General features: G+C 66.2%; 47 protein-coding genes and 1 pseudogene (1 of these 48 cut by a window edge). 30 read left to right on the top strand and 18 right to left on the bottom strand.

The features are described 5' to 3' along the window. The 3 genes from ACFWAY_RS24995 to ACFWAY_RS24985 form a co-directional block, all read left to right on the top strand. Positions 1–534 carry the 3' end of an MFS transporter gene (locus ACFWAY_RS24995; RefSeq protein ID WP_378512528.1) on the top strand. Its footprint begins 888 nt before the window's first position, so the window shows 534 of its 1,422 coding nt (coding positions 889–1,422); the start codon falls outside the window, past its left edge; the stop codon is at positions 532–534. Between the two features lie 481 nt (positions 535–1,015). Continuing rightward, positions 1,016–1,453, top strand: a complete 438-nt coding sequence (locus tag ACFWAY_RS24990) for a transposase (protein ID WP_378512527.1) — start codon at positions 1,016–1,018, stop codon at positions 1,451–1,453. 32 nt (positions 1,454–1,485) lie between these two features. Beyond that, positions 1,486–2,256: a transposase gene (locus ACFWAY_RS24985; protein ID WP_378512526.1), complete on the top strand. Its 771-nt coding sequence runs from the start codon at positions 1,486–1,488 to the stop codon at positions 2,254–2,256. Here ACFWAY_RS24985 and ACFWAY_RS24980 read toward each other — a convergent pair. The 3 genes from ACFWAY_RS24980 to ACFWAY_RS24970 are packed head-to-tail and all read right to left on the bottom strand — an operon-like array spanning position 2,238 to position 5,025. Then, positions 2,238–3,227 (bottom strand): tyrosine-type recombinase/integrase, encoded by a 990-nt coding sequence (locus ACFWAY_RS24980; protein ID WP_378512525.1) that lies wholly within the window; start codon positions 3,225–3,227, stop codon positions 2,238–2,240. The two genes, ACFWAY_RS24985 and ACFWAY_RS24980, sit on opposite strands and share 19 nt — an antisense overlap. Next, positions 3,224–4,147 carry a tyrosine-type recombinase/integrase gene (locus ACFWAY_RS24975; protein ID WP_378512524.1) on the bottom strand — a complete coding sequence of 308 codons (924 nt, stop codon included), beginning with the start codon at positions 4,145–4,147 and terminating at the stop codon, positions 3,224–3,226. The genes ACFWAY_RS24980 and ACFWAY_RS24975 overlap by 4 nt, the downstream gene beginning before the upstream one ends. Continuing rightward, on the bottom strand, positions 4,144–5,025 hold the full coding sequence (locus ACFWAY_RS24970; RefSeq protein ID WP_378512523.1) for a tyrosine-type recombinase/integrase: 882 nt from the start codon (positions 5,023–5,025) through the stop codon (positions 4,144–4,146). Before ACFWAY_RS24970 ends, ACFWAY_RS24975 begins: the two co-directional genes overlap by 4 nt. Positions 5,026–5,686: 661 nt before the next feature. Here ACFWAY_RS24970 and ACFWAY_RS24965 point away from each other — a divergent pair. From ACFWAY_RS24965 to ACFWAY_RS24955, 3 genes are all read left to right on the top strand, one after another. Then, positions 5,687–5,992: a transposase gene (locus tag ACFWAY_RS24965; protein ID WP_378512522.1), complete on the top strand. Its 306-nt coding sequence runs from the start codon at positions 5,687–5,689 to the stop codon at positions 5,990–5,992. Next, a complete protein-coding gene (locus ACFWAY_RS24960; RefSeq protein ID WP_378512542.1) occupies positions 5,944–6,888 on the top strand; it encodes an IS3 family transposase in 945 nt (314 codons plus the stop codon). Before ACFWAY_RS24965 ends, ACFWAY_RS24960 begins: the two co-directional genes overlap by 49 nt. A gap of 80 nt (positions 6,889–6,968) precedes the next feature. Beyond that, the gene (locus tag ACFWAY_RS24955; RefSeq protein WP_378512521.1) at positions 6,969–7,166 is read left to right on the top strand and encodes a hypothetical protein; all 198 of its coding nucleotides are present in this window, start codon (positions 6,969–6,971) and stop codon (positions 7,164–7,166) included. A gap of 93 nt (positions 7,167–7,259) precedes the next feature. On the opposite strand, the gene ACFWAY_RS24950 is transcribed toward ACFWAY_RS24955, so the two are convergent. Further along, positions 7,260–8,339, bottom strand: a complete 1,080-nt coding sequence (locus ACFWAY_RS24950) for an IS110 family transposase (RefSeq protein ID WP_378512520.1) — start codon at positions 8,337–8,339, stop codon at positions 7,260–7,262. 747 nt (positions 8,340–9,086) lie between these two features. Between ACFWAY_RS24950 and istA the strand changes: the two genes are divergently transcribed. Next, on the top strand, positions 9,087–10,844 hold the full coding sequence (istA, locus tag ACFWAY_RS24945) for an IS21 family transposase (protein WP_378512519.1): 1,758 nt from the start codon (positions 9,087–9,089) through the stop codon (positions 10,842–10,844). A gap of 123 nt (positions 10,845–10,967) precedes the next feature. Here istA and ACFWAY_RS24940 read toward each other — a convergent pair. From ACFWAY_RS24940 to aspS, 5 genes and pseudogenes are all read right to left on the bottom strand, one after another. Continuing rightward, positions 10,968–11,288 (bottom strand): annotated as a pseudogene (locus ACFWAY_RS24940) (integrase core domain-containing protein); the annotation flags it as partial. Between the two features lie 391 nt (positions 11,289–11,679). Next, positions 11,680–12,201 (bottom strand): phospholipase D-like domain-containing protein, encoded by a 522-nt coding sequence (locus ACFWAY_RS24935; RefSeq protein ID WP_378512518.1) that lies wholly within the window; start codon positions 12,199–12,201, stop codon positions 11,680–11,682. Further along, positions 12,140–12,919 carry a class I SAM-dependent methyltransferase gene (locus ACFWAY_RS24930; protein ID WP_378512517.1) on the bottom strand — a complete coding sequence of 260 codons (780 nt, stop codon included), beginning with the start codon at positions 12,917–12,919 and terminating at the stop codon, positions 12,140–12,142. The genes ACFWAY_RS24935 and ACFWAY_RS24930 overlap by 62 nt, the downstream gene beginning before the upstream one ends. 293 nt (positions 12,920–13,212) lie before the next feature. Beyond that, entirely contained in the window at positions 13,213–14,139 is a 927-nt protein-coding gene (locus tag ACFWAY_RS24925) for an aminoglycoside phosphotransferase family protein (RefSeq protein WP_378512516.1), read from the bottom strand. A gap of 213 nt (positions 14,140–14,352) precedes the next feature. Further along, complete coding sequence (aspS, locus tag ACFWAY_RS24920; protein WP_378512515.1) at positions 14,353–15,618, bottom strand: aspartate--tRNA(Asn) ligase; 1,266 nt, start codon at positions 15,616–15,618, stop codon at positions 14,353–14,355. Between the two features lie 555 nt (positions 15,619–16,173). On the opposite strand from aspS, the gene ACFWAY_RS24915 reads away from it, so the two are divergent. Then, on the top strand, positions 16,174–17,475 hold the full coding sequence (locus ACFWAY_RS24915) for an MFS transporter (RefSeq protein WP_378512514.1): 1,302 nt from the start codon (positions 16,174–16,176) through the stop codon (positions 17,473–17,475). Positions 17,476–17,648: 173 nt separating this feature from the next. On the opposite strand, the gene ACFWAY_RS24910 is transcribed toward ACFWAY_RS24915, so the two are convergent. The 7 genes from ACFWAY_RS24910 to ACFWAY_RS24880 form a co-directional block, all read right to left on the bottom strand. Continuing rightward, on the bottom strand, positions 17,649–18,065 hold the full coding sequence (locus tag ACFWAY_RS24910; protein WP_378512513.1) for a nitroreductase/quinone reductase family protein: 417 nt from the start codon (positions 18,063–18,065) through the stop codon (positions 17,649–17,651). Between the two features lie 40 nt (positions 18,066–18,105). Further along, positions 18,106–19,170 carry an LLM class flavin-dependent oxidoreductase gene (locus ACFWAY_RS24905; RefSeq protein WP_378512512.1) on the bottom strand — a complete coding sequence of 355 codons (1,065 nt, stop codon included), beginning with the start codon at positions 19,168–19,170 and terminating at the stop codon, positions 18,106–18,108. 21 nt (positions 19,171–19,191) lie between these two features. After that, positions 19,192–20,808, bottom strand: a complete 1,617-nt coding sequence (gene nikE / locus ACFWAY_RS24900; protein WP_378512511.1) for a nickel ABC transporter ATP-binding protein NikE — start codon at positions 20,806–20,808, stop codon at positions 19,192–19,194. Continuing rightward, a complete protein-coding gene (locus ACFWAY_RS24895) occupies positions 20,805–21,662 on the bottom strand; it encodes an ABC transporter permease (RefSeq protein ID WP_378512510.1) in 858 nt (285 codons plus the stop codon). Before ACFWAY_RS24895 ends, nikE begins: the two co-directional genes overlap by 4 nt. Next, positions 21,659–22,621 (bottom strand): ABC transporter permease, encoded by a 963-nt coding sequence (locus ACFWAY_RS24890; RefSeq protein WP_378512509.1) that lies wholly within the window; start codon positions 22,619–22,621, stop codon positions 21,659–21,661. The genes ACFWAY_RS24895 and ACFWAY_RS24890 overlap by 4 nt, the downstream gene beginning before the upstream one ends. Beyond that, positions 22,603–24,210 carry an ABC transporter substrate-binding protein gene (locus ACFWAY_RS24885; protein WP_378512508.1) on the bottom strand — a complete coding sequence of 536 codons (1,608 nt, stop codon included), beginning with the start codon at positions 24,208–24,210 and terminating at the stop codon, positions 22,603–22,605. Before ACFWAY_RS24885 ends, ACFWAY_RS24890 begins: the two co-directional genes overlap by 19 nt. A gap of 322 nt (positions 24,211–24,532) precedes the next feature. Further along, positions 24,533–27,652, bottom strand: a complete 3,120-nt coding sequence (locus ACFWAY_RS24880) for a BTAD domain-containing putative transcriptional regulator (protein WP_378512507.1) — start codon at positions 27,650–27,652, stop codon at positions 24,533–24,535. A 154-nt stretch (positions 27,653–27,806) separates the two neighbouring features. Between ACFWAY_RS24880 and ACFWAY_RS24875 the strand changes: the two genes are divergently transcribed. From ACFWAY_RS24875 to aroC, 8 genes are all read left to right on the top strand, one after another. Then, positions 27,807–28,346, top strand: a complete 540-nt coding sequence (locus ACFWAY_RS24875; RefSeq protein WP_378512506.1) for a flavin reductase family protein — start codon at positions 27,807–27,809, stop codon at positions 28,344–28,346. Positions 28,347–28,387: 41 nt separating this feature from the next. After that, a complete protein-coding gene (locus tag ACFWAY_RS24870; RefSeq protein WP_378512505.1) occupies positions 28,388–29,863 on the top strand; it encodes a 4-hydroxyphenylacetate 3-hydroxylase N-terminal domain-containing protein in 1,476 nt (491 codons plus the stop codon). A 37-nt stretch (positions 29,864–29,900) separates the two neighbouring features. After that, positions 29,901–30,962, top strand: coding sequence for a 3-deoxy-7-phosphoheptulonate synthase (gene aroF / locus ACFWAY_RS24865; RefSeq protein WP_378512504.1), 1,062 nt, complete (start codon positions 29,901–29,903; stop codon positions 30,960–30,962). 1 nt (position 30,963) lies between these two features. Continuing rightward, positions 30,964–31,617, top strand: a complete 654-nt coding sequence (locus ACFWAY_RS24860; RefSeq protein WP_378512503.1) for a hypothetical protein — start codon at positions 30,964–30,966, stop codon at positions 31,615–31,617. Between the two features lie 64 nt (positions 31,618–31,681). Then, positions 31,682–33,511, top strand: a complete 1,830-nt coding sequence (gene asnB, locus ACFWAY_RS24855; protein WP_378512502.1) for an asparagine synthase (glutamine-hydrolyzing) — start codon at positions 31,682–31,684, stop codon at positions 33,509–33,511. A gap of 18 nt (positions 33,512–33,529) precedes the next feature. Then, complete coding sequence (gene asnB, locus ACFWAY_RS24850) at positions 33,530–35,392, top strand: asparagine synthase (glutamine-hydrolyzing) (RefSeq protein ID WP_378512501.1); 1,863 nt, start codon at positions 33,530–33,532, stop codon at positions 35,390–35,392. Further along, the gene (locus ACFWAY_RS24845; RefSeq protein WP_378512500.1) at positions 35,389–36,690 is read left to right on the top strand and encodes an MFS transporter; all 1,302 of its coding nucleotides are present in this window, start codon (positions 35,389–35,391) and stop codon (positions 36,688–36,690) included. Before asnB (ACFWAY_RS24850) ends, ACFWAY_RS24845 begins: the two co-directional genes overlap by 4 nt. A gap of 7 nt (positions 36,691–36,697) precedes the next feature. After that, positions 36,698–37,876, top strand: coding sequence for a chorismate synthase (gene aroC, locus ACFWAY_RS24840; protein WP_378512541.1), 1,179 nt, complete (start codon positions 36,698–36,700; stop codon positions 37,874–37,876). A 287-nt stretch (positions 37,877–38,163) separates the two neighbouring features. On the opposite strand, the gene ACFWAY_RS24835 is transcribed toward aroC, so the two are convergent. Beyond that, entirely contained in the window at positions 38,164–39,297 is a 1,134-nt protein-coding gene (locus ACFWAY_RS24835) for a helix-turn-helix domain-containing protein (RefSeq protein ID WP_378512499.1), read from the bottom strand. Beyond that, the gene (locus ACFWAY_RS24830; protein WP_378512498.1) at positions 39,294–39,959 is read right to left on the bottom strand and encodes a hypothetical protein; all 666 of its coding nucleotides are present in this window, start codon (positions 39,957–39,959) and stop codon (positions 39,294–39,296) included. Before ACFWAY_RS24830 ends, ACFWAY_RS24835 begins: the two co-directional genes overlap by 4 nt. Positions 39,960–40,611: 652 nt before the next feature. On the opposite strand from ACFWAY_RS24830, the gene ACFWAY_RS24825 reads away from it, so the two are divergent. The 14 genes from ACFWAY_RS24825 to ACFWAY_RS24760 form a co-directional block, all read left to right on the top strand. Next, the gene (locus tag ACFWAY_RS24825) at positions 40,612–41,538 is read left to right on the top strand and encodes an acyl-CoA desaturase (RefSeq protein WP_378512497.1); all 927 of its coding nucleotides are present in this window, start codon (positions 40,612–40,614) and stop codon (positions 41,536–41,538) included. Between the two features lie 14 nt (positions 41,539–41,552). Then, positions 41,553–41,804: an acyl carrier protein gene (locus ACFWAY_RS24820; RefSeq protein WP_378512496.1), complete on the top strand. Its 252-nt coding sequence runs from the start codon at positions 41,553–41,555 to the stop codon at positions 41,802–41,804. Beyond that, a complete protein-coding gene (locus ACFWAY_RS24815; RefSeq protein ID WP_378512495.1) occupies positions 41,805–42,653 on the top strand; it encodes a class I SAM-dependent methyltransferase in 849 nt (282 codons plus the stop codon). Continuing rightward, a complete protein-coding gene (locus ACFWAY_RS24810) occupies positions 42,650–43,837 on the top strand; it encodes a cytochrome P450 (protein WP_378512494.1) in 1,188 nt (395 codons plus the stop codon). Before ACFWAY_RS24815 ends, ACFWAY_RS24810 begins: the two co-directional genes overlap by 4 nt. A 351-nt stretch (positions 43,838–44,188) precedes the next feature. Then, complete coding sequence (locus ACFWAY_RS24805; RefSeq protein WP_378512493.1) at positions 44,189–45,757, top strand: fatty acyl-AMP ligase; 1,569 nt, start codon at positions 44,189–44,191, stop codon at positions 45,755–45,757. Then, positions 45,729–46,157 carry a PaaI family thioesterase gene (locus ACFWAY_RS24800; protein ID WP_378512492.1) on the top strand — a complete coding sequence of 143 codons (429 nt, stop codon included), beginning with the start codon at positions 45,729–45,731 and terminating at the stop codon, positions 46,155–46,157. Before ACFWAY_RS24805 ends, ACFWAY_RS24800 begins: the two co-directional genes overlap by 29 nt. Positions 46,158–46,488: 331 nt before the next feature. Beyond that, a complete protein-coding gene (locus ACFWAY_RS24795; protein WP_378512491.1) occupies positions 46,489–47,832 on the top strand; it encodes a cytochrome P450 in 1,344 nt (447 codons plus the stop codon). Positions 47,833–48,121: 289 nt separating this feature from the next. After that, positions 48,122–48,301, top strand: coding sequence for a three-helix bundle dimerization domain-containing protein (locus ACFWAY_RS24790; protein WP_378512490.1), 180 nt, complete (start codon positions 48,122–48,124; stop codon positions 48,299–48,301). A 376-nt stretch (positions 48,302–48,677) separates the two neighbouring features. Then, a complete protein-coding gene (locus tag ACFWAY_RS24785; RefSeq protein ID WP_378512489.1) occupies positions 48,678–48,899 on the top strand; it encodes a hypothetical protein in 222 nt (73 codons plus the stop codon). 171 nt (positions 48,900–49,070) lie between these two features. Continuing rightward, positions 49,071–50,003 carry a LysR family transcriptional regulator gene (locus ACFWAY_RS24780; RefSeq protein ID WP_378512540.1) on the top strand — a complete coding sequence of 311 codons (933 nt, stop codon included), beginning with the start codon at positions 49,071–49,073 and terminating at the stop codon, positions 50,001–50,003. 80 nt (positions 50,004–50,083) lie between these two features. Then, on the top strand, positions 50,084–51,787 hold the full coding sequence (locus tag ACFWAY_RS24775; protein ID WP_378512488.1) for an AMP-dependent synthetase/ligase: 1,704 nt from the start codon (positions 50,084–50,086) through the stop codon (positions 51,785–51,787). A gap of 179 nt (positions 51,788–51,966) precedes the next feature. Beyond that, positions 51,967–53,202, top strand: a complete 1,236-nt coding sequence (locus tag ACFWAY_RS24770; RefSeq protein ID WP_378512487.1) for an NAD(P)/FAD-dependent oxidoreductase — start codon at positions 51,967–51,969, stop codon at positions 53,200–53,202. After that, positions 53,199–53,804, top strand: a complete 606-nt coding sequence (locus ACFWAY_RS24765; protein ID WP_378512486.1) for an SGNH/GDSL hydrolase family protein — start codon at positions 53,199–53,201, stop codon at positions 53,802–53,804. The genes ACFWAY_RS24770 and ACFWAY_RS24765 overlap by 4 nt, the downstream gene beginning before the upstream one ends. A 31-nt stretch (positions 53,805–53,835) precedes the next feature. Continuing rightward, on the top strand, positions 53,836–57,671 hold a 3,836-nt coding region (locus ACFWAY_RS24760; RefSeq protein ID WP_378512485.1), incomplete at its 3' end, for a beta-ketoacyl synthase N-terminal-like domain-containing protein.

The raw sequence follows: 57,671 nt of genomic DNA, 5'->3' as shown, positions 1-57,671 counted from the left end.
GTCGACCGCGGACTCACCATTTCTGACGCCCTGACCGTCAGTACCGTCCTTTCCGCCTCACCGCTGGCTGCGACACTTCTCGCATTGCCGATCACCGACCGCTGGGAGCGAAAGCGGACCTGCATGGTGCTGTGCCTGCTCGCCGCAGCAGCAGTGACCACCTTCGCATACACCCACAACTACGCCATCCTCGTCGTTTCCGGATTCACAACCCAACTGTTCTTCGTCACCACCTTCCAGGTGCTGTACGCCTACCTACCCGAGAACTTCCCCACCACACTGCGCGGGTCCGGGGCGGGCCTCGCCAACGGCGTCGGCCGCGCCGCGGGAATCGCCAGTGGCTTCATCACGGCAGCAGTCGTCGCCATGCTGGGCTTCGCCGGCGCCTTCGGAGCAGCGGCCCTGTTCTCAACAGTTGCCGGGCTGGTCATCGGCGTCTTCGGCGCCAACACGCACAACCGCAACCTTGACGACATAGACGGACGCGAACGAGTAGCTGCCGAGAACAGCCCAACGATTCGCGCCGGGACCTGATATGTACGCGGGTTTGTCAAGGGCGCAGGGCGAGGCGGCGTCCAGGACCGTCGTCGTGGGCGCCGCCTCTGTGGGCCCGGTCGGATCTGGGGTGGTGGCGAGCGTGTCGGTTTCGACGCGTGGTCAACTCTGATATTCGCGGGTTGGGTACCGCAGGACGGTTGTTCGGCTGGAGTGGATCGCTGGTCTAACGTCGAGCGTGATCCCCAACGTACAGTTGAGGATTGCTCATAGGTCGTCTCGCGGATCACTCCCGGGCGCTGCCGTCACCACCGCATGATTCGTCCGGACGTTGTGGGGGTTCCCCGTTCCCGTTCCCCGGTCCTTGCCTCACCGGTCGTCGGCGACGAGGGGGCAAAGGTGGAGTCCCCGCAGCGCAGCGAGGAGAACCGACCTTGCCACCCCCTGTGTGTCAGGGTGAGTTGAGTCCAGTGGTTCACAGCAACCCCGCCTGCAGGGCGAGATACGGATCGACCCCACGATGACGATTTCCAGCACTGTGCCGATCGAGGACAATGGCGGGATGGACCCCACCCATCCCCGCGCCGGCGGCCCACACAAGCGGCGTACCTTCACCCCCGCCGAGAAACTCGCGCACCTGGCCGCCTACGAGCAGGCGTGCCAGGACGGGACCGGCGGCGGCGCGTACCTGCGTCGGGAAGGCCTGCATTCCTCGCTGATCAGCGAGTGGCGCAAACAACGCGACGCCGGGGTCCTCGAGGGCAGGAAACCGGGTGGCAAGATCGGCAAACTCACCGCCGAGCAAGCGGAGATCGCCCGCCTCCAACGCGAGCTCGACATCAAGACGAAGCGACTGGCCACCACCGAGGCCGCCCTGTCGATCATGGGAAAAGCTCACGCGCTCTTGGAGCAGATCTCCGAGAGCGCGGACACCGACGAGCAGCGGAAGCGGCGCTGAGGCTCGCCCATCACGAACTCACCGATGCCGGTGTGACAACAAGGGACGCCACCGCATTGACATCCGTTGTCCGATCCACCGCGGCACGGGCGAAGAGTGCCGTGTGCAACGCGCCAGCGTGGACCGAACCCACAACGAGACCCGAACCGGCGAACAAGCTCACCGACACCGAGCGCCGCGCCGTCCTCGACACCCTCAACTGCGACCGGTTCGTCGACCAGGCGCCGCTCGAGGTGTACGCCCAACTCCTCGACGACGGGACCTACCTGTGCTCGGTGTCCACGATGTACCGCATCCTGCGGGACAACGCGCAGGTCGTCGAGCGGCGACGCCAGGCCCGCCATCCCGCGCGCGCCCGCCCGGAACTGACCGCGACCGCACCCCGACAGGTCTACACCTGGGACATCACCAAGCTCGCCGGCCCGGTCAAGGGCACCTACTTCGACGCGTACATGATGATCGACATCTTCTCTCGGTACATCGTCGGAGCACATGTGCAAACCCACGAGTCCGGACTCCTCGCCGCGGAGATGATGACCGAAATCTTTGCAGTGCACGGGATCCCGAACGTCGTGCACGCCGATCGAGGTACCTCGATGACCAGCAAGACCGTCGCCACCCTGCTCGCCGACCTCGAGGTGACCCGGTCGCACTCGCGCCCGCGGGTCTCCAACGATAACCCGTTTTCGGATTATGCCGGGTGTGTGATTATGCCGAGCACGAACCCGTGTGAGCGGGTTCGTGCTGGTCGGAGACTGCCGCGGGCTGAACCGTTCGGCATAATTCAGAGTGTGTCGAGGTAGGCAAGCAGTGAGTCGGAAGGTCTGTAGCGGTTCGGAGTCACTTCTGGAGGTGTGGACCTGTCCAGGGCGCGTTGCTTGACCGCGAGGTCGGCGTGCATATAGATCTGTGTGGAGGCGATGCTTTCGTGCCCGAGCCACAGCGCGATCACCGAGATATCCACGCCTGCTTCGCGTAAGAACATCGCGGCGCTGTGGCGAAGGACGTGAGGGGTGATTCGTCTGGTCGCCAACGATGGGCAGTGAGATGCCGCGGCGGTGGCGTGTTTGTTCACCAGCCATTCAACGGCATCGGTGCTCAGCGGTGTGCCATGTCGGCTCGGGAACAGTGGGGAGTCGGGTTGGGCGTCATGTGCTTTCAACCACTCTCGCAGCGTGGTGACGGCGCCGGCGGTCAAAGGTGTGGATCGCTGTTTTCGGCCCTTGCCGCGACAACGAACGTGAGGCCCGGTTGTCAGCACCACGTCGTCGCGGCGCAGACCGGTGAGTTCGGCGACACGTAAACCGGTTTGGACTGCGACGGTGAGTAGCGCGTGGTCGCGTCGACCGATCCAGGTGTCTCGGTCGGGAACGGCGAGGATCGCCTCGGCCTCCTCTTTGGTGAGGAACGCAACGATTGCTCGATCAAACCGTTTTTGTGGGATCGCCAGGACACGCGAGATCAGATCGGCATGTTCGGGGTGCTCGAGCGCGGCGAACCTGAACAGCGAATGGATCGCGGCGAGGCGGGCGTTGCGGGTCCGTATGCTGTTGCCTCGCTCGTTTTCCAGATGGGTGAGGAACGCGCCGATCGTCGGGGCATCGAGGTCGGTGAAGTCGAAGCTCTCCGGAGCGAGCTTCTTTCTGTCGGCGATGAATCCGAGGAGCAGCCGGAACGTGTCACGGTAGGCGGCGATGGTTGCCGGGCTGACCTGCCGTTGGGTGAGAAGGCGGTCGGTGAAGAACTTCTGCAGGGTGGGTGCGAGGGGGCTCATGGCAGTTCTCCGAGGAAGTCTTCGAGGCGCCTTCCGATGATGGCGAAGAGTTCGGGTGCGGCTTCGAGATACCAGTACGTGGATGCGGGATCACTGTGCCCGAGAACAGCCGACAGCAGTGGTATTCGGGCATCGACGTCGGCGTGCTGTTGGTGCCAGTCGACCAGTTGGCGAACCGCGAAGGTATGACGGAGGTCGTGAATCCGGGGCCTGGGTCGTTGCCCGCGCCCGGTCAGCCCGGCCCTGTCGATCAGTGCGGGAAACGTCGCGTGTATCGAGTCCTTGTTCATCCGAGTGCCTCGGATCGAAACGAATACCGACGGTGACACGGGTTGCGGGAAGCAACGGTCGACACCCTCGAAATAGTGTTGCAGGGCACGAAAGGTCGTCTCGTGCAAAGGTATATTTCGGCCTCCTCGCTTGGCGTGCCGGACAATGAGCAGTAATCGCTTCTTGTCCAGGTCGTCGCGGTTGAGCGCGAGAGCTTCTCCCAGTCGTAGGCCGGTGACCGAAAGTAACCCGATGAACGTCTCGTAGGTCGCGGCACGCAGCGGCGGGTTCAGGGCCCGGGCAGCGGCCATCAGCGCCGCGATGTCGGCGGCGGAATACAAGTACGGCGCAACCCGCTGCTGGCGTGCCGGTAGCAGGTCCCGTGGCGGCACCTCGGTGTCCGGATCGATGGTGCGCAGGTATTCGGCGAAGCCGCGCACGATCCCCAGCCGTTGACGCCACCAGATCGACCCGGCGTTCACGGGCTGGATTGCCCATGCGACGGCCAGTTCGGTGCTGACATGCTCAGCGCCGTTGTGGTGCAGGTAGCCGACGAAGTCCGGCAACAACGATCCGGCATCGACGAGCGCGAAGCCCACACCGCGACGCATGGCGAGATAGGAGTCGACCGCGGCGGCAACGTCGGTCATAGCGCACCCGGCCAGGGGCGCGCCAACTCGCTCGTCAGCACAGGGTCGACAGTGGCATAGGACGCAGTGACCGCGACGGTGCGGTGCCGCATGACCTGTGCGATCTCGGGCCAGGACGCGCCGTTGCGCACCAGCTGGGTCGCGGTGCCGTGCCGGAGCCGATGCGCACCCATCGCGGGTAGCCCAACGCGACGGGACACCCGTGCCACCACGTCACCGACACCGTCGGGACTCATCGCGCCCTCTGGTGCTCTCACCTGAACGAACAACGCACGGCAACCCGGCGGGACCCGACGATGACCATCGTGCAGGTACCGCACGATCGCTTCACCGACGTCGATGGGCATCGGGAGAAGCTCGTGGCGGTGGCCCTTTCCTCGGATCGTGATTTCACCACGCCGCCAGTCGATGTCATCGACCCTCAACCCGGCCACCTCACCACGGCGCAGTCCCAGCCGCCATAGAACCGTCAAGATCGCACAGTCGCGTAACCCGACGTCGCGGCTGCAGTCGCAGCCCCCGAGCAGACGTGCGAAATCGTATTCGTCGAGTTCACATGGCACGGTGCGACGATGTCCGGCGAGCTTCGGCAGCGCCGCGGCGAGCGGTTGGGCGGTGACGCCTGTGACGTGGAGGAACCGCAGAAACGATGCCAACGCACTCACCGTCTTCTTCGACCACCCGATACTCGAGCGTGCGGAGAACGCCACAATATATGCGGTGACCTCGGCTGCCGACAGCTCCTCCAACCGGAGAGCTTGCTTTCTGCAGAAGCTCTCGGCGACACGCAGGTTGACCGATATCGAACTCTCGACAAGACCACGCTCGCTGACCAAATAGCTGCGATACCGCTCGAGGATCTGTGAGACTGGATCCAACTGCGATGAGACCTCAGGCGGCACAACGCCGATCTCGCGCAAGTACGAGATCGGAACCGAAAAGTTCGCGACTGCCACCAATGTCGTTCTCCCCTCGGCCCGTCGGGCCGCGACCAACCGATCCACGCACGCGGCATCCAGATCGCCGGCGGCCAGACGATGGTCGCGTAACCAACGATCCAGTGCTGCGAGCTGCCGCAGCCTCCAGCGAACCGAGTCCGGCGCATAGCCCCTACCTTCAAGGTTCTCCCCAAACCCCTCCGCATACAACGAAAGTGGACCAGCATCGCCTACCGACTGTCGCATCTTCATCTCGGCCTCCTCTGAACGGAAAATCTGTACAGAGTAAGCATCAATCGGCTACGTGATTATGCCGAACGGTTCAGCCCGCGGCAGTCCTCCGACCAGCGCGAACCCGCTCACACGGGTTCATCCTCGGCATAATCACAGACCCGGCATAATCTGAATTATCTCGAATTCGCCATAACTCGGAATCGTTGTTCAAGACCCTCAAGTACGGACCGGCGTTCCCGGAACGCTTCGGATCCATCCATCATGCGCGAGAGTTCATCGATTCCTTCACCGATTGGTATATGGGGTTCCCCCCGAATAGTGGACACCGAGATAGCGGGACCTGAGGTCTCGCTGGAAGGATGTTCACATGTCCCGTTCCCGTCGGTCGTACACGACCGAATACAAGGTCGAGGCAGCCCATCGAGTCATCGATTCGGGCCGCACGATCGCCTCGGTCGCCCGCGACCTCGGCCTGAACGAATCGCTACTCGGGTCCTGGGTCGCCGACGAACGCCGCCGCGTCGACGCGGCCACCGCCCAGGGGCAAGCGCCCTTAAGTCCGGCCGAGCGAGACGAACTCACCCGACTGCGCAAGCAGGTCACCGAGCTGGAAAAGGACAACGCATTCTTGAAAAAAGCGTCGGCGTACTTTGCGGCACAACATCAGAAGTAGAGCGCTTCGAGCTGATGGCCATGGAGTGCGCCGACACCGAGATTACCCGTATGACGCGCCTGCTGAGTGTGTCGACCTCCGGATACTACGAACACCATAAACGTTCCACTGCAACCGAATTGACTCCACGACGGCAACGGCGAGCGGACCTTGCCGTCAAGATCGTCGACTTTCACCGTGCCTCCGATGGTGTGTACGGTGCCCCGCGGATCACTGCAGACCTGCGTGCCGCCGGCGAAGTTGTCACGGAGAAGACAGTGGCCAAGGTCATGACCGAGATCGGCCTCTCGGGGATCAGCCCCCGGACTTTCCACATGGCCACCACTGTCGTCGACCCGAACGCCTCGTTCCCGCCCGACCTGGTCCAGCGGAAGTTTGATCAGGGCCGGATCGACGCGGTGTGGACGTCCGACATCACCTATCTGACCTGCGGCGAAGGCGATATGTACCTGTGTGCGTTCAAGGATGAGCACTCGAAGAAGGCGCTCGGCTGGTGCGTCGATGACCATATGCGGACCGAGCTGGTCACCGATGCGCTCGAGCAGGCGGTCGCGGCTCGCGGCGGAAAATGCGAAGGAACCATTGTGCACTCCGACCGCGGCGTGCAATACACGGCCAACGCCATGGAATCCACCTGCACCCGGTATGGATTACGTCGTTCGATGGGCCGCACCGGGGTGTGTTGGGACAACGCTGGCGCCGAATCGCTATGGTCCACTTTCAAACACGAACACTACTACCGGCATACTTTCGCCACCAAATCGGAATTGGTTGCTGCCATTGACAAATGGATGGCATCCTATAATAGTTGTCGTCGGCACTCGTCGATCGGGATGCTCAGCCCGGATGACTACGAACGATCTCTGACTGTGTCCGGTTCGGACCAAGCCGCGTAACCAACTGTCCGCTGTTTGGGGGGAACCTCAATAACCACGACCATCGGCACACCGGGATCGGCCTGCACACCCCGGCCGATGTGCACTTCGGCCTGGCCACGCACAAGGCCACCGAACGGACCACGGTGCTCGCCCGGGCCCGCCTGGACCACCCCGAACGATTCGGTACACCGAGCATCACACCGAAGATCCTGGACCTGCCCACGGACGCCTGGATCAACAAACCCGCAACCGACGCCACCGCAGCCGAACCCGAAACGGATCAACCCGCCGCATAACTCCCACTGGACTCAAACACCTTGAAAAATACCGACCCGACGAGTCGACGACCACACTCGCAACCGGGGGATGCGGAACGGGGAACCGGCTTTTCAGGTATCCAGCACTGCCAGCGACCAACACCAGCCGGCGAGTTCGCGGGCGATCGCGGTGTTCGCGAGTGCGGGGCGTTTGTTACGGGCGTCGAACCCGGACCAGCGGGCGTGCAGGCGCTGGTTTGCTTGCTGTCCGCGGGCCCGGGCCGCAGGACTGGCCTGGTCCCAGCGGTGCCGCAGCTCCGCTCCGGGACGATACCGGGGTCGGTGGTGCCAGGCGGCCTCGATCAGCAGCCGCCGGGCGTGGCCGTTGCCGGTCTTGGTGATCGATCCCTGCGAGCGCGACGCACCGGAGGAGTGTTCGGTGGGCACAAGCCCGAGGTAGGCGCCGATCGAGCGTCCGGTCAGGCGCTGCCAGTCACCGATCTCGACGGCCAACCCGAACGCGGTCAGCGTCGAGACCCCACGCAGGCAGCCGAGCCGAGTCACCACCGGGGTGTAGTCACTGTCGGTGGCCATCGCCGCGATCGCCACATCCAGCCGATCCCGCCGGTCCACCGCCGCGAGCATGGTGTCGTAGGCGGTCTCGTACGCCAGCTGCAGAGCGGGTGCGTCGAAGTGCTGGGTGCGCAGCCAGGTGTCGTGCACCTTCGTCCACGCGCGGCCACCGTAGTAGACGATCCCCTGCCGCAGAAGCAACTTCGACACCCGATGCCGGGCCGCCATGAGATCCCGACGACAGTCCTCACGGGCACGCACCAGATCGCGGGCCGCCTCCTGCTCGACGCTCGGCACCGTCACTTCGACGATCTGCCCGAGGTGCAGCAGACGAGCCAGATGCCGCGCGTCACGGGCGTCGGTCTTGACCCGATCGCCGGGCGGGCGCTGCAGCTTCGACGGCGCCGCGACCAGACACTCGATGCCCGCCGCGGTCAGTGACCTGGCCAGCCCGAAGCCGGTCGGCCCGGCCTCGTAGGTCACCGCCACCGGAGCCGGTAGGGACCTGCTCCAGCCCACGATTTCGCCATGATCCGGTGTCAATCTTCGCTCGAACAGCTCACCGGTTTGCCCGTCGAGGCCGCAGGCGACCACCGATCGTGCGTGCACATCCAATCCAATGCTCGTACGCTGATTCATCGCTGGGGGCCTCCCACATCTTGTGGCTCTACCGGCCAGGACCCGTTTCCTGTCGGCAACCCACGTTCACATGTGCGTGGGGCCTCAGCCCAGCCCCTCATATCGTCTAAACCTGGATCCGTGTGTGTCACGAACGTTGAAAGGAGCTTGATGTAGGAAGAGCTTCTTGAAGCGGTGCTGCGTAAGAGATGAGGGTGTATGGCCCCTCGGAGCCGTCCTGCGGGGGAGGGCTTCAAGCCGCCCACTGCTGCGTTGGCTGAAGACCGTCGTGGTGAGCGATGTGGGAAAAGGCGCACATGATGCGTCAGGCAGGGATCGGGAAGACGAGCGTCACAGCCGTTGAAATGTCGTAACAGGTTCGGATGACATCAGAACCGGGGTATACGGATAGTCCCGGGATGAGTCTGGCGGGAGTCCCGCTTACTGGCCAGGCGGTGTCCGGCATACAGGCGACGTGAGCCCGATCTGCCGCTCTTGCGTGGAACGTGAGAAGGCGCGGACCGATACTGCCCACCTGGGTTGATGAGGGGGCGAGAGGGAGTGTCCCGAGCGGCTGAAACCGTGAGGGATCGAGTACCGATTGTCGCCTGCCATGAGCATGGGACCGGTCTGACTTGATTTCTGCCACCATCATGGGACCACTCGGATTGCCAGTTATGGGACCACCCCGGCGCGTCGCGCCGGAGTCCCGTCGGATGGCTCGTTTGATCGTCGTGTCGGTATCCCCGGTCACGAAGGCGGACGGGCATGGCTTTTCGGGAGGTCAACGTGAACGAAGTCAAGGAAGTGCTCCGCGTCTGGCTCGGGGTGCCCGGGTCCCGGCCACCGGGGTTACGCACGATCGCGGCGCACTGCGGGGTGGACCGCAAGACCGCGCGCCGGTACGTCGAGGCCGCGCAGGCGGCGGGGCTGCAGCGCACCGACGGGGCCTGGGCCCTCGACGATGGGCTGATCGGGGCGGTGATCGAGGCGGTGCGCCCGGCCCGCCCCAGTGGGCACGGGTCCGCCTGGGACCAGCTGTTGGGGTTCGAGGACCAGATCACCGCGTGGGTGGCCGGCGACGGGAACCATCCACCGCTGACGATCACCAAGATCGACACGCTGCTGGCCCGCCAGGGCTGTGTGGTCCCGTATCGGACGTTGCACCGATTCGCCACCGAGCGGTGCGGTTTCGGCCGCAGGGACACCACCGTCCGGGTGGTCGACGGCGATCCCGGCAGCGAATGCCAGATCGACTTCGGCTACCTGGGCTATCTGACCGACCCGGAGACCGGGCGGCGCCGCAAGGTGCACGCACTGATCTTCACCGCCGTGTACTCGCGGCACATGTTCGTGTGGCTGACGTACTCGCAGACCCTGGCGGCGGTGATCGCCGGCTGCGAGGCGGCGTGGACCTTCTTCGGCGGTGTCTTCAAGGTTCTCATCCCGGACAATCTCAAGCCGGTGGTGACTGAGGCGGACGCGGTCAATCCGCGGCTGTCGCAGGGCTGGTTGGACTACGCCCAGCACGCCGGGTTCGTCACCGACCCGGCCCGGATCCGGTCCCCGAAAGATAAACCTAGGGTCGAGCGCGCAGTTCAATATGTACGCGGGAACTACTGGGCTGGTGAGGAATTCGCGGATCTTGCCGAGGCGCAACAGCGTGCCGAAGCGTGGTGCCGTGACACCGCGGGGATGCGGACCCACGGCAGCACCGCCGCCCGCCCGCTCGAGGTGTTCGACGAGGACGAGGCACCGATGCTGCTGCCTGTTCCGCCGGTTTACGACGTGCCGATTTTCAAGCAGGTCAAGGTGCACCGAGAATTTCATGCCGAGGTCGCCAAGGCGTTGTATTCGATCCCGGGACAGTGGATCGGCTCGATCCTCGAGGTGCGGGCGGACAGTGCGCTGGTGAAGTTCTACGCCCGCGGAACCCTGGTGAAGGTGCATCCGCGCCAGCCCGCGGGTGGGCGCAGCACGGACCCGGAGGATCTGCCCACCGAGAAGGTCGGATACGCGATGCGGGATCTGGACCGGCTGATCGGCACCTGCGCCGGGCACGGCCGCGCCGTCGGGATCTACGCCGAAAGACTGCTCGACGATCCGCTGCCCTGGATCCGGATGCGGGCGGTCTACCGGCTGCTCGGGCTGGTCCGTCGCTACGGGCCCGGCCCGGTCGAAGCTGCGTGCAGCACGGCGTTGGATCTGGATGTGGTGTCGGTGAGCAAGATCGCCTCGATGCTCGAACGCGCCACCGAGACCACCACACCGCTGCTGCCGGCCGCCGGGTCGGCTGCACCGTCCCGCTTCACCCGCGACCCCGCCGAGTTCGCCACCGACAGGACCACCCCTGCCACCTCTGGGACCACCTCCGCCACGGAGAGGACCACCCCTGCCACTACCGGGACCGGCGTTGCCACCGAGAGGACCACCCCTGCCACTGCCGGGACCGGGGTTGCCACCGAGAGGACCGGGCATCTGACGGTGATCCTCGGCGGCAACGCCGACACGAAGGAGCCACGATGACCACCCCACCCGCACCCATTTCCGGCCCGGTCGATCCGATCGGCGCCGACCTGATCACCCTTCTCAAGGCCCTCAAGCTCGGCGCCCTCAAGGTGAACCATCCCGGGTCTCATGCACACACTGTCATTTGTGTGCGACCGGTTGATCGGCACGGTGTTCAGCGTAGTACTTGGCTTCGTACTCGGCCGGTGGGATCCGCCCGAGACGATGCATGAGCCGGCCGGTGTTGTACCAGTGCACCCACGCCGAGGTGGCCTCCTCGACGTCACCGATGGTGCGCAGCGGCCCCTTGCGGAACGGGGAATCGTCGGCGATGCACTCGGCCTTGTACAACCCGATCGTCGTCTCCGCCAGGGCATTATCGTAGGCGTCACCTACCGACCCGATCGACGGCCGAAGTCCTTGCAGGAACAGGGTTTCCCCGAATCGCAGAGCCGTATAGCGCCCGTCTCGGGTCCATCCGCATCCGTCGGGACCTCAATTGTCGGCGCCGCTCCACCCGCGATCTGGTTCGTCGCACATCGTGGATCGACGCGACGGAACGTATCTCGTGCCGACATCTAACGAGGGTGCGCCCTGCACAGCGTCGATGCGTACCGGCGGGGCTGGTGAGGGACTCCGACAAGCATCTTGCGATTGTCCGCCATGGAGGCACCGTGCGGCCCGGTATTCGTGTTGTGGGCGTACAACCATGGTCGACTCCCACGGCGCCACCGAAGTCCCCTGCACAATGCGTTGCAATCAAGGCCCGTTAGTTAGTTTAGGCCTGCCGGTCGACCAAGGGGGACTCCGTAATCAACCGCATCGACGAGGAGCACTTGCAGGGAGGCAACTGTCAGGTGGAGAACAGGACTCGGTCGCGGAATGCCTGCTTCTGGGGGTCATAGAAGCGGTCGAACCAGGCCTCGTCCGCGCCGCTGATCGCGGTGGGCTTTTGCAGGGTGATCACCTTGGGCGCGGTGGCGGTAGCGAGCCGGCGGGCGTTGGAGCCGAACGCGGCGCGCATCCGGTTGCGGAACTGGAGATGATCGAACACGCGCACGGCCTCGATCGCGTAGGCGGTTGCGACCTTTTGGTCCTCGATCATCAACAGGTGGTCACCATTGCCGGCCTCGCCGGAGGGCGAGAAGTTGCTCGAGCCGGTGAACACCTTGGCCGTCGGCAGGCTGAAGTCGGTGACGACGAACTTGTGGTGGACGTTGCGGCCCTTGCCGCCGGACCATTCACTCTTGAACGGTTCGGGAGCTTTCCTGGCAAGAAACGCGAAGTCGACGAGCCCGACGCTGCCATCAGGCTTACGCAGCTCGAGGTTCCCGCGTTTGTCGACGGTGCCGTAGCTGAAGATGGGCCGGTCCATCAGTCGGCGAAACGCCTCCACGGTCGGCCCCGGCCTTGAGCAGCGAGCCGATGATCTCCGATAGTGAGTGCGGCCATTCGTAGGTAGTGGCGTTGGTGAGGACCATGTTCGGGTCGGCGTACGTTGTGCCGTCGTCGTAGCGCAATGACGCCCCGGCGGCAAAGTACGGCTGCCGGAGCACCAACTCACCATCGGGGCGGTCGTAGTCGAGGGCATTGAGTGTCGGGTGCGAATCGCGAATGTAGAAGAGTCCACCCGGTCGCAGCAGTGCTGCGATCACTTGTGCCCATCGAGCGAGGTCGGGCAGCCACGGGAGGGCCCCGATTCCCGTGTACACGACATCGAACTGCTCGCCGAGGTGCTCGGCGGCATGGTCGACATCGCTCTCGACGAACCGTGCACAGAGCTTCGCCCGTCGGGCGATATCGGTGGCGGCCTCGATGGACTTGGGTGAGAAGTCGACCCCGGTCACGTTGGCGCCGAGGCGAGCCCAACTCAACGTGTCCAGCCCGATGTGGCATTGCAGGTGAACGAGTGTGAGTCCGGCTGGCGTTCGGTCGGGTAGGTGTGGGGTCATCGCGTCGAGATCCGCCCGGACGATGCTGGTCAGCCGAGTCGGGGTGTCGACGAATCCGTCCACGTCGTACGCGATGAGGTGGCCATCGACGCGTTCGTCCCAGTTGGCGCGATTCGCGCCGATCTGGCACTCGATATCCATCTGCATTCCTCCGACTCTTCGCCCTTGGTGACGCGCGGGAACCAAGCTGCGCAAGGTGTGCGCAGTCGTCCCGCCGAACGAGATGGTCGCGTGAAGGCTCCCCGATTAACGATCCGCTAGCGGAACCCACCTGTCCATCGGCGCGCTGTCGGGCCGGACTGTCCCGCTGGTGGTGCCTTCATCGGAGCCAGGTCGTCGGCACTCCATTCCAAGGAGTTTGCAACTGGTGCCGGAGCTAGGACACCGGCACCATTCGTTGTGCCTTCCGCCTCGCTCCGAGATGGGCGCGGGGCCTATGCGGGAGAGGGTCGGTCCAAGCTGGAGGTCAGAACACGATCGAGCGCCGCCCGGCCTGCGGGTCCCCATGTCAGCTTGCCGCCAGGAAGGCCTCGTTCCCCGTTCTGGCCCATATGGATGAGGAAAAGGCTTTTCAGGGCAGCCAATCCTCGGGCGCGCCGGATCGTCGCCTCGTCCGCCTGCGCGTACGCGTCGAAGAACCGTGATGCCGTTCCCGCGGGAAGGAGCAGCCACGCGGCCGCGAGGTCCCACGCCGGATCGCCGGCGAACATGTCGCCGAAATCGATCACGCCCGAGAGTGTCCCGTCCGAGACGACGACATTCGCGGGGTGGAGGTCTCCGTGCAGCCATACCGGCGGGCCCTCCCATTCGGGGGCAGCAGCAGCATCGTCCCAGACGTCCCGAATGTCGTGGACGTCGGCGGACATGCTTCCGGGGGCAACGGCTTGTAAGAACTTCTCGAAGCCGTCCGTGCACTTCTTGGGGTGAGCGCCGCGGTCCGAACTGGGCGGCGCCTCGGTGGGCGCCGCTACATGGAGCGCCGAGAGGAAGCGCGCGAGGCTGTCGGCCGCGTGGTCGCCGCGGCTGATCGAGGCGCAGTCGAGTGGCTCGCCGGGAACCCACGTCATGATGGTCCAGGGCCTCGGGAAGCGCGCGGACGGCTCACCGATCCGCACAGGGGTCGGAACCGAGAGCGGAAGGCGCGGGGCCAGGACGGGCAGCCACCGGCGCTCCTTGCGCTGGAGATCCGGGGTACGTTCCGTGCGCGGCATGCGCACGACCAACTCATTCCCAAGGCGCCACATGTGGTTGTCCCAGCCGCCCACTACCTTGCGGATGGCCAGCCCTGCAAGGTCCGGATGCTGGTCCTCGAGAAGATCGTCTACCAGCTCTGCCGTGATCTCGATCTCGGAGTCGGTCATCCCAAGCCTGCGTTCGTCGGGTCAACCACGAATGTCGTCATGGCAGGGACGCTAACACCGCCAACCGTCGCTCTCGTCGATCCGCTTGTGGAACGGATCGACGCCCGACGTTCGGACGATCCATCCCGGTCATCGTTCGCGAAGCGGGTAACCGATGGTTTATCGGCGCAGGGGACGCAGTGACCCGCACCATTTCTCTTGCTCAACAGCCTCTCAGGGGCGAATCCGATGGATATCCCGGGGGAAGAGGGTGGCGTATCGAATGTTGTCGGCTTCGAGGAGTCGGGAGACCCACCGTTCCAGGCCGATAGCGAACCCGCCGTGCGGGGGCATGCCACTTCCCATCGCTTCGAGGTACGGGGCGTAGGCGGCCGGGTCTTCGCTGCGGGCGGCCAACGCCGCAATGTAGTCGGCGTGGTTGTGTAGGCGTTGTCCGCCGGTGACGAGTTCGAGGCCGCGGAAGAGCAGGTCGAACGAGTTCGTCCACCGCGGGTCGTCGGGTTGGGGGTGGGTGTAGAAGGGGCGTTTGCCCGCTGGGTATCCCTCGACGGCGAGGAAGTCCGAGTCGAACTGCGTCTTCGCCCACTTGCCGAGGAGGCGTTCGTGTTCGGGCGCGAGGTCGGGCTCGTGCGGTGAGGCACCGACAAGGTCGAGGGCTTCGGAGAAGTGCAGGACCGGGATCTGTTCGGGCACGACCGGGAGGTCGATGCCCGCGGTGGCTGCTGCGTCGCCGGCGGTGTGGCGGATGGTGTCGATCATCGCGGCGAGGGTGCCGCGCAGCAGCGCCAGCACGTCGTGGTGATCGTTGATGAAGCCGAACTCGGCGTCGAGGGAGGTGTACTCGGCCAGGTGCCGGGCGGTGTCGTGTGGTTCGGCTCGGAACACCGGTCCCACTTCGTAGACGCGCTCGAACACCCCGGTGAGGATTTGTTTGTAGAGCTGGGGTGATTGCGCGAGGTAGGCGTCCTTCCCGAAGTAGTCCAGTGTGAACACGTTCGCCCCGGATTCGGTGGACTGGTCCACGATCTTCGGGGTGGCCACCTCGGTGAACCCGATGCTGTCGAGATGTCGGCGGAACCCGGTCATCGACGCGGCGGCGATCTTCCACACCGCCTGTCGGGTGGGGTGGCGCCAGGTGATCGCGGCGTGGTCGAGAACGGTGGGCAGGGTGGCGCTGAGTTTCGGTCGCCACAACTCGACCGGTTGAAGCTGTGCCGGAGCGCCCAATACGCTAATCGTCGGGTCGACGATCTCGACACCGCCGGGCGCTTTCGTGTTCTCGGCCACCGACCCGGTCACACGGACCACCGTTTCCTCCGGCAGTTCCGAGATCTGTTCTCGAACTATGGGATCGGTCACGACAACCTGCCCAAGCCCCGATCGATCGCGCACAACGACGAACGTGACGGATGCGAGTTGGCGGCGCCGATGAATCCATCCCTCAACGGTCACGGACTTGGCGGACTCAGACGTGTTCATCGCAGGTAGTGCTGAAACAAGAATGCGTGACATCAATTACACCTCCTGGTTGCGTCCCGGGAGGTGTGGGCGATCGGGTTCGTCGCGGTGCCACCACACCTTCGCAGCCTGAGTTGTCGGCTGCCTCTTGTTGGTCGGTTTTGTTGATCGGGGACCGGCCGATTCGGCTCGGAGGTCGTCACGCTCGTCTGTGCCGCACCATCGATGTTAGCGCGAGATACGAGCAATGACCGTCGAAGGGTCCCCGACGTTGCAAACACGGCGACCGACGAGGGGGGAAACGTGGGAAGGTTGTACGCATCGCTTGCGTAGTTGTGCGACTGGAGGCAGGAACTACTGAGGGCTGATCGCGGCTCATGCTCGACGATAGGTGACCCAGCTATAGCCGTCTCGTTGGATTCTTGTCATTTCCATCCTGTTGCCCCGCGCATCGCGCCCGGTTGCCTACTCATTGTGGTTCGCAATGAGAATTATTGCATCAATTAACTTTCTAAATTGGTGGGGAATCCGCGACGATGGAGACACACACCCGGCCAATGAAAGAGGCGTTTCGTCGTGACCAGGACGGTCGAGAGAGACGAGTATCACAGCACCCCAACGAATTCATCACACCCCCGGCCCGCAATCGATAGGACGACTCCGCGTAGGGCCAGGTTCGCCGCGCTGGGTTCCCGTAATTTCCGGCTGTTTCTGCTCGGTCAGGCGGTGGTGACCACCGGGTTGTGGGTGCAGCGCGTCGCTCAGGACTGGCTGGTGCTCGACCTCACCGGAAGTGCCACGGCCGTGGGTATTACCACTGCATTGCAGTGGGCGCCGATGCTGGTCTTCGGTCTTCTCGGCGGGTGGATTGCGGACCGCTACTCGAAGCGGCGTGTGTTGCAGGCCACCCAGACCGCAGCTGCGCTTCTGGCCGCGGTCTTGGCCGGGCTCACCTTCACCGACCATGTCGCCGCCTGGCATGTGCAGCTTTTGGCGGCCGGGGTCGGCACCATTGCCGCGATCGAGAAGCCTGTCCGGAGTACGTTCGCCACCGATTTGGTCGGGCCCTGCCAGATCCACAGCGCGGTCAGCCTCTCGTTCTCGGTGTTCTATCTGGGCAGCTTCGCCGGTCCGGCGATATCCGGGGTGTTGATCACCACTGTGGGTCCGGGCTGGGCGTTCGCCCTCAACGCCGTGTCCTTCGCGGCTCCGCTCATTGCTCTCGCCCGCATCGACGCTGCCGAGCTCCCGCACTCCCATCCGCGTCCGGCGACGCGGGTTGCTGCGGTTCCGCCGGGCGGGGTGCGCGCACTGATACGGCGTCCGGAGATCTGGCGGCCGATGGTGTTGGCGAGCATATTCGGGATGTTCACCCTGAACCTGCCCGTCACTTTGGCTACCTACGCTCGCACGGCCCACGCCGGTCCCGCCGGTTATGCGGTGCTGACCTCCACCGTGGCGCTCGGCTCCGTGGTCGGCGCCCTGATCGGTGCCATCCGTCCCCGCACCACCGTGCGCGCACTGACCCGAACCGGGTTCGTCTTGGCGGGCCTGTACCTGTTCGCCGCTGCCATGCCCACATCGTGGAGTCTCGCGTGCACTCTCGCCGCGATCGGCATTGTCGGCACGCAATTGTTCGCCTCGGCCAACGCCGCCGTGCAACTTGCTGCCGGGGCCGCGCTCCGTGGCCGGATGATGGGCGTCTACCTTCTGGTGGAAACGGGCGGCGCCGCCGTCGGTGGCCCGCTGCTCGGCGTCATCAACGAGTACCTCGGGCCCCGAGTGGGTCTGGTGCTCGCCGGCGCCATCCCCGCCGCCTTCCTCATCCTGCTGTTGCTCACGCAGCTCACGCGGCGCCCTGCCGCCGGGGTACCGTAGCAGGCTGCTTTCAGCACCGTGGACATCACTTTCGGAGGTCGACTCGCCGCTGGACGAGCGTAGTCGCGTTCCATCATTCGTACCGGCAGTCTCTGTAATGGCATGCCGCGGTGATTAATCGGAGCGCAACAGCGGAGCAGATGCACGGAGCGGGCGACTTCGATGCGTGCAGTTCACGAGCTCGAGCAGATCTGGACCTCGACCAATGGGCTTCCGGTGAGCCAGGTGTCGACGGTCGGTGTTGGCCCTTCGAGTGCTAGGTTCGGGGAGTGGAGCAGGCCGTCGATGATGGCCCCGAAAATACGGCGACGTTGGGTGGCGTCTGTGATGACGCGGCCGGTGGCGTGAATGTCCACGGCCGTGGGTTCGCGAATGTGAAGCGTAAGCGTGGGAGTTCGGACGATGTTGGCGTACCAGTCCCGGGGTCCGGGTCGGCCGGTGAGGTAGATGGTGTCGAAGGCGCGGTAGAACCAGATCTCCTGCCTGTGCGGGCGGCCGGATCGGGCACCGGTGGTGGTGATGTCGATGGTGCGGTCGTCTGCGGTCGAGTTCCGGTCGAGGTGAAGTGCTCGGAGGGTAGAAGCGTTCACGGTGTTCCTTCGTCGGAGGTGGTCGGTGACTGAGGTCTGGCTACCGGCGTAACTCTGCGACGAGACGAGCGCGGAGTTTGCGGTCGTCATCTGTTTCGGTGAGGGCGACGACCTGGAGTATGTCGATTCCGGCTCGGCGGTAGGTGTCGATGTAGTCGGCGACACGTTCGACGGATCCGATCACCAGTCCGTCGAAGGTGTTGCGCAGGTGTTGGTGGGCGGCCTGGCGGATGTCGTCGACGTTCTGGAGTTCTCGTTCGCTGCTGCGGGCGATCTGAGCGGAGGACCGAAGCGATTCCGGGCTCCGCTCGTGCAGTAGTTGCTCCCCGTGTGCCCGGAGGGCGTCGGCGGTGGTCTGCGCTTCGGTGTCGGTGTCGCCGAGGACGACGAAGAACTGCTTCCAGAACCGGAGTGTCCGGTTGTGTTGGGCTGCGAGTTGGCGAACCTCGGCGGTGACGGTGTGCGCGGCGTCGAGGGTGGGGAAGGTTCCGGCGTAGGCGTAGGCGTATTCGGCGGCGAGTTCCTTGGCGGCGGGCGAGGATCCGCCGATCGAGATCGGGGGGTGAGGGTGTTGGACGGGCCGGAATCCGGCCCAGGAGTCTTCGACCTGGTAGTGGCTTCCGTGGTAGTCGAATGGTTCGTCGGCGGTGAGGGTTCGGGTGAATATTTCCAGGTATTCGCGGGCGCGTTCGTACCGCCCCTGTTTGCTCAGGAAGTCGCCGTCGCGGCGAACGTCGGCATCGCTGGACCCGATGACAATGTGGGTGGCGGCGCGGCCGCCGGAGAGGTTGTCGAGGGTGGCGAAGGAGCGTGCCGCGACGGTGGGGGCGACGACGCCGGGGCGGTGGGCGACGGTCAGCCCGGTGCGGGTGGTGGCGGTGGCGGCGTGGCCGGCGACGAGCCAGGGATCGGCCCAGGCACTGTAGATGTGGATCAGCGACCGGTCGTAGCCGTCGAGTTCATCCTGGCGTGCTTCCCACCGGATGTGTTCGGGATCGATGTGGCGGGCGCGGGGGTCGGGCAGGAAGTGTGCGGCCCGCCGGTCCTGCGGACAGTTTCCGAGTGCAGGCGCGGAGAGGATTCCTCCGACGATTTCGGTGTTCATGGGTGCGGGTTCTCCTCCAGGTCAGATGCCGCTGAGGGCAGGCAGGTCGGTGTCGGTGCTGGTGTGGAGTCGGTTGGCGAGCAGGGCACGGGTGTAGGGGTGCCGCGGGGTGGTCCAGAGTTGCTCGGTGGGACCGGTTTCGACGACGCCGCCGCCGCGCATCACCGCGGTGCGGTCGCAGAGGCGGCGCACGACGGCGAGATCGTGGGAGATGAACAGCACCGCGACCCCGATGGAGCGGCGCAGGTCGTCGAGCAGGTCGAGGATCGCGGCCTGGCTGATCAGGTCGAGCGCGGAGACGGGTTCGTCGCAGACCAGGATCTCGGGTTCGGTGGCGAGTGCGCGGGCGATGGCGACGCGTTGGCGTTGGCCGCCGCTGAGGTGCCGGGGCCGTGACCGCGCCAGGGCGGGGTCGAGTCCGACCTGCTCGAGCAATTCGGTGATGCGGGTGTCGATGGTGGTTCGGTCACGGTGTCCGGTGGCTCGCAGGGGTTCGGTGAGGATGCGGCGCACGGTGTGGCGGGGGTCGAACGCGGCGAGGGTGTCCTGGTCGATCAGTTGGATCCGGTGGCGGTGTGGTCGGCGGTGGCGTTCACCGATTCCGCTCCACGCCTGGCCGTGCAGGGTGACAGTGCCGGTGTCGGGTTCGAGCAGGCCGAGGGCGAGCAGGGCCAGCGTCGATTTCCCGGAGCCGGATTCGCCGACCACACCGACCGCCTCACCGGCGTGCAGGTGCAGGCTGGTCTCGATGACGCCGCGGGTGTCGCCGCCGGTGGTGTAGGTCTTGCTGACCCGGTCGAGCACCAGGACCGGCGCCCGATCGGTGATGTGAGGGGTCTCGGATGGGGTGTGAGGTCGGCGGCCGGGGATCGCGTCGAGGAGGTGCCGGGTGACCGGGTGCTGCGGGCGGTGCAGCACGTCCCGGGTGGTCCCGTGCTCGGCGACGGCCCCGTCGTGCAGGACCAGGACCCGGTCGGCGACCGTGTCGACGACGGCGAGGTCGTGGGTGATGAGCAGGATCCCGTGACCGTGTTTCCGGAGTTCGCCGAGGAGGTCGAGGATCCCGGCCTGCGCTGTGACGTCGAGTGCGGTGGTGGGCTCGTCGGCGATGATCAGGCGCGGCCGCGCCGCGAGGGCGGAGGCGATGAGCACCCGTTGGCGTTCGCCGCCGGAGAGTTGGTGTGGGTAGTGGTGCAGACGCCCGGTCAGGTGCGGCAGGTGCACCCGGTCGAGGAGAGCGGCGACTTCCGCGTCGCGCTGCTCGCGCGGAACGATCCGGTGGGTGATGAGCGGTTCGGTGATCTCGCGGCCGATGGTGCGCAGCGGGTCGAGCGAGACCAGGGCGTCTTGGAGGACGAGACCGACGTGGCTGCCGCGCAACCGGTTCCAGTCCCGTGGTCGCAGAGACCGGGTATCGGTGCCGCCGATGCTGAGGGTGGATGCGGTGACGGTGGCGCCGGGGGAGGTCAGGCCGAGCGTGGCCTTGACGAGGGTGCTCTTTCCCGACCCGGACCGGCCGACCACGGCGACGCATTCGCCCGCGGTCACCGACAGTGACACCCCATCCAGGGCGGGTCGGGGTGTGCGGTTCGGGTAGGTGACGGTGAGACCTGTGATGTCGAGGAGGATGTCGGTCATCGGCGGCCTGCTCCTCGTGCTTCGAGGGTCTTGCCGACGACGGTGACGGCGATGACGACGAGGGTGATGGCGATGCCGGGGAAGAGGGCGATCCACCAGGCGTGTTGGACGAAGTTGCGGCCTTCCGCGAGCGCGAGACCCCACTCGGGGTCCGGTGGTCGTGCGCCGAATCCGAGGAAGCTGAGGCCGGCGGCGATGATGATGTTGGTGCCGGCGCTGATGGTGGCGAGGACGAGGACCGGTCCGAATGCGTTGGGCAGCACGTGCCGGGCCAGGATCACCACCGGTGCGATACCGAAACCGACGGCACTACGGACGTAGTTCGAGGCGTGGATGGTGTGTGCCTGTGCGCGGATGAGGCGGGCGTAGCCGGGGGCGGAGCCGATCCCGATCGCCAGGAGCACGTTGACGGTGCCGGGTCCGAGGACGGCGAGGACCAGCAGCGCCAGCAGGATTTCGGGGAAGGCGAGTCCGATGTCGGTCAGCCGCATGAGGATCGTGTCGATGATGCGGGGACCGATCCCGGCGAGCAGGCCGATGACCGATCCGAGGAGGACACCGACCGCAGTGGATCCGAGGCCGATGAGCAGTGACGGGCGGGTGCCGTGGATCAACCGGCTGTAGAGGTCGCGGCCGAGTTGATCGGTGCCCAGCAGATGCGCCGCGCTCGGGGATTGCAGGGTGGCGGTGTAGTCGGTGGCGGCCGGATCGGCGGCAGTGAGCAGTGCCGGCCAGAGTGCGGCGGCGAGAAACACCGCCAGCACGAGAGCCGCGAAAGCGGGGCCGGCGGTGCCCCGCACGCGTGCGGGACTTGAGGCAGCGGTCGGGTGGGGGCGAGCGGTGAGTGCGGTCATGGCCTGTTCGCTGTTCGGGTGCGGGGATCGGCGACGCGGTTGACGAGGTCGACGATCGTGTTGACGACGACGAACGCAGCGGCGGCGAGCATCGTGATGGCGGTGACGACGGGGATGTCGCGGGTGGTGACGGCGTCGACGAGGGTGCGGCCGAGACCGGCGCGGGCGAACACGGTCTCGATCAGCACGGCGCCGCCGAGGAATCCGGCGAGCGTCCACCCGCTCAGCGTCAAAGCCGGCACGGCGGCGTGGCGCAGGTAGTGCCGGATCACCGCGGTGCGGTGCGGCACTCCGCGGGCCCGGACGGTGGTGGCGAACGGTTGGTCGTCGGCGTTCTCGAGGGCCTGTCCGATGATCTGGGCGAGCACGCACCCGATGGGCAGGGCAAGGGTGACCGCGGGCAGCACCAGGGATGCGATTCCGGTGCTGCCGCTGGACGGGAACCACCCCAGCCCGAACGAGAAGACGCTGATCGCGACGATCCCGACCCAGAAACTCGGTGCCGAACTGCCGACCAGTTCGGCGACCGAGACCACTGCGCGCATCGCCGGGGACCTGATGGCCGCCACGACCGACAGGGTGACCGCGAGGACGACGGCGACACCGAACGCCGCGACCGCCAGCTGGGCGGTGGGGGCGATCTTCTCGGCGACCACGTCGGCGACCGGCCGGCCGAGCCGGTAGGACTGACCGAAATCCACCGTCCCGAGGCGGTGCAGGTACGACAGGTACTGCACCAGTAGTGGCTGGTCGAGTTGCAGGTCCGCAGTGATCGTGGCGCGCAGTTGCGGGGTGGCTCCGACATTCGGACCCAACAGGGCATCGACGGGATCGCCGGGAATCAGATGCAGCGCAATGAACGACAGCGTCGCCGCCCCCCAGACGACGGCGACGGCGCCGGCGAGGCGGCCACCGACTCGCCGGGCCAATCGCCGCCGGTTCAGTCGACTGGTGTCCATGCCGAATACAGGGCGGGAACGGTGGCATCAGGGGTGTAGGTCATTCCCTGCACGCGGGTGGAGGCGGCGGTCACGACCGGCGCGACGTAGGCGGGGAGCCCGTAGCCGGAGGTGAGGATGCGTTGCTGGGCGGCACGGTAGATCTTCGCCCGCTGGTCGGGGTCGGTGATCGTCAGCCCCTGCTGCAGTAGGGCGTCGAGTTCCGGGTCACGGACGTGAGATGCGTTGGCGCCGCCGTCGGCGAGTTGTTGATCGGAGCCGTAGATGGTGCGGAGCACGTCGGGGTCGCTTCCGCTCCAGCCGAACGCGATGATGTCGTAGGCACCGGAATTGCGGACACCGATGTAGCTGCCGTTGCCGATCGGGGTGATGGTCAGCTCGACACCGAGGGTGCGCAGGGCGTCCTGGACGGCGGTGTCGTAGGTGATGCGTTCGGGCTTCTGGTAGGTGGGGTCGTAGATCAGGGCGAGGGTGAACCGTTTGCCGTCCTTGGTCCGGTACCCGTCGGCGTCGGTGGCGGTGTAGCCGAGTTCGTCGAGCAGCTTTTTCGCCCCGTCCGGGTCGTATCCCCAGGTGCCGTCGAGGGTCCCGTCGTAGGCGAAGGTCGCCGGGTTCAGCGGGGCGGCGGCGGGCGCATACTTGCCCTGGAAGATGCCCTGCGTCAACGTGTTCAGATCGACACCCTTTTGGATCGCCAGGCGGGCGCGGGGATCGTTGAACGGTGCCCGGTCGGTGTTGAAGAAATAGGTGTAGGGGATACCGGTCGGGTCGGCGCGGTGCACCTCGATCCCGTCGGCGGAGTCGAGGGTGTCGATGTCGGTGGCGGCGACCTGGTCGATGGCGTCGACCTCGCCGCTGGTCAGCGCGCCCAGCCGAACCGAACTTTCGGGCAGGATGCGGTAGTCGACGGAGGTGAGGTAGGCGGGGCCGGTGCGGTCGGCGGAGGCCGGGGCCCAGTTGTAGGTGTCGTTGCGGGTGAAGGTGAAGCCTTCCCCGTCGGTCGCGGAGGTGAAGGTGAAGGGGCCGGTGCCGACCTGCGCGCGGCCGCCCTGGCACAGGTCGCCGGCGTTCTCGGTCAACGACTTCGGGGAGTGGAACCCGAGATTCGGGCTTGCGACGGCCCGCAGGAACGGGCTGTACGGGGCGGCCAGATGCACCGCGACGGTATGGGGGTCGATCACCTCACTGCCCCGGTAGGGGCTGATCAGCTGCCCCGCGTACTGGGAGGCGGTGGCCGGGTCGACGATCCGGTCGAGGTTCGCCTTGACGGCGGCCGCGTCGAACTCGGTGCCGTCGTGGAAGGTGACGTCGGTGCGGAGGTGGAAGGTGTAGGTGGTGGCGTCGGGGGAGATATCCCACGAGGTCGCCAGCCAGGGGGAGAAGGAGCCGTCCGGGTTGGCGTAGACCAGGGAGTCGTAGACGCCTCGCAGAATCGACGAGGTCAGGCTTGAGGGGCTGATCTGTGGGTCGAAGCAGTCGATCGCGGTGCCGATCCCCACCGTCAGATGGCCACCGGAGACCGGGTCTCCGCCGGCGGCGGTGGGTGAGGTTTGACCGGAGCATCCGGCCAGCACTGCGCTGCTGGTCATCACGATCACGGGAATCCGCCATCCGGCCCGCCGCGCGTGGTCAGCGGTGGTGTGGTCGGACGGGAGGTGGGGGGCCGCAGTTCTGCGGCGGATCACGCGGAGCCGGCCGCGATGTGGGGGAGCCGACGCGAGGGGTGTTCTGTTTCGCACGCCGGTCAGCATGATCATCGGCGCTTACAGATCACTTACGATCGCCGACACTCAGCGGTGCGGGTGCGGGTGCGGGTGCGCGTCGGTCGCAGCCTGGCCGGGCGCCACGCGCTCCTGATGCGAATCCATCGCTGCGTGTGGTCGCCGGGAGTGGGTGAAGAGGGTGGGCCGGTCAGGGGTGCGGGTTCGCGTCGACGGCCTCGTCGACAGCAGGCAGCCACCGCAGAACACAGGACTTCTCCAGCTCGTGACCGGTTTCCTCGTGCACGGACAGCGCTTGGTCGATCAGTTCCTTGGACCGCCGGGGACGCCGGGCGAAGAGGTTGTTGACGGCGAGGACTCCCAGGGCCTTGCCTTCGAGCAGTCGCAGCCCGGTGTTGCCGGCCACAAGCACCGATTCGGTTCCGTGCAACAGCGCCCGGCCCCGATCGTCGCGGTAGCGGTAGGTCAGTGCGAGACCGATGCTCGCTTCGACGACGACACGGTCGTTGTCGAGGCGCCGTCCTCGCCGCAGAGCGCTCTCGTGGAGGCGTTCGGCCGCGTCCAGTCGCCGGACGGCCCGGTAGGTGTCACCGAGCGCGACGGTGGCGCGGGCGTGACCGAGGTCGTCGCCGAGGGAGCTGAACAGGACGCGTGCGGTGTCGGCGTGGTGTTCGGCCTCGGCGAACCGGTGGGACAGCAGGTACGCGGTGGCCAACTCGAGGTGCACTCCGGCGCTGGCATGGGGGTTGTGGTTGCGGCGGGCCGCCCGCAGCGCGCGGTGGTGGAACGCTTGCCCGTCGGCGAGTCGGTCGAGTCCGATGAGGATCCGGCCGATGCGGGTGAGATTGTCCGGCTCGTACTCATCACGGCGGGCAGTGCGGTCGGATTCGTCGATCGTCGTTGCCCGTTCGAGGGCGTGGTGCAGATCTCCGGTGACCTCATCTGCAGACGCCACCGCACGCCCGTCGGTGGGCACGTGGTGTTCAGATCGGGTCGGCGCGGAGACCACGAGTGCTGGCCTGTTCACCGGTTTCGGTGTGGTGTCGCCGGGCAGGGCGAGGATCCGCTCGGACCCGCCACCTGAGTAACCGCGGCCACTAAGCCGAAGTGGTCGTCCTTCCGCTCTCGCCGCGGCTCTCAGCGCGGCAGAGAAGGCGGCCGCCCGGCGGTGATCGCTCAGTTCGCGTGCTGCGCGTAGTCCGTGGCCGGCGGCGGCCCGCCAGTCGATGGCATGGCCGTGGCCTGCGAAAATCCGGCACGCCACCTCCGCGAGGTCGACCGGCAGCGGTGAGCTCGGTGGTGCCCCGTCCAGGTGGATCAGCGCGAGGATGGTGATGCGGTGTCGGCGGACCTCGGCGGGGGAGCGGAGCCGGATGTCGGCGGCCGGGGTGAGATACCAGCGGGTCAGCCGGTCGAGTGCCGCGCGCCGATCGGCTGCGGTGTCGACCTCGGTGCTGCGGTGGGCGGCGAACTGCCGGAACAATTCCGGCAGTTCGGTGGCTCCGGAGTCGGACTCTGTCGCCAGATGAAGTCGGGTCAGCTCGTCCAAGGCTCCTGCCGCCTGCAGTTCTGCTGTTTCGAGCAACACCGCGGCCGTTTCGACGGTGAAGCCGCCGCCCGGTATGAGTGCCATGAGTCGAAGCAGCCGGCGCGTGATGTCGCTCAACGCGGTGTAGCTCGTGCGCAGGGTCGCCGCGAGGCTGATGGCACCGTCGGCGGGGTCGGTGGTCAGCCGCGCCAGCAGGTGGTCGCTGCGCAGTCGTGCGAGGAATGAGTCATGGAACTGTGTGGATCGGCCGCGCAGTTGCGCGCCGACGATGCGTAGCGCCAGGGGCAGATGGTCGCAGAGTTCGGCGAGCTCGATCAGTTCGGCAGTGCTGGGCCCGTCGCCGGACCGGCCGAGCATCTGGTGCAGCAGTTGCACCGAGGCGGGGCTAGGGAGCGGGCCGAGGGTGATCGTGTGGACGTCGTGGTGCACCGCCAGGCCCGAAAGGCTGGATCTGCTGGTGATGATCACCGCTGATCGGCCGCTCCCGGGGAGCAGCGCCGCGAGGCGGTGGGCGGTCTCAGCGGCGTCGATGACGATCAGGACTTGTCTGTCGGAGAGGCGGGCACGGAGCAGCGCCGACCGCGCAGATCTGGTGTCGGGCAGGTTCTCGGGTGCGAGGCCGCTCGAGAGCAGCAGCTCGGCCAACATCCGGTCCACCGGGCTCGTCGTCGCGGTCGGAGGGCCGCCGGTCAGCTCGACGTCCCCGGCGCCGGCTGTGTCCTCGTGGTCATCGCTGGTGGTGAACCACTGCCCGTCCGGAAATCGCCCACGCAGCCGATGTGCAAGGTGCACCGCGAACGCGGTCTTCCCGACCCCGGGCGGTCCGGTGACGGCGATCACCGACGGCCCGGACGACCCCTCGCCGCACACGGTGGTCATCGACGCGGCGGCGTCCTCGGTCTCCGGTCGCCGACCGACGAGATGATCGTGCTCGCGTGGCAGCGTGCACGAGACAAGCCACGCTGTCGGTGCCGACAGGTCCGTCTCCGGGCCGGGCGGACGGAGGAGATCAGGGTTCCCATTCAAGATGTCGCGGAACAGGTTTTGGAGATCACCGCTCGGATCAACGCCGAGCTCGTCGGCCAGCCGCACCGAGAGAAGCCGGTACGCCTCGAGCGCATCGGCCTGTCGTCCGCTGCGATAGTGAGCGAGGATCAGCTGCGCCGTCAGTGACTCGCGCAGCGGAGTTTTCGCGACCGCGGCCTGCAGGTCGTGAGTGATGTCGAGGTGGTTCCCGAGGGCGATCTCGATTCCGAACAGACGCTCCTGCAAACTTATTCGGAGATCGTCGAATGCGGTCGCGTCCGTCAATCGAACGGCGTCGGACTCGATATCGTCGAACGCGTTTCCGCGCCACAACGCCAGGGCCGTTGATACCGACGCTTTCTCCCCGAGCGCATCACCGGTGTCTCGGGCGGTGTTCGCTCGACCGACCAGGGCGCGTACCTGTCCGATGTCGACCTCGTCGTCGGCGAGAGCGAGTCGATAACCTCGGTTGGCGGACACAATCATTCGACCACCGCCGGGCACCGCGTCATCGAGAACTCGCCGGAGCCGCGCGACGTGGACGTGAATCGCCGCCTTCGCGTTCCGTGGTTGTGACTCACCCCACAGTCGATCGGCGATGGAGGCCACTGTCGCGGACCAGTCATCGCCTGTGACCAACGCGGCCAGCAGAACCCGATGCTTCGTCGAGGAGATGGGAACGTCAACGCCCCGCAGAACAACCGAGAGCGGACCGAGCACGGACACCCTGTTCATCTCATCCCCCCTCGGCCGCTTCGTGATCAGCTCCCTGGCCGATGCCACCGTATCCAGAGGTGAGACCGTGAACAATTCTTTCGCTCAGCCTGATCGGACGTGCTGTAGGCACTCTGCAAGAGACTTGTAAGCGCAACCCGACAGGGTCGAGCACGTGGAACACAACCCACCAACCACACACCGGGCCGCAGTGCTGGACACCCCGGGCATCGAAACATACGAGTTCCGGTCCGCAGCACGCCGCTTCGCCAGCGGCGTCGGGGTGGTCGCCGCCCGCTGGGAGAACCGCACGCTGGCGAAGACCGTGTCCTCGTTCACCTCGGTCTCACTGAATCCGCCTCTGATCTCTGTCTGTATCGGGTCCGCATCACCCCTGGTGTCCGCCATACATCAATCCGGCTGTTTCGCGGTCAGCATCCTGCAAGCCAATCAACACCGCGTCTCCGCAGCACTGTCTGCGCCCGGCTCCGGACAGGCGGGCACCGAATCACTCGGGATCGCGACCACCCCGTCGAGATCGGGTGCCGCCGTGATCGACGGCTACCTCAGCTATTTCGACTGCTCCATCGAGAACTCGTTCCAGGGCGGTGACCACACCATCGTGATCGGCCGAGTGATCGGCGCCGACAGCACCGACGGACAGCCGCTGCTGTATTTCGACGGCGGATACCGAAGCCTCCACACCCTTCCCTGAGTGTCGCCGAACACACGCACGAACCGAGTAGGAGAGAAACCATGACGATCGAATCCCCGCCGCGGTCCCCGGCGACGCCGCTCGGACTGCAGACCTCGACCCGCTATCTGAGCAGTCTCGCCGACGGGAGACAAGTGTGGCTGGACGGGCAACGCATCACCGACGTCGCAGGTCACCCCGCCTTCATGGAGGCGGCCCGCGAGCTGGGCCGGCTGTTCGACCTCCAACACGACCCCGCATTGCGCGATCAGCTCACGACCCCCGCACCAGGGGGCACCCACCGCCTCAGCTGGGCCTACCACCTGCCGACCACGGCCCGGGACCTGCGAGCGAAGAGGCACAACGCCGATGTCTGGATGCACGAGTCGTGGGGACAGCACGGACGATCGCCAGCGTTCATGTCCACCATCGCGGTGGGCATCTACGATTTCCGCACACGCCTGGGAACCAATCGACCCGAATTCGCAACCAACGCCGAGAACTACTACCGCTACTGCGCCGATAACGACCTTGTGCTCGCACACGCCCTCGGCGATCCCCAGATCGATCGCAGCGCCACACCACTCGACGACCCTGACCTCGCGCTTCGCATCGTCGCCGAGAACCACGATGGCATCATCGTCCGCGGCGCCAAGCAGTTGACCACCCTCGCCCCGTTCGCACACGAAGTGCTGGTGTATTTGTCGGCTTCCTTCGCCAACCGGGGAGCCGAACAGTTCGTGGTGTGGTTCGGAGCCCCGATCAACACACCCGGACTGAAGATCTTGTGCCGCGAACCCTTCGGACACGGTGGCTTCGGGCACGCACACCCGTTGGGGAGACGATTCGACGAACAGGACGCGATGCTGTTCTTCGACGACGTCTTCGTCCCCTGGGACCGGATCTTGCTCCTGCACGATGGAGCGCTCGCCCGTGAAGGCCTCGGGCGCATCAACGCCTGGAGCCAGTACGTCGGGCAAGTCCGATTCCGGGAACGCCTGCAGTCCCTGCTGTCGGTCGGCCTCGTCCTCGCCGAGTCGATCGGCGTCGACGGGTTCCGCAACATTCAGGAGGACCTCGGCGAGCTGGCGAGTTACATCGACATCCTCGACTACTTCCTCGACGCCGGGGAAGCCGGCGCTCACCACACCGACGGCGGGCTCCTGGCACCGGCGGCCACGCCCGCTGCAGCTGTCTGGGCGGCCCAGATCGCCTCGCGGTGCACCGAGATCGTCCGACGTATCGGCTCCGCGGGAATCCTCATGCAGCCCACCGAGGCCGACCTGGCGTCGACGGAGCTGCGCCCGTTCCTCGACACCTACATGCGCGGCAAGACGCTGCCCGTCGACCAGAAGGCGCGGCTGTTCCGCCTCGCCTGGGACCTGACCGAGGACGGCTTCGGCTCGAGGCAAGACCTGTACGAGTTCGTCCACCGCGGTGACATCACCCGCAACCGCATCAACCTCCTGCACAAGCACAAGAACTCCGCCCACGTCGAACGCGTGCGATCGGTGATCACCCAACCGATCTCCAGCTAGCCGACATTGTGAACCACGTTCCAGGAAAGGCTTTCGCATGATCATCGAGCTCATCCCCAGCGCCGACGAGACCGCGGCGGACCGGTTGACCGACCACCTGCGATCGAGGGGCCTGCACCCCTGGCGCGGCGGCGAGCCGTCCCAGCTGGTTCTCGACCCCGCCCCGGCGCCGGCGGTCGCCGACGAACTGCGCGCACTGCCCGAGGTCGCCGACGTCATCGAGATACCCGGGAAACTCCGCCGAACCTCCCGCGCCTACCGCAGCGACACCTCGATCGTCGAACTCGGCAACGGCACCCGGATCGGCGGCACCGAGTTTGTCATCGCCGCGGGACCGTGCGCCGTCGAAACCGCGACCCAGCTGGGCGCCACCGCGTCCGCCGTCCACGCCGCCGGCGCCCGAATCCTGCGCGGCGGCGCCTACAAACCGCGCACGTCCCCCTTCAGCTTCCAAGGCCTCGGCACCGAGGGCCTGCGGCTTCTCGAGGCCGCCCGCGCCCAGACGGGCCTGCCGGTCGTTACCGAGGTGATCGAGCCCGCCGACGTCGAAGCCGTCGCCGCCAGCGCCGACATCGCCCAGGTCGGCGCCCGGAACATGCAGAACTTCGCCCTGTTGAAGGAACTCGGGCGCACCCGCGTCCCGGTGTTGCTCAAACGCGGCATCGCCGCGACCGTCGACGAGTGGCTGCTCGCCGCCGAATACCTCCTCGACGGCGGCAACACCTCGGTGATCCTGTGCGAGCGCGGAATCCGCAGCTTCGACCCGTCCACACGATTCACCCTCGATCTCAGCGCCATCCCGGTGGCCAAGAAACTCAGCCACCTTCCTGTCATCGTCGACCCCAGTCATGCCGCCGGCCGGGTCGACCTGGTGGCCCCGCTGGCCAAGGCCGCGGTCGGGGTGGGCGCGGACGGGCTGATCATCGATGTGCACAACGATCCGGCTACCGCCGCGTGCGACGCCGGGCAGGCACTGACCCCGGACGCCTTCGCCACCCTTGTCAGCGAACTCAGGCCCATCCTCGCCGCCGTCGGACGGACTCTGGCGACCGCCGCCATCGACGAACCGGCAGCGCTCGCCTCCGCAGTAGGGGCATAGGGTGTCCGCCAGCATCTCCACCGTCGACCGGGACGTGCACGAGCGGGCGAAGCTGTGGCAACGCCGCCTGTTCGAGGCCGAGTCGGGGTTGACCAGATTCTTCATCCAGAACAGCGACGACCGACTCCTCGATGAATGGCTACAGGTCAAATCCGAGATCTTCGCCGACATCCCCGCAACCGGGACCGTCGATGAGGCCGGCTGGCAGCGGGCGTTCTTCCGCGGGCAGGCACTGATGGAGCGTTTCATCGTCGGCCACTACGGCCATGACCGCATGTCCGACTGGGCGCAATCCAACGCCGATGTCTACGCCGCCACCACATCCCGGTACGACGCCGCAGCGGTCGCCGACCGATTCCGCCGCCAACTCGACAACTACCAGTCCGACACCGACGTCATCCTCGGAGATTCGGACACCGCGCAGGTCACCATAGCCCGGTGCGGGATCTGGGAGTACCGGGAACGGGCCCGGGCCCGCGGCGTCCCCATCACCCTGGCCTCGCCCTGCGAGTACTGCACGAAGGCGACGACCGCGAACTTCGCCGCGAAGGGATACCGGTCCCAGTACACCCTGCTCGACGACAACGCCCAACGGGGCTGCCGGTGGACGCTGCAACCGGACACCGACACCACCACTACCGCGTCCACCACCTGACACACCACCGCGTCGAGCATGCCCCTGCGGCGATGACCGACCTCCTTCGAAAGGATCGACACACATGTGCGGAATCGCTGGTTGGGTCGACTGGCACCGAAATCTGGTCCACGAACCCGACACGACTGCGGCCATGACCGCCACCATGGTCAACCGCGGACCCGACGCCGGCGGATCCTGGGTCCGCGACCACGTCTACCTCGGCCACCGCCGTCTGGCGATCATCGATCTCGATGGCGGTGTGCAGCCGATGATTTCCCCGAGCGAGGACCTCGTCCTCACCTACAGCGGCGAGGTCTACAACTTCCGCGAACTGCGGTCCGAGCTGATCCGGTTGGGTCACCGGTTCCGCACCCGATCGGATACCGAGGTCGTCCTCGAAGGCTACCGGCAGTGGGGGCCGGCACTCGCCGAGCGACTCAACGGCATGTTCGCCTTCGCGGTCTGGGACCAGCGGACATCGGAGTTGACGCTTGTGCGGGACCGATTGGGCATCAAACCGCTCTACTACCACGCCTACGACGGCGGCATCATCTTCGGCTCGGAACCCAAAGTCATCCTCGCGAACCCGCTGTTCACCGCAGAGCTCGACACCACCGGAATCGCCGAATTATTCGCCTTGGCAACAGCACCCACGCCCGGGCACGGCGTCTACCGGGGTCTGCGCCAGGTCGAGCCCGGCACCATCGTGCAGTTCTCCCGGGACGGGCTCCGCGAGGTGCGCTACTGGTCACTGCCGGCCCTCGAACACCGTGACTCGTTGGACGAGACGACCTCCCATGTCCGCGAGCTCCTCACCGACATCGTCGAACGACAACTGGTCGCCGACGTCCCGGTGGGATCGCTGCTCTCCGGCGGCGTCGACTCGAGTGCCGTGACCGCGCTCGCCAGCAAGGTCCGCGCCCAGCAGGGGCACGAGAAGATCTCCAGCTACTCGGTGGACTTCCCCGACGCCGAGCGCGCCTTCCGCAGCACCACCTGGCACCCCACGCGCGACGAGCCGTTCGCCACCGCGGTCAGCGCGCACCTGGGCACCCAGCACACGACCATCGTCGTCGAGCCGCAGGACGTGCTCGCGTACGAGCAAGCAGTCCTCGACGCACGCGACCTCCCCGGGTGGGGGGAAATGGATGTGTCCCTGTTCCTGCTGTTCAACAAGGTCCGGGACTTCTCCACCGTCGCCCTGTCCGGGGAATCGGCGGACGAGATCTTCGGCGGCTACCCCTATTTCACCGACCCGGCGGCCCGCGCGTTCCACGGATTCCCCTGGCTCGCCGGCAAACAAGGGCCGACGGCCCTGCTGCGGGAGGACGTGCGCCGCGCCGTCGACCCCGAGGAGTACGTCCGCCAGCGATACGCCGCCGCGATCGCCGAGGCACCCACCCTCGACGGCGAGTCCGCGCAGGACGCCGACACCCGCCGCATCTCCTACCTAGCCCTGACCCGATGGCTCGTCGCCCTCCTCGACCGCAAGGACCGCATCAGCATGGCCACCGGCCTCGAAGTCCGCGTGCCCTTCTGCGACCATCGCCTCGTCGAGTACGTGTGGAATGTGCCCTGGCAGTACAAAACCGCGGACGGACACGAAAAGGGACTGCTCCGCCGGGCCGTCGCCGATCTGCTCCCCGAATCCGTCGTCAACCGGAAGAAGAGCGGCTTCCCCCCGAACCCCGACCCGCACTATCTCGCGGTCCTGCGCGAGCGCGCCACCGAACTCCTCGCCGACCCGAACGCACCGGTCTTCGACCTCGTCGACCGCACCGAGGTCCAGGGCCGCATCCAACGTGGGGAACCGCTGCCGAGCCCCCGCGCGGCCACCACCGCGACCGCCGGGCTGAACTTCCTGCTCAACCTCGACACCTGGCTGCGTCAGTACCACGTACGCATCCTCTGACCGAAAAGGACATTCGCCATGTGCGGCATCACCGGATGGATCGACTACCACGGTCTCGGCCCGGACGCAGCCACCGTCCTGACCCGCATGACCGACACCCAGGCACTGCGCGGACCCGACGGCGCGGGAATCTGGACCTCGACCATCGCCGGACTCGGACACCGCCGGCTCTCGATCATCGACCTGGCCGGGGGAGCACAACCCATGCTCGCCCACACAGACGCGACCGGCACCACAGACCCCGCCCTGGTACTCACCTACAGCGGCGAAATCTACAACTACCGCGAACTGCGCGCGGAACTGCGCACCCGCGGGCACACCTTCCGCACGACCAGTGACACCGAGGTCGTCCTCGCCGCATGGACCGAGTGGGGGACCGCAGCAGCAGACCGCCTCAACGGCATCTACGCATTCGGGGTCTGGGACACCCGATCCCAGACCCTGTCGCTGGTGCGGGACCGACTCGGCGTCAAACCCCTCTACTTCCGGCAAACCGGATCCAGCCTGGTCTTCGGTTCCGAACCCAAAGCGATACTCGCACAAAGCCGCCACCGCCCGGAGATCGACGACGAGGGCATCATCGCGCTGATGCTCCCGCTGCTGAAAATCCCCGGGAAGAGCCCCTACACCGACATCGGCGAAGTCAGGCCCGGGGAAATCGTCACCTTCTCCCGCGCCGGGCTCGCCCGCCACCGGTACTGGCGACTCGAAGAACAGATCGCCCCGACCGGGCACGCACGCAGCCTCACCGACTCGGCCGACGCGGTGCGAGGCCTGCTCGAGGACACCGTCGGCCGCCAGCTCATCGCGGATGTGCCGTTGTGCACGCTGCTCTCCGGTGGACTCGACTCGACCGCCATCACCGCACTCGCCAACAACCAGCTGACCCCCGGGCGGGTCCGCTCCTTCTCCGTGGACTTCTCCGCGCCCTTCGTCGGATCGGAGGTCACCCCCAACGCCGACACCGAATACGCCCACGAGGCAGCGAAATTCATCGGATCGGACCACACCAGCATCGTCCTCGACGGCGCCGGCCTCGCCGATCAGGCCATCCGCGAAGCATGCGTACGCTCCCGGGACCTGCCCTTCGGTATCGGTGACCTCGACATGAGCCTGTACGTGCTCTGCAAGGCGATCAAAGACCACTCCACCGTCGCACTGTCCGGGGAATCGGCCGACGAGGTCTTCGGCGGCTACCTGTGGTTCCACCGAGACGACGCCGTCTGGGCGGACACCTTCCCCTGGATGTCCGACAGCCCCGCACACGGTCGCCTGCACCGGCGCATCCTCAACGTCTTCCGCCCGGAACTGCGCGCGAAACTCGGCGTCGACGACTACGTCACCGACCAATACCGCACGGCGCTCGCCGAAGTCCACCACAGCGACACCGACACCCGGCAGCAACGGCGGATGCGCGAACTCACCCACCTCGGGCTGACCCGCTTCCTGCCCACCCTCCTCGACCGCAAGGACCGCCTCAGCATGGCCGCAGGCCTGGAAGTGCGCGTCCCCTTCTGCGACCACCGACTCGTCGAACTGGTCGCCCCGCTCGGGTGGGACGTCCAAACCGGCGACGGCGCCGAAAAGAGTGTGCTCCGCCAAGCCGTCCGCGACCTCATTCCCCGATCGGTCGCCGACCGCAAGAAATCGCCCTACCCGTCGATCCCCGACCCCACCTACTCCGACGAGGTAAGCCAACAACTGGCCGCCCGACTCGCCGACCCCGACTGCAGGCTGAACGAACTGTTCGACCCCGCGGTGCTGCACGCCGCGATCACCCCGACCGCCGCACCCGGCGCGCTCATCAGCAACGTCGAAGCCGAACTTGCGTTGAACTTCGATGCCTGGCTGCGGATCTACGACCCGGTGCTCGCGCTGTGACCGTCGACCAGATCACCCAACCCGCGGCGCCGAGCAGGCCATGGGCGGACCTGACATGCCGCTACGGGCTGCTGTATGTGCTGCTGTTCCTGTTCGGGGCGGAGATGTACCTGGTCGCCCCGCTGCTGCCGACCATCTCCGACGACTTCGGCGTCCCCACCACCCACGTGGCGGCGCTGGTGACCGTGTACGTGATCGTCCAAGCCGTCGCCGGACCCTTCCAAGGCCTGGCGTACCCGATCCTCGGTGCCCGTACCCTCGTCGTCGCCGGCAGCCTCACCTTCGCCGCCGGTAACATCCTCGCGGCCGTAACCGACCACTTCGCGGTACTGACCCTCTCACGGGCGATCGCCGGGCTCGGCGTGTCCCTGGCCGGGCCCGCGATCTGGGCCTGGATCGCGAACACCGCCCCCGAGGAGGTGCGCGGAACCGCCGTCGGCGCCGCAATGGGCAGCTTCGCCGTCGGCCAGGTCTGTGGGGTGCCGATCGGTGCCTTCGTCGCCTCCGCGGCAGGCTGGCACTGGTCTTTCGCGGTCATGGGTATCAGTGCCGTCCTCGCCGCCCCGCTCCTTCACTTCGCGCTCAAACACGCCCGCCCCACCCCGGTCGCAGATCGCGACACCGCCCCGCAGTGGAAGACGCTTTTGCGAGCCTGGCACCCTGGCCTGCTGCGCGGAACCCTGCTGGTTACCTTCGGATTCCATGCCGCCAACCTCGGGGCCTACACCTTCCTGTCCGAGATTCTGGCCGACAAGCACCATCTCGACGTGGCGCAGCTCGGCTACATCGGCGCACTGTCCGGCGCCGGAATGTTCGTCGGCGCCGTCGCCGGCGGTCGCATCGCCGACCACTTGCGGCGCCGCGGACGAACCGAGTACACCGTGCTGCCGCTGTGGCTTCTCATCGTCGGCGCCGCCATCGCGGTGGCCGTGCTGTCGAACCAGTTGTGGCTCAGTCTCGCCCTCGTGCCGGTCTGGTTCTTCGCCGCCGGAGCCTTCGACACCAACCAGCAGACCGCCGTGGCCCGCCTGTCACCGGGATTCACCGCAGTCGCACTCGCCTGGAACCTTTCCGTTCTCTACGCCGCCGCAGCATTCGGCGTCTGGGCGATGAGCGCCGGCACCCACCGGGCCGGATCGGTCAGCGGTATTGCCGGTGTCCTTCTCCTCTTGGCGTTCGTCGGCGCGACCTTCCTCGGTGTGCGACAGCGGAAGACACCACCCTCGACGAAAGACCGTGAGGATGAAGCGAATCCGACGAGTGCCGTGGACCACACTTCCGAATCCGAGGTGAGGTGAGGTGAGCATGCTGACATGGCTTACCGCCGGCGAATCACACGGCTCAGCCTTGGTGGCCGTCGTCGAGGGCATGGTCGCCGGAGTCACCGTCACCAGCTCCGACATCTCAGCCGAGCTGGCCCGTCGACGACTCGGCTACGGCCGCGGCGCTCGCATGAAATTTGAACAGGACGCCGTCACGGTGCTGGGCGGCATCCGGCACGGCCGCACCCTCGGCAGCCCGATCGCGATCCTCATCGGCAACACCGAATGGCCCAAGTGGCAGCACGTCATGTCACCGGATCCCGTCGACCCGGCTTTACTCGACGGCGCCCGCAACATACCCCTGACCCGGCCGAGGCCCGGCCACGCCGATTACCCGGGAATGATTAAGTTCGGGTTCACCGACGCCCGACCCGTATTGGAGCGGGCCAGCGCCCGCGAGACGGCAGCACGGGTCGCGGCCGGGGCGATCGCCAAGGCATTCCTACGCCAAACCCTCGGTGTCGAAGTCCTCTCCCATGTGGTGGCCATCGGCGAGGCCGAAGCGCCCGCGGATAGCCCCGTTCCGGTGCCGGAAGCACTGGACGATATCGACACAAGCCCGGTGCGGGCCGCCACCCCGGTCGCGCAGGAACTCATGCTCACAGAAATCGAGGAGGCCAAGAGGGAAGGCGACACCCTCGGTGGCGTCTTCGAGGTATGCGTCCATGGGCTGCCCGTCGGCCTCGGCTCCTACACCAGCGGCGATGACCGCATCGACGGACAACTCGCCCAAGCACTGATGAGTATCCCCGCGATCAAGGGCGTCGAGGTCGGCGACGGATTCCGCAGTGCTCGGCGACGGGGTAGCCACGCACACGACGAGATCTACCCGGGCAGCAACGGCGAAGAAGTGCGGCGACGAACCAACCGCGCAGGAGGTATCGAGGGAGGGATGACCAACGGTGAAATCTTGATCTTGCGCGCCGCCATGAAGCCGATCTCCACAGTGCCCCGGGCGCTTTCGACCATCGACATCGATACTCGCGAACCCGCATCGGCGGTCCACCAGCGCTCGGACGTGTGCGCCGTTCCCGCGGCGGGTGTGGTCGGGGAATCCATGGTCGCACTGGTGCTTGCGCGCGCTGCCCTGGCCAAACTCGGAGGCGACTCCCTAGCGGAAATCAACCGAACGAACCGCACAACGCCGGAACGTCCCCGCTGAACTGACAAGAGGCGGTATTGGGCCGAACGGTCTGAGCTACCGACCAATTCTAGGCGTTGGCGCCAGTGGTCCAGCATTCCGAGGTCCTGAATCCGGACGCCCACCCCGATCGGCGGATCGCTCGATGCTGAGCGAAACACATTCTTGAACTTGCCGAGACCATACTCAAAGGTCACCGATGGGTTCTGCTGCCAGGTGTCGAACACCTGGATGAGGCGAATAGTCAAACAGACCCCCGCGCCCACAATGGGTCGTAGCGAGCGGGGGCAAGGCGAACCCGAACAGGTTCAGTACCTGCGAAACTCGATGGAGACGACGTTGTCCTCTTTGTCCGGCGATTCTTGTTTGGACGAGGTCGTTGGGGAACCCATCCACCGCTGGATGAGAGAGGGTTCGATACCGTACTCGTCGGAAGCGCGTGAGACGAAGTGGCGTCCATAAACTCGTTCGAGTGCCTGAGCGAACAGGCGTGGCGATTCCTGGGGAACTTCGACTGGCTCGTTCGTCCGCCAGCCCTGAGATGACAGCTGGATGCTCAAGCTGCGGTATCGAGCGGGTGAAATTGCACCAATGTCTTTGGCTCGTCTAATAATAGCTCCAACTGACATGCCGTAGTCCGCCTTGATTCGCAAGTACCCGTGAAGCGAGAGTGTTTCGGATACGCGCTTGGAAACGACGCGTTGTGGCAACAACAGTGCGCCGCCGAACCTGAATGCGCGGGTCTCTTCCGGGCTTCGTGTGCTGCCAAGCGGCGACATCAGGTGCCGGTCGAACACCCAATGAGCGGCTTCATGTCCCAAGCTGAGGCGTTGAACGGCTCCGGGAAGCTGGCTAGTCAGAGCGACGAGTGGACGATCAGTTCCAGTGTTCGGGCGGGAGACCCCGACATGATCGGACACACCCTCGAAGCTGTCATCGAGGTCACTGACGACGCCGACTCCGTGACGTTCGAGAAGTCGGGTGACATTCTTGACAGGGTCCTCGGGTCCGAGGTCAGCCGAACGGCGAAGCGCCTCGGCGCATTCCTCCGGATCACCGTCGAACTCGTCTGGATTCGGTAGAGCGGTGGTGCGAAACTCGGATGCCGCGGAGATCGCATTGAACAATCGGGCGGCCTCGGAGTACAGCCGCTTAACCCGTCGCTCATCGCGCGCGCTGGCACGCGCCCGTTTCCGGAATGTGAACTGCCCTGCGTCTGTCACACCGTCCGCCGCTTGAAAGAAGCTCAGCGGCACTGAATAGGTCCGGCACAGTTCGAGTGCTAGGGGTTCAGGCAACGCGCGTGTGCCATTTTGGACGCGCGACAAGAATCCCTGCGACACGCCAGCACCCGCAGCAAGCTCCTGCTGTGTCAGCCCCTTGAGGTCTCGGAGCGCCTCGAGTCGTGACCCGAGGAGGTCTGCGGCGTAGGTATCAATCATTCGTTGATCTCTGCGCGATCGATTTGAGCGGTGTCAAAGAAGTCCTCGTCGTCAGAGTCTCCAGCGAAGGCCATGGTGGTGAAGATGCTGCCACCGGGCCTCAAGGCAATATCGAGATCGAACGGGACGGCGTTACCGTAGACACCGGCGGCGAGCGGCCGGACGATGCGCAGCGTGAAGCCCTCGTCGAGTGCTGCCTTCTTCTTGTAATCCCAAAGAAGGAGGAGTTCATGCACTGACAGTGGCTTCTGGGGGGAACCAAGGTCCGACCGGGTGAACAATGCGCCCTGCTTTGCGCTCTGGGTCCAGGCGTCCCGGCGGGCGCGGTTGTTCCCGGCAACGGGCACGCCACTCGGGTAGGTCTTTCGCCTCTCCTTCAAAAATCGCAGCTTGAGGCCCAGCTCCGGGGCGGAAAGATACAGCTGTCCCATCGCCGCCGGGTTGCCGTCGACCTGCCACTGGGGAGGCAATCCCTCTGTCTCGAGGTACTCGCGAAATGCGAGCCGTGCGGCCATGGGCCGAAAGTGCGGGTATTTGGTGTGGCGGAAACCGCGTGCGCGCACGTCTGCATCTGCCAGTGCGGACGAGACGCCCTCGTACATCCGCGGCGAAAGGATCTCTGCCTGGGTCACGACGAGCTGCTTCATTTCATCGGGCGTCATAATATGACCTCTCCTGTGCGTGTGGTCATATTATGACGCCCGATGAAAGATGTCCACTCCACCTTCAGCGCGTCGCAGAGCGGCAGGAATGATGGCGTCTCTTCCTGTACGCGACGTCGATACTCCGCACCGGTCGAATATCGAGGTAAACGCTGATGCGCAGCGTTTTCGCCAGCGTGCTTGTTGACGCGACGAACCTGGACGTTTGCTGTCGCTTGGCTAGCTGCGCGAGGTCTCGGGTCAGTAGGGACGTTTTCGCGCGCCGACAACCCTCACGGAGCAACACGTCATCGACACAGTGGGGTTTGCCGTGGTCGCAGGTGGGTTCGGGATCGTGACAGTCGCTATCTGAGTTCAGCGAGAGAAATCATGATCCGCCGACCCACCTCCGGGCGGCATGATCTCACCTGCCGTGAAAAGGTGCGACGGATAACGAGGACGAGCGCCTGCGCCGCGGGCGTCGCCTCGGTGGGGTCGGCCGCCATGACCTCGGGTTGGTCGGCGTCTCGGTGGCGGGTGTCGATTGGATGGATCGACGGTGGCTCTCGTGCAATAGAACCCGCGCACCGGAGCTGCGAGCGCTCTATTGAGTCGGCAAGGTGGTCTGCGTGCGCCTGCCGAGCATCGCAGATCGACTCATCGGGGATCGACTATGACTGAACCGAGTTCGACACGTAAGACCGTCAGCAACCCATACCTGCATCGTTTGCAGACACGCCATTTTCTGTTGTTCGACGTCCTGCCGTTCTTCGGTGTGGCGGCCGCGATAGGGTTTGCCTGGATGCGCCCCGTGGGTGTGACGGACGTGGTCTTGCTCTTCGTAATGTGGGTGGTGACCGGTCTGGGCATCACCGTCGGCTACCACCGGTTGTTCACACACCGCACCTTCAAGGCCTCGCCCTCGGTGCAGGCCGCGTTGACGATCGCCGGTTCGATGGCCGGGCAGGGCGGGATGGTGTCCTGGGTGGCCATTCACCGGCGCCATCATGAGTGCAGCGATCGTGAGGGAGACCCGCACTCGCCCAATCTCTGCGGTGACAGTTTCCTGGGCCGTGTTCGCGGCCTGGCGCATTCGCACTTGTTGTGGATGCGCCGCCACGAGTACCCGAACATCGCACACTACGCACCCGACCTGCTCAAGAATCGGTCGCTAATGAAAATTGCTCGCCTCTACTACTACTGGGTCGCGCTCGGGCTGGTGATCCCGGCGATCATCGGCGGGCTGGTGTATCAGAGCTGGACCGGCATCGTGAGCGGATTTCTGTGGGGCGGCCTGGTCCGTATCTTCGTTCTCGAGCACATCATCTGGGCGATCAACTCGCTTCTGCACATGTACGGCACACGTCCGTACCGGTCACGGGAAAACAGCCGCAACGGCGGGATCTTCGCCCTGGTCTCGTTCGGTGAATCGTGGCACAACAACCATCATGCCTTCCCCGAGTCGGCGTCCTTCGGACTCGACTGGTACCGGCTCGACCCGGGTTACTGGTTGATCAGAACTCTCGCCGCCCTCGGTCTGGCCCGGGACGTCGGGTTGCCCACCAAAGAGCGCATGCACGCAAAGCGCACCGCAGCGTAAGGATACGACCGAACATGACTCGCGAAGACATTGTCCAGTGGTGCCAGCAGTACCTCGCGAACCTACTCGCGGTCACACCTGAGTCCCTCGATCCGCATGCGGACTTCGATCGTCTCGGTCTGGACTCGCCGCTGGCGGTGTCGCTGTTGATCGAGATCGAGGAGCGCTACGGCGTGGACCTACCGCCGGAGGAATTGTTCGAGAACCCGACCCTGTACGCTGTCGGCGAATACGTGCACCAGCACCTTCGGCAGGGCGTGGCGTAGATGGACGCGGCCACCGCCATCCGGCACCACTACGACGTCGGGAACAGCTTCTACAGTCTGTGGCTGGACAACTCGCTCACCTACTCGTGCGCGATCCGCGGTGGCACCGACGACACCCTCGAGGCGGCGCAGGAGAGGAAGCTGCGATTCCACCTGGACGCGGTGCGCGCCGAGAACGCGACACGGGTGCTCGACATCGGGTGTGGATGGGGTGCGATCCTGAAGCGGCTGTCGGACCACGGCGTCGACCGCGCGGTCGGCCTCACGCTCAGCGACGAACAGGCGGCGTACGTGCGCTCACGCGCATACCCCGGCGTGGACGTGCGCCTCGAGAACTGGCGGGACTACGACCCCGACGACCGTTTCGACGGCATCATCTCGATCGGCGCGTTCGAACACTTCGCAACGCCTAATGATGCGATTGCCGAGAAGATTGGGGTCTATCGCGACTTCTTCACCCGGTGCCGCGGCTGGCTGCACGACGACGGCAGGATGTCGCTGCAGACCATCGTCTACGCGAACATGTCCCGCGAGAGCGCCAATCCATTCGTGCAGCACGACATCTTCCCGAACGCCGACCTGCCGACGTTCGCGGAGATCGCAGCCGCCGCGGAAGGGGTCTTCGAGGTCGAATCGGTCCACAACGGGAGGCTCGACTACGCATGGACCTGTGAGCAGTGGGCGCGCCGACTGCGCCGCCACCGCACCGAAGCCGTCGAACTGGTCGGCGCCGATGTGGTCGCCCGCTACGAGCGGTACCTGAGACTGTCGGCTCTGGGTTTCCGGATGGGCAAGATCTCCCTGCTGCGAATCATCTTCCGGCCATACGGCGACAAGCATTTCCGATGAGGTTCAATCCGTTCAGTGCCGATGTCCGGCGCGACCCCTATCCGGTATACCGGCAGCTGCGCGAGGCACCGACGCACAAGGTGCTCGGAATGTGGGTGCTGACCCGCCACGCCGACGTGCAGGCGGTGCTGCTTGACCGTTCGTTCAGCGCCGGGCTGATCCCGCAGTTGATCCGCCGACAGGCCGACCGGCATGCGCGGGGCGACGTGGGACGCGTCGAGCTGCTGGCGAGGAAGTCGCTCGTGTTCACCGACAATCCTGACCACGCACGGTTGCGCGCGCTCGTGAACCGGGTATTCACCGCGCACGCTGTCGCCGCGCTCCGGCCCGCCATCGCCGCCGTTGCCGAGGAGCTCGTCGAGAATGCTCACCGGCATGGTGGTATGGATGCAATCGCCGACTTCGCGGCGCCACTGCCGCTGCGGGTGATGTGTGACTGGCTGGCGTTGCCGGAAAGTATGCGCGAGAGGGTCGGACAATGGACACACGAGATCCGGTTCCTGCTCGAGCCGGGTCTGATGACGGGCGACGACTTCACCCGCGTACCGGCCGTCGTCGAGGAGTTCGCGCAGGCCCTGGCCGAGGTGATCGCGCAGCGGCGGGCACAGCCGCGCAAGGACCTGATCAGCCGGCTTCTGGCCGCGGAAACCTCGGGCGGCGACAGGTTGAGCGACGAAGAGGCGACCTTTATGTGCATCATGTGCTTCGTCGCGGGCAACGAGACTACAAAAGCCCTCATCGGAAATGGGCTGCTCGCGCTCCTGCGGAACCCGGCGCAACACATGCGGCTGCGGGCGCGACCCGACCTCGCGAAAGGTGCTGTCACCGAGACGCTGCGCTACGACAGTCCGCTGCAACTCACCAAGCGGCTAGCCACCCGCGACGTCGATCAGATCCGCGCGGGCGATCAGGTGCTGTTGTGCGTGGGCGCCGCCAACCGCGATCCCGAGGTGTTCGCAGACCCGGACCGCTTCGACATCACCCGCAACCCCCGCGAGCACCTCGCATTCGGCCACGGCATGCACGGATGCCTGGGCGGGGCGCTCGCCGAAATGCAGGCCGAGGTCGCCCTCGAAACCCTGTACCGGCGCGCCAAGGACCTGAGACTGCTGACCGACCAACATCAGTGGCAGGACCACAGCCTGATCGTCCGCGGTCTGAAGCATCTCCCGGTGACCCTGTGAACCTCCCGCCAACTCCACCTGCCGGCGGCGGAGCGACATCGTTCGCCCGCTGGCTGGACCGCGTCCCTCCGGGGGGTGAACCGCTGCCGGCGCGGCCATCCGCACGGGTGAACCGTGGGGCAATACTTCCGCTGCGCGACATCCATGACGCGGTCGCCGAGCTCCTGCCGGACTTGGAAGCGCCAGTGTCGATCTACGGGCACAGCAGGGTAGCGGTCGTCGCGTTCGGTCTAGCGCGCATACCAGCCTCGGCCTTCGCCAGCCATACTTCCGCAGTCGACCACGATGTTCACCACACGTATCGCGATACCGTCGCCGTGCTCATCGGGCAGGTACCGGAGAGGACGAACGATGCGATTGCTTCCTGACATCCTGCAAGCCCGCGCCGCGAATCAGCCAGACGATCGTGCCTACGTCTTCCTCGACGAGCGCGGAGCGGAGGCCGAAGTGCTGACGTACGGCGAGTTGTATTCCCGTGCGGTAGGTGTCGCTGCATACCTGCGCGGGCGGTGCGAGCCGGGCGATCGCGCGATACTGATGTTCCCGCCCGGACTCGACTTCGTCGTTGCATACTTCGGATGCCTCTACGCACATGTGGTAGCCGTGCCGGTGAGCCCGCCGCGCAACGACCGGATCCAGCACGCTACTCATAACATCATCACCGACTGCGACCCGGCGATCGTGCTTAGCGGCATCGGCGACATCGACCCCGGCGCGACCTTCGAATTCGAGCAGTGCGACGCCGCGTCCGTCGCGTTCCTGCAGTACACGTCCGGATCGACGTCGGCTCCCAAGGGCGTGATGGTCTCGCACGGAAATCTCGCCGCGAATCAGGAGCAGATCCAGCGAGCGATGGGGCACGACGAGACGTCGACGTTCGTCGGTTGGGCACCGCTGTTCCACGACCAGGGCTTGATCGGGAACGTCCTGCAGCCCATGCACCTCGGTGCGACGAGCTACCTGATGTCGCCTGGGGTGTTCATTCGCAGGCCGTTGCTGTGGTTGTCGGCGATCTCGAAGTACCGTGCCCACTCCAGTGGTGGGCCGAACTTCGCGTTCGATGCCTGTGTCGCACATGCACAGCGCGCTGATCGTCCCGCCCTCGACCTGAGCAGTTGGAGGGTCGCATTCAACGGGGCGGAACCCATTCGGCCGGACTCGCTGCGCCGATTCGCCGAGACGTTCGCCCCGTTCGGGTTCGACCCGAACGCCCTGTACCCGTGCTACGGCCTGGCGGAGGCGACGCTGTTCGTAAGCGGTAGCCGCAAAGGTCGCGGCCCCAGATTCCTCGAGGCCGACAGCGAAGAGCTCGGCCGTGGACACATCGTGCGGGGCCGGGGCCGGACACTTGTCGGGTCCGGAATTCCCGAGGCGGACATCCGAATCGTCGACCCGCAGACGCGGGCACTGTCGGAGCCGAACCGGATCGGCGAGATCTGGGTGGCCGGCGCGCAAGTCGCGCGAGGCTACTGGAGTGGGCGCAATCCGGATGCCTTCGCAGACGGATACCTACACACGGGCGATCTCGGGGTGGTGATCGACGACGAACTGTACGTCGTCGGACGGCTCAAGGATCTGATCATCATCCGGGGCCGCAACTTCTACCCACACGATATCGAGCTGACCGCCCAGTCGGCGCATCCGGCGGTGCGCCCCGGCGGGTGCGCCGCATTCGCGGTTCCCGGCGTTGACACCGACCGGCTCGTGGTCATCGCCGAGATCCGGGAGGAGCTGCCCGACATCGCCGGCTCGATCCGCGCGGCGATTGTCCGTGAGCACGAAATCGCAGTGGCGGAACTCGTATTGAGTGCGCCCGGCCGACTGCAGAAGACGAGTAGCGGAAAGATAATGCGAGCTGTGGCAAAGAAACATTACCTGGAAGGCGGTTTCGATGTTGATCGCGAAAAATCCCGAGTTTGAGCGGTTCGTGAAAACGGCGGTCCTGACCATGCCCGCGGCCATGCATCTCGGCTTCCATTTCGGCCACATCGCGGCCGGCGAGGTCGAGCCCGTACAGCCTTACCGCAAGGAGCTCACCGAACACAACGGCTTCTTCCAGGGCGGCGTCATCGGCTCGTTGGCGGACTTCGCAGGCGGGGCCGCCGCGGGGACACTCCTGCCGGTCGGCTGGGTGAACATGACCGCCGACTACACCGTCAAGCTACTAGCACCGGCCGAGGGTGACAGCGTCATTGCACGCGGACGTGTCGTCAAACCCGGCAGCGCGATCACGGTGGCCACGGTCGACGTGTACGCGAGCGAAAAGCATTGCGCGACCGCGCTGGTCACAATGCGTAACGTGCCGCTGGCGAAGGAGTGAGGATCCCGCGAAATGTTGGGGTTGAGATCATAGTTCCGGGTGTGGACCCGTTGCGGGTCGGGTTCGGCGAGGATGACGGGCGGCACCGGCCATTCCTGCGACCCGGTGGACGCGGCCAGGGCGACGGGGCCGCCTCAGTTGGTTACCCATGCCACGACAGGAACCGCAGACCTCGACCATCAACGACAAACACAACGCGACGAACTCCTGCTCGCCGCACAATCACTCGTCGGTGCAGCCTCGACCGGCAAGAACTCGGTACTACTCGGTACCGTACTCGACACACCCGTGGTACACGCGGTACCACGGGACTGTTAGGAAGTTGCACCGGATGAGCGAAGCACCACCTGTCGACCAGCAGGGCGCACTCCCGCTGCCCGCGGTAAGACTGCCACCAGCACCACCCATCCCGAAGGTCATGCAGAGTATTGCCTTCACGCTCTCCCGGCGACGGACGATGGAGAAGTTCGCCCGCCGCTACGGCAAGGCATTCACCCTCAACCTCCCGTTATTCGGCCGGACCGTGGTGGTCACCGATCCCGGGCTTGCCAAGCAAATCTTCACTGCCAACCCCGACACGATCGGCAACATTCAACCCAACCTGAGCAGGGTGCTGGGTCCAGGCTCGGTGTTCGCGCTCGACGGTGCGGATCACCGCAGGCGTCGGCGGCTGCTGACCCCGCCGTTCCACGGCAAGAGCATCAAGAACTACGAGCAGATCATCGAGGAAGAGACGCTGCACGAGACGGCCGACTGGCCGGAGGGCGAAGAGTTCGAAACCCTCGAGCCGATGATGCGGATCACCCTCAACGTCATCCTGCGCGCAGTGTTCGGGGCCGATGGCGCAGAGTTGGACGAACTGCGACGGCTCATACCGCCGTGGGTCACGCTGAGTTCACGACTGGCAGTGCTCCCGACGCCGAAGCGCACCTACGGTCGCTACAGCCCCTGGGGTCAAGCCGCCGAGAAGCGGCGCCAGTACGACACCGTCATCGACAAGTTGATCAACGATGCCGAAGCCGACCCGAGCTTCGACGACCGCCCAGATGTTCTCGCGATGATGTTGCGCAGCACCTACGAGGACGGTTCGGTCATGTCGCGCCAGGACATCGGCGACGAGTTGCTCACGTTGCTGGCCGCCGGCCACGAAACCACAGCGTCCACCCTGGGGTGGGCCTTCGAGCGGCTGAGTCGGCACCCGGAGGCGCTCGCCGCGCTGGCCTCCGAGGCGGACACCGACGACAACGAACTGCGCCAGGCGACCATTCTCGAGGTGCAGCGGACTGCCACCGTTATCGACTTCGTCGGCCGGCACGTGTACGCGCCCGTGTTCGAGATCGGCGAATGGGTAATCCCACAGGGATACTCGATAGTCGTCAGCATCTCGGAGATACACAAGGATGCAGCAGCATTTCCCGACCCCGGAAAGTTCGATCCCCAGCGCTTCGTCGGCGTCCGACCCGACACGAACGCCTGGATACCGTTCGGCGGCGGGACCCGACGCTGTGTGGGGGCGGCATTCGCCAATATGGAGATGGATGTGGTGCTACGAACGGTACTGCGGCACTTCGCCATCGACACCACAATGGCGGCGGGTGAGAAGTGGCATTCACGCGGAGTTGCGTTCACACCGAAGAACGGCGGCCGCATCGTGGTGCACCGGCGCAACACCTGAATCCCTCAGATCCGCACTTACCTCGATCGATCTTGCTTGCGTCGTAAAAGTAGAGGGAGGCCTTTCGAGAAACCTCGTCAGACCACGGCGGAGGGGAGTTACGGCGTACGCGGCGAAGCATGGTCCGATCCAGTGGTTTGGACTCGATCACGTCGAAGCGTAGGCGCCGGGGGCATCGGTGTTCGGATAGGCAATAGCGCTGGCAGGAGTCGGGTGTTCGCGGGTGCGCTGGTCATCTGGCAGTGGTGATGGATTGACGCGGCGATCGTGGGCGAGCACGCTGTGCGGTATGAACTCCGCGGAGGAAGTCCGCCAGATTTCGCAGGTCGTGACACGGTTGCTGAACAAGTTCCCGGCCGCGTCGCGGGACGCGGTCGAGGCGGCGGTGGAGGCGGCGGTCGCGCACTTCGCGGGATGCCCGATTCGGGATTTCGTTCCGTTGCTCGTCGAACGCACGGCGACCGCGTAACTCGCCTTGTTGCTCGAGACATGACCCATCGAAGCGATGGCGGACGAATCGGACGCTCGGACCGGGTGTGAGGTAGTCGCCTGCCCTGTCGGTGCCGATGAACTGGCAACGCTGGGTCAGATGTGTGCGCACCGCGTCGATGTGCTGTTCTTCGGTGACGTCCATGACAAAATCTGCGGTCCCGTCGACCGTGGTCGGGAGGGGTTTCGCGAGGGCCCTAGGGTGAGGCCGCGACAGCCACCCTCGGAGCTCTTGGTGGAGCCGCGGTGGGCAGCGTGGTCGGCAGCATGAAGGGCGCGGCCGTCGGGGCTGCGGAGGGCGCCCGCCGCGGAAGCCATTCGACGCCCGCAGCCGTGTTGCCATAGGTGCGGTCGCGTTGACCGGTGTGATGCAGTGGCCGATCGTGGCCGCGGTCGGTGGGACGGCGCTGGTCCTCGACCAGCTCAAGCCGGGTACGCCGAAGCCCGACAAATCTGGGAGCGGTGAGAAAGCCGTGCCGGCCGTCCCTGCCGGGTCCGCGGCTGAAGCGGCCGCACCCGTTCCCGTGGCGAAGGCGGCACCGCGGCGCCGGGCATCGACGAAGCCGCCGTCCTCGTAGGCCATCACCGTGGGCGGGTATATCCGGTATCAACCGGATATACGTGACAGAAGGGCCTGGGTTGGTTCACGCAGTGCTCATGAGCACTGCTCGGCACGTGCGTGTACCGTTCACCGGGAGTTATCAGACCCCGCTAACGTTTCGGTCACGACGAGCTACTGGGGAGTGACTGTGGAATTCAGACATCTCGTCTCGTTCATCACTATTGCCGAAGAATTGCATTTCGGAAGGGCCGCAGCGCGGTTGCATCTGACCCAGCCGTCGCTGAGTGCGCATCTGCAGAAGTTGGAGAAGTCCCTCGGGGTGCGGTTGGTGGCGCGGACCTCGCACGAAGTGAAGCTGACGGCCTCGGGTCGTGAGTTCGAGGCTCAGGCACGGTTGATCATCGCTCAGATGGACAAGGCCGCTCAGATCGCCAGGGCGACCGCGGACGGGCGGTCGGGTACCTTGAATATCGGCTACAACATGCCTGCGAGTCGGCACGTGCTGCCATCCGCGCTGGCGCGGATGAGCTCTGCCCATCCCGACGTCGTAGTATCCATGTGGGAGAAGCGTACTGGGCCACAACTCGACGGCCTCGCAGACGGGGGCCTCGACATCGCCCTGGCGTACGGCCATCCGCGCACCGCGGAATTCCGGTACCGGCGCGTACTGCGCAACATCCCGCTGGTGGCCGTCGTCGGGGAGGGGCACAGCTGGGCCGGGCGGCCTGGTGTACCGTTCGCCGAGCTCGCCGCCCAATCGTGCGTGATGTTCGCGCGCGAGCAGTGTCCGGCGATGTACGACTCGATTTTCGGTGCCGCATCGGATAGCAAGATCTCCCTCAACGTCGTTCAGATGGCGGATGATCCGGGCGCGACGGCGCATATGGTGTCGGTCAAGTCTCTGGTGGGATTTGCTTCCTTGCCTCGGGCCTCCTCCGGCGGCCTCCTGGCGATGGGCGCCAGTTCGGTGGCGGTGAAGCTGTTCGACCCGATTCCCACGATCGACCTGTATGCCGTGTGGCGGGCCGAGGAAATCAATCCTGCGGTGTGTTCCTTTCTCGATTGTATCGATCATTTCGACGAATCGTCGAGAATGAAAAACGGGCTTGTCGCTATTTGATTTCGGCGATAGGAATATGCGTTCGGGCGTTCGTTTAATTTTCATTGCCGACCCGTGACGGTTGCCGAACAATTATCTCCATGAACTCAGTATCGTTTTCTGGAAATGGTGTCGAACTGCCCGACGAAACGGGACTGTATTCGGTGGTGACTGACGCCGCTGCTACCGCACCCGAACGCATTTCATTGTGCGCGGGAGCAGAGGGTGAGCAGCTCACCTGCGCTCGGCTCGATGCCCGCATCCGGGCGCTGGCGTCCGCGTTCGTCGAACGCGGCGTCCAGGCGGGTGATCGGGTCGCGGTCCTCGGGCGAACCGGCGTCGAGTGGGTATTGGTGGATCTCGCTGCCCTCGCCATCGGTGCGGTGGTGGTTCCGGTGTACCCGACGTCGTCCGCCGCGCAGATCGCGCACATCCTGTCCGACTCCGGGGCAGCGTTTTTCGCAGCGGAAACCGAGAACGACGCGGCCCGGCTGACCGAGGCCGGCGCGACGACGGTGTGGGGGTTCACCGAACTCGCCACCTGCTCCGGGGGGAGCGAGGACAACGCACTCGACGCCCGGATCGCTGCCGTCCGGGCGGACGATCACGCCATGATCGTCTACACCAGCGGCACAACGGGTCCCGCGAAGGGATGCATTCTCACTCATCGCAACATGTTCGCCTCGGCGGCCAACACCGTCCTCCACACCGCGGACATGTTCGGTGGGGGCGAGGGTGGTCAGGCTGTGACCGTCCATGCGCTTCCACTCGCGCATGTGTTCGGCCAGACGATCCTGTTTGCGTGTCTGATCGGCGGCACCCGCACGCATCTGCTGCCGGCCATCCCCGACCTGGTTCCGGTGCTGCCCCGGGTGCGGCCGACGTTCCTCGCCCTCGTGCCCTACGCTCTCGAGAAGATCCGCAAGGCCGCCCGGGGTCTGCTGCCCGCGGACGGCGAAGAGGCGGCAGTGCGGCAGGGGATCGCCATCCTGCGCGGCCAGACCGATCCCGGGCAGCCCGCGGGCCCGGTCGTCGATCTGCTCGGCGGCCGGCTCACCCACGTCATCTCCGGCGGCGCCTCCCTCGACACCACGACGGCCGGATTCTTCGCGGCCTTCGGCCTGCACATCCTCAACTGCTACGGCATGACCGAAACCGCCACCGCCGTCACCGTCAACGAACCGGCCACCAACCGGCTCGAGACCGTGGGTCGTCCGATTCCTGGCACGACCGTCGCGATCGCCGACGACGGGGAGGTCCTGATCAAGGGCGCCAACGTGACCCCCGGATATTGGGGCGCCGCCGCCGACAAGACCCCGATCGACCGCGACGGCTGGCTACACACCGGCGACATCGGTGAACTCGATACCGACGGTTACCTCCGGATCACCGGCCGAAGCAAGGAAATACTCGTCACCAGCGGCGGAAAGAACGTCGCCCCCACCCCACTCGAAGACCGCCTCCGGCTGCACCCCTTGGTGAGTAACTGCATCGTCCTCGGTGACGGCCGCGCCTACATCTGCGCCCTGCTCACCCTCGACGCCGACCGCTGGGCGGCCTGGCGGCAGGACACCGGCAGTTCGGCCGACCGGGACGATGCCCGCCTGCGCGACGAGTTGCAGGTCGCCGTCGACGACGCCAACAGCCTCGTCTCCCGGGCCGAGTCGATCCGTGAATTCCGCGTCGTCGACGGCGACTTCACCGTCGAGGCCGGACTGTTGACATCGTCGCTGAAACTTCGACGGACTGCTATCGAGAATACTTACCCCACCGAAATCGGTGACATGTACGCGGCGAGAGTGTGAATTCGACCCCACGATAGGTCGAATTTCCGGTGAAGACATCCGAATTACTTTTTTCGCCGATAGTCACCGACGATCGCCCGATCATTTACCGGCCCGGGAATAGAGGAATGGTATGAGCCGAAGAATACTCGTTGCCAGGCAAGGTGACCGCAAAACGTATAAAGAGGAGAACCGTGAAAATGTATGACGTCATTGTTGTCGGCGCCCGGGTAGCCGGTTCACCGCTGGCGATGCTCCTCGCCCGCAAGGGATACCGGGTGCTCGCGGTGGACCGCGCCAGCTTCCCCAGCGACACCGTCTCCACCCACTACATCCACCAGGCGGGCCTGTCCCGCCTGAAGGACTGGGGTCTGCTGGACAAGGTCATCGCCACCGGCTGCCCCCCGATCCGGCAATTGAATTTCTCCTACACCGACATCGCCCTCGACGGCTTCGCCGACCCCATCGACGGCATCGACGCCGTGTACTGCCCGCGCCGCACCGTCTTGGACAAGATCCTCGTCGAGGCCGCCGCCGCGGCGGGTGTCGAGGTGATCGAACGCTTCAAGGTCACCGACCTGGTCGAACACGAGGGCCGCGTCGTCGGCATCCGCGGCACCGAGGGCGATGGCACCGCACTCGAATTCCGCGCTCCGATCGTCGTCGGCGCGGACGGCGCGAATTCGATCGTCGCATCGAAGGTCGGCGCCGAAACCTACCGCGGGGGACCGGGCGGATGCTTCGTCTACTACTCCTACTACTCGGGCATCGACTGGGGCATGCACCACCGCACCGGATTCGGCCGGCAGCAGTTCGCGTCCTGGCCCACCAACGACGGCCTGAGCCTGGTCGCCGTGATGCGGCCCCGCGAGAAGTTCCGGGACTTTAGGGCCGACCCCGACGCCGGGGTGAACGAGATCATCGACGCCATCGACCCGAAGTACGGAGAAGATCTGCGGTACGAGGGAATTCGTGAAGAACAGTTCCGGCCGATGCTGTACCCGGACAACTACTACCGGCAGTCCTTCGGTCCGGGCTGGGCACTGGTGGGCGATGCCGGCTACCACAAGGATCCCTTCACCGGTTGGGGCATCACCGACGCCTTCAAGTACGCCGAGTTGCTGTCGGAGCGGATCGACGACGGCCTCAGTGGCCGTCGCCCGATGCAGGAGGCCCTCGCCGACTACCAGCGCGCCCGCGACGAGCAGAGCGCCGGCACCTACGAGTTGACCCTGAGCATCTCCGAACTCACCCTGACCCCCTACTACGATTCGGTGTTCCGGGCCGCGGCCAAGAGTCCGGCCTACACCAAGAAATTCTTCGGGCTGATCGCCGGCGGCATCCCGGGCGAGGAGTTCTTCGCACCGGGGAACCTCGCCGACCTCTACGCCGAGGTCGACCTGCCCGAATCCGACCGACACCTGACTCCGGCATGAGCCGCCACGCCCTGACCGTGATCGGTGACAGCTTCGTCGAGGGACGTGGTGACCCGGCCCCGCACGGCGGTTACCGCGGCTGGGCGCCGCGGCTGGCCACCCAGCTCGGCCTGCGCGCCGCCAAGGTGCACAACTTCGGCACCCACGGCGCCACCACCACCGATGTCGTGCAGATCCAGCTGACCCCGGCCCTGACCACGAAGGCACCGCTCGTCGGTGTCGTCGTCGGCGTCAACGACCTCGTCAGCGACTACGACGAGGCGCGTTTCGCCCGCAATCTGCGCACCATCTTCACCGCCCTCGAAGACACCGGCGCCACCGTGCTCACCGCCACCTACCCCGACATCCCCGCCCGCCTCCCGGTCCCGGACAGCTTTAAGACCCTGCTGCGCGCGCGGTTCATCGAAGCCAACCACGCACTCGCCGACGTCACCGCGCACACCGGCACGCTGCTCCTCGATCTCGCCGCGGCACCGGAGTGGGATCGCGACGAGCTGTGGACCTCGGACGGCCTGCACCCGAGCCCCACCGGTCACCGCCACTTCGCGGCCGCCGCGGCAGAGCTGATCGCGCACGCCACCGCCACCACCATCGCCGCCTGAGCGGCCCCGCCCGCACCTCGAGAGGACCCTCGTGACCGCCGAAACCTCCGATCGGCTGGACGACCGACGACTGGCACGCAACCCCATCGCCATCGTCGGCATGTCCGGACTGTTCCCCAAAGCCCGCAACCACCGCGAATACTGGCAGAACATCGTTGACGGCATCGATTGCACCGAGGACGTCCCCGAGTCCCGCTGGAGGTTGGACGACTACTACGACGAGGACCGCACCGCACCGGACAAGACGTACTCGAGGCGCGGCGCCTTCCTCCCAGACGTCGACTTCGACCCCCTCGAATTCGGCTTGCCGCCGAACCAGCTCGAGGTCACGTCCACCATGCAGACCTTGAGTCTGGGCGTTGCCCGCGACCTGCTGACCGATGCCGGCGCCTCGGACTCGACCTGGTACGACCCGGCCCGGACCGGTGTCGTCCTCGGCACGACCGGACCGGTGCCGCTGATGCATCCGCTCGCGGCGCGCCTGTCGACCCCCGTGCTGAAGGAGGCGGCGCGCAGCTGCGGCCTGTCGAACGCCGATGCGGACGCCATCGCCGACAAGTTCGTCACCGCATTCGCGCCGTGGGAGGAGAACTCATTCCCCGGGCTGCTCGCGAACGTCGTCGCCGGCCGGATCGCGAACCGGTTCGGGCTCGGCGGCATCAACTGCACCGTCGACGCCGCCTGCGCCGCGTCACTGGCCGCGATGCGGACCGCGATCGCCGAACTGCTCGATGGTCGCGCCGACACGATGATCACCGGCGGCGTGGACACCGAGAACTCGATCTTCATCTACATGTGCTTCAGCAAGGTCGGTGCACTGTCCCCGACCGGGCGGATCAGCCCCTTCTCCGACCAGGCGAACGGCACCCTCCTCGGTGAGGGCATCAGCATGCTCGCCCTGCGCCGCCTCGACGACGCCGAGCGCGACAGCAACCGCATCTACGCCGTGATCAAGGGCCTCGGCTCGTCCAGCGACGGCCGCTCCAAGAGCATCTACGCCCCCCGCGCCGAAGGTCAGCGGGTTGCGCTCGACCGCGCCTACGCGGACGCGGACTGCTCACCGGCGTCGGTCGAACTGTTCGAGGCGCACGCCACCGGCACCGCGGTCGGGGACCGGACCGAGCTCACCGCCCTCGGCGGCCTGCTCGCCGACGCCAGCGACGAGCCCCGCTTCGCCGCCCTCGGCAGCGTCAAGTCGCAGATCGGGCACACCAAGGGCGCCGCCGGCACCGCCAGCGTCATGAAACTCGCCCTGGGCCTGTACCACCGGGTGCTGCCCGGCACCATCAACGTCGACCGGCCGAACCCGGCCATCGACACCGCCGCCGCGCCGTACTACATCAACACCCGCACCCGGCCGTGGATCCGGGACCCGGAGCGCCCCGTCCGCCGGGCAGCCGCGTCGGCAATGGGATTCGGTGGCACCAACTTCCACGTCGTCCTCGAAGAACACGCCAACCCGGCCGCGGACCGGCGCACCCTGCACACCGCCCCCACCGCGCACGTGTGGCACGCACCCGACGTCACCGCCCTCACCGAACTGGTCCGCTCCCAACCGACGCAGGACGGCGGCCCGATCCCCACCGATCACGTCCGGATCGGGTTCGTCTCCCTCGACGAGGACAACGAGACCCATCTGCGTGAACTCGCCGCCGACCAGCTCGCCAAGAACCCGGACGCCGAGTCCTGGAACCACCCCGAGGGCGTCTTCTACCGCGCCGCGGCACGACCCGACCTGCGCGTCGGTGCGCTGTTCTCCGGTCAGGGCAGCCAGTACGTCGACATGGGAACCGCCGCAGTCCTGGCCAATCCGCTGGTCGCGGACACCTTCGACCGCGCGAATGCAGCCTTTTCCGGCCAGCCCCAGCGCCTCGGGGCGGTCGTGTTCCCCCCGCCGGTCTTCGACGACAGCGACCGCGACGCCCAAGAAACCCTGCTGCGCCGCACCGAATTCGCGCAGCCGGCCATCGGCGCTCTGTCCGCCGGACAATTCCGTGCCCTCACCGAGCTGGGATTCCACGCCGACGGCTACCTCGGACACAGTTTCGGGGAGCTGACTGCCCTGTGGGCGGCCGGGTCCCTGACCACCGACGACTTCTTCACCCTCGCCCGCGCCCGCGGCCAGGCCATGGCACCGCGACCCGGCGCCGAGACCGGCACGATGCTCGCCGTCGCCGCCACCCGCGACGACGTCGACGCCCTGATCGCCGACCTGAACGACGTGTGGGTGTGCAACCACAACGCCCCCGACCAGATCGTCGTCGGCGGCGGCACCGAGGCGGTCGCCGCGTTCGCCCGCACCTGCGCCGACCGCGGATTCGCCACCCGCGAGCTGCCGGTCTCGGCGGCCTTCCACACCCCGTACGTCGGGCACGCCGTCGCCGCCTTCGAACCCGCCGTCGCCGCGGTGCGGATCGGTGAACCCGCCGCACCGGTGTACGCGAACTCACCCGGCGCCCACTACGGGTCGGACATCGACACCAACCGCGCGACCCTGGTCGGGCAGCTCCTGCAGCCGGTCGAGTTCGTCACCGCACTCGAGAAGATGCGTGCGGACGGGTGCACGGTGTTCGTCGAATTCGGCCCCAAGCAGGTCCTCACCTCCCTGGTGCGCCGCACCCTCGGTGACGACGTCGTCGCCATCGCCACCGACGGCGGACCGCTCGGCGACAGCGATCTCAGCCTCAAGCGGGCCGCGGTCCAGCTCGCCGTGCTCGGGGTCGCCCTCAACGACATCAACCGCTACCGCGACCTTCCCCCGGCACCGGTCGAGCGTCGCGGAATGAGCGTGAGTTTGTCTGCCCCGGAATACATCCCCGAGGAGCGGCGCCGCGCCTACGCCGACGCGCTCGCGGACGGCTACCGGGTCGCGCAGGTCACCGCGCCGGCCGCATCCACCCCGGAACCGGCCGCTACGCACCCCGCCCCGCTCCCGATCCCGCCGGCGCCGCCCGCCGTCGCCGCGACCCCCATGCCCTTCCGAGCAACGGAGAACACCGTGTCACATCCCGCGGGGCCGTCCACCGGCCTCGACACCGCACTGTCGCAGCACGTGGCAACCCACAACGATTACCTCGACGGCCAACTCGAACTCGCCCGTGAACTGGCCCGCGCACTGAACACCGCTCAGCTCGACGACGGCATGGTCCGCGCGATCGAGGCCGTCAAGGATCATGGGGTGGCCATCAGCAACACCCACGCCCGCGCCACCGAGATCCTCGGCCACCTGGCCGAACTCGACACCCCCGCCGCCGCGGGCACCACCGTCGCCGTGTCCTCGAGGGTCGACCACGAGGCGTTGCCGCCGCGACCGCCAGCGCAGCCGGCACCGGCCCCTACGCTGGCCCTCGCTGCAACCCCGAACCCGGCACCGGTCCCCGCTCCCACCCCGGCAGCGGCACCGCCGGCGCCGATCACCCGGGCGACCGACACCGCACCGCCCGTCGCCGATGCACCGGCTCCGCAGTCTGCTGTGGTCGATGCCGCCGCATTGCGGACGGCGCTGCAGGAAGTGGTGGCGGACAAGACCGGTTACCCGGTGGAGATGGTGGATCCGTCGATGGATCTCGAGGCGGATCTGGGGGTCGACTCGATCAAGCGCGTGCAGGTGCTCGGCGCGGTGCAGGAGCGGTTCCCGCACCTGCCGAGCCTGGGCCCGGAGCAGCTCGGCACCCTACGCACACTCGACCAGATCGTCGACCTCCTCGCCGACACCGTCGCCCCGGCCGAACCCACCACCACACCCACCACCCCGACGAACTCACCGTCCGCCGTGGTCGATGCCGCCGCATTGCGGACGGCGCTGCAGGAAGTGGTGGCGGACAAGACCGGTTACCCGGTGGAGATGGTGGATCCGTCGATGGATCT

Source organism: Rhodococcus sp. NPDC059968 (assembly GCF_042738615.1).
GTDB lineage: Bacteria > Actinomycetota > Actinomycetes > Mycobacteriales > Mycobacteriaceae > Rhodococcus_F.
Note: the sequence above shows the minus strand (reverse complement) of the source record. Positions and strands in the feature narration are given on the sequence as shown.

Coding starts and splice junctions, on each gene's coding strand:
- ACFWAY_RS24795 (WP_378512491.1), top strand. CDS start 46,489: ATGAGCGAAGCACCACCTGTCGACCAGCAGGGCGCACTCCCGCTGCCC.
- ACFWAY_RS24890 (WP_378512509.1), bottom strand. CDS start 22,621: ATGGACACCAGTCGACTGAACCGGCGGCGATTGGCCCGGCGAGTCGGT.
- ACFWAY_RS24990 (WP_378512527.1), top strand. CDS start 1,016: ATGACGATTTCCAGCACTGTGCCGATCGAGGACAATGGCGGGATGGAC.
- aspS (WP_378512515.1), bottom strand. CDS start 15,618: ATGAACACGTCTGAGTCCGCCAAGTCCGTGACCGTTGAGGGATGGATT.
- ACFWAY_RS24935 (WP_378512518.1), bottom strand. CDS start 12,201: ATGGACCGGCCCATCTTCAGCTACGGCACCGTCGACAAACGCGGGAAC.
- asnB (WP_378512501.1), top strand. CDS start 33,530: ATGTGCGGCATCACCGGATGGATCGACTACCACGGTCTCGGCCCGGAC.
- ACFWAY_RS24905 (WP_378512512.1), bottom strand. CDS start 19,170: ATGAACACCGAAATCGTCGGAGGAATCCTCTCCGCGCCTGCACTCGGA.
- asnB (WP_378512502.1), top strand. CDS start 31,682: ATGTGCGGAATCGCTGGTTGGGTCGACTGGCACCGAAATCTGGTCCAC.
- ACFWAY_RS24765 (WP_378512486.1), top strand. CDS start 53,199: ATGAGCCGCCACGCCCTGACCGTGATCGGTGACAGCTTCGTCGAGGGA.
- ACFWAY_RS24790 (WP_378512490.1), top strand. CDS start 48,122: ATGAACTCCGCGGAGGAAGTCCGCCAGATTTCGCAGGTCGTGACACGG.
- ACFWAY_RS24835 (WP_378512499.1), bottom strand. CDS start 39,297: ATGATTGATACCTACGCCGCAGACCTCCTCGGGTCACGACTCGAGGCG.
- ACFWAY_RS24805 (WP_378512493.1), top strand. CDS start 44,189: ATGCGATTGCTTCCTGACATCCTGCAAGCCCGCGCCGCGAATCAGCCA.
- ACFWAY_RS24770 (WP_378512487.1), top strand. CDS start 51,967: ATGTATGACGTCATTGTTGTCGGCGCCCGGGTAGCCGGTTCACCGCTG.
- aroF (WP_378512504.1), top strand. CDS start 29,901: ATGATCATCGAGCTCATCCCCAGCGCCGACGAGACCGCGGCGGACCGG.
- ACFWAY_RS24810 (WP_378512494.1), top strand. CDS start 42,650: ATGAGGTTCAATCCGTTCAGTGCCGATGTCCGGCGCGACCCCTATCCG.
- ACFWAY_RS24800 (WP_378512492.1), top strand. CDS start 45,729: ATGTTGATCGCGAAAAATCCCGAGTTTGAGCGGTTCGTGAAAACGGCG.
- ACFWAY_RS24820 (WP_378512496.1), top strand. CDS start 41,553: ATGACTCGCGAAGACATTGTCCAGTGGTGCCAGCAGTACCTCGCGAAC.
- ACFWAY_RS24975 (WP_378512524.1), bottom strand. CDS start 4,147: ATGACCGACGTTGCCGCCGCGGTCGACTCCTATCTCGCCATGCGTCGC.
- ACFWAY_RS24950 (WP_378512520.1), bottom strand. CDS start 8,339: ATGAATCAGCGTACGAGCATTGGATTGGATGTGCACGCACGATCGGTG.
- ACFWAY_RS24870 (WP_378512505.1), top strand. CDS start 28,388: ATGACGATCGAATCCCCGCCGCGGTCCCCGGCGACGCCGCTCGGACTG.
- nikE (WP_378512511.1), bottom strand. CDS start 20,808: ATGACCGACATCCTCCTCGACATCACAGGTCTCACCGTCACCTACCCG.
- ACFWAY_RS24965 (WP_378512522.1), top strand. CDS start 5,687: ATGTCCCGTTCCCGTCGGTCGTACACGACCGAATACAAGGTCGAGGCA.
- istA (WP_378512519.1), top strand. CDS start 9,087: ATGGCTTTTCGGGAGGTCAACGTGAACGAAGTCAAGGAAGTGCTCCGC.
- ACFWAY_RS24930 (WP_378512517.1), bottom strand. CDS start 12,919: ATGGATATCGAGTGCCAGATCGGCGCGAATCGCGCCAACTGGGACGAA.
- ACFWAY_RS24980 (WP_378512525.1), bottom strand. CDS start 3,227: ATGAGCCCCCTCGCACCCACCCTGCAGAAGTTCTTCACCGACCGCCTT.
- ACFWAY_RS24775 (WP_378512488.1), top strand. CDS start 50,084: ATGAACTCAGTATCGTTTTCTGGAAATGGTGTCGAACTGCCCGACGAA.
- ACFWAY_RS24880 (WP_378512507.1), bottom strand. CDS start 27,652: ATGAACAGGGTGTCCGTGCTCGGTCCGCTCTCGGTTGTTCTGCGGGGC.
- ACFWAY_RS24895 (WP_378512510.1), bottom strand. CDS start 21,662: ATGACCGCACTCACCGCTCGCCCCCACCCGACCGCTGCCTCAAGTCCC.
- ACFWAY_RS24925 (WP_378512516.1), bottom strand. CDS start 14,139: ATGACCGACTCCGAGATCGAGATCACGGCAGAGCTGGTAGACGATCTT.
- ACFWAY_RS24825 (WP_378512497.1), top strand. CDS start 40,612: ATGACTGAACCGAGTTCGACACGTAAGACCGTCAGCAACCCATACCTG.
- aroC (WP_378512541.1), top strand. CDS start 36,698: ATGCTGACATGGCTTACCGCCGGCGAATCACACGGCTCAGCCTTGGTG.
- ACFWAY_RS24815 (WP_378512495.1), top strand. CDS start 41,805: ATGGACGCGGCCACCGCCATCCGGCACCACTACGACGTCGGGAACAGC.
- ACFWAY_RS24885 (WP_378512508.1), bottom strand. CDS start 24,210: ATGACCAGCAGCGCAGTGCTGGCCGGATGCTCCGGTCAAACCTCACCC.
- ACFWAY_RS24830 (WP_378512498.1), bottom strand. CDS start 39,959: ATGACGCCCGATGAAATGAAGCAGCTCGTCGTGACCCAGGCAGAGATC.